This window comes from Clostridium sp. CM041, from assembly GCF_055081035.1.
Window position 1 is genome coordinate 1 of sequence record NZ_CM143648.1, and the last position, 57,671, is coordinate 57,671.

52 protein-coding genes, 1 other RNA gene and 1 riboswitch (1 of these 54 running past the window's edge) are annotated in these 57,671 nt (G+C 31.8%); of the genes, 50 read left to right on the forward strand and 3 right to left on the reverse strand.

Features of this window, described 5'->3' with window-relative positions:
- Positions 1-23: 23 nt before the first annotated feature.
- From ACWJJT_RS00005 to holA, 11 genes are all read left to right on the forward strand, one after another.
- Positions 24-332 (forward strand): V-type ATP synthase subunit F, encoded by a 309-nt coding sequence (locus ACWJJT_RS00005; protein WP_462955552.1) that lies wholly within the window; start codon positions 24-26, stop codon positions 330-332.
- A gap of 49 nt (positions 333-381) precedes the next feature.
- Positions 382-993 (forward strand): V-type ATP synthase subunit E, encoded by a 612-nt coding sequence (locus ACWJJT_RS00010; protein ID WP_462955553.1) that lies wholly within the window; start codon positions 382-384, stop codon positions 991-993.
- A gap of 16 nt (positions 994-1,009) precedes the next feature.
- Positions 1,010-2,767 carry a V-type ATP synthase subunit A gene (locus tag ACWJJT_RS00015; protein ID WP_462955554.1) on the forward strand — a complete coding sequence of 586 codons (1,758 nt, stop codon included), beginning with the start codon at positions 1,010-1,012 and terminating at the stop codon, positions 2,765-2,767.
- 42 nt (positions 2,768-2,809) lie between these two features.
- On the forward strand, positions 2,810-4,192 hold the full coding sequence (locus tag ACWJJT_RS00020; protein ID WP_462955555.1) for a V-type ATP synthase subunit B: 1,383 nt from the start codon (positions 2,810-2,812) through the stop codon (positions 4,190-4,192).
- Between the two features lies 1 nt (position 4,193).
- Positions 4,194-4,814, forward strand: coding sequence for a V-type ATP synthase subunit D (locus tag ACWJJT_RS00025; protein ID WP_462955556.1), 621 nt, complete (start codon positions 4,194-4,196; stop codon positions 4,812-4,814).
- A gap of 254 nt (positions 4,815-5,068) precedes the next feature.
- A complete protein-coding gene (locus ACWJJT_RS00030; RefSeq protein ID WP_165413720.1) occupies positions 5,069-5,251 on the forward strand; it encodes a hypothetical protein in 183 nt (60 codons plus the stop codon).
- 189 nt (positions 5,252-5,440) lie between these two features.
- Entirely contained in the window at positions 5,441-5,605 is a 165-nt protein-coding gene (locus tag ACWJJT_RS00035; RefSeq protein ID WP_165413721.1) for a zinc-ribbon domain-containing protein, read from the forward strand.
- 153 nt (positions 5,606-5,758) lie between these two features.
- Complete coding sequence (locus tag ACWJJT_RS00040; protein ID WP_462955557.1) at positions 5,759-6,304, forward strand: MORN repeat-containing protein; 546 nt, start codon at positions 5,759-5,761, stop codon at positions 6,302-6,304.
- Between the two features lie 198 nt (positions 6,305-6,502).
- Positions 6,503-6,649, forward strand: a complete 147-nt coding sequence (locus ACWJJT_RS00045) for a hypothetical protein (protein WP_462955558.1) — start codon at positions 6,503-6,505, stop codon at positions 6,647-6,649.
- Positions 6,650-6,965: 316 nt separating this feature from the next.
- The gene (locus ACWJJT_RS00050) at positions 6,966-8,753 is read left to right on the forward strand and encodes a ComEC/Rec2 family competence protein (RefSeq protein WP_462955559.1); all 1,788 of its coding nucleotides are present in this window, start codon (positions 6,966-6,968) and stop codon (positions 8,751-8,753) included.
- A complete protein-coding gene (gene holA / locus ACWJJT_RS00055; protein ID WP_462955560.1) occupies positions 8,750-9,784 on the forward strand; it encodes a DNA polymerase III subunit delta in 1,035 nt (344 codons plus the stop codon). Before ACWJJT_RS00050 ends, holA begins: the two co-directional genes overlap by 4 nt.
- A gap of 123 nt (positions 9,785-9,907) precedes the next feature.
- On the opposite strand, the gene rpsT is transcribed toward holA, so the two are convergent.
- Complete coding sequence (gene rpsT / locus ACWJJT_RS00060; RefSeq protein ID WP_462955561.1) at positions 9,908-10,180, reverse strand: 30S ribosomal protein S20; 273 nt, start codon at positions 10,178-10,180, stop codon at positions 9,908-9,910.
- 249 nt (positions 10,181-10,429) lie between these two features.
- On the opposite strand from rpsT, the gene gpr reads away from it, so the two are divergent.
- From gpr to ppdK, 23 genes are all read left to right on the forward strand, one after another.
- Complete coding sequence (gpr, locus tag ACWJJT_RS00065) at positions 10,430-11,404, forward strand: GPR endopeptidase (RefSeq protein WP_462955562.1); 975 nt, start codon at positions 10,430-10,432, stop codon at positions 11,402-11,404.
- A 52-nt stretch (positions 11,405-11,456) separates the two neighbouring features.
- Positions 11,457-12,605, forward strand: coding sequence for a stage II sporulation protein P (locus tag ACWJJT_RS00070; RefSeq protein WP_462955563.1), 1,149 nt, complete (start codon positions 11,457-11,459; stop codon positions 12,603-12,605).
- Positions 12,606-12,697: 92 nt separating this feature from the next.
- Complete coding sequence (locus ACWJJT_RS00075) at positions 12,698-12,955, forward strand: hypothetical protein (protein WP_462955564.1); 258 nt, start codon at positions 12,698-12,700, stop codon at positions 12,953-12,955.
- A 180-nt stretch (positions 12,956-13,135) separates the two neighbouring features.
- Positions 13,136-14,941, forward strand: a complete 1,806-nt coding sequence (lepA, locus tag ACWJJT_RS00080; RefSeq protein WP_462955565.1) for a translation elongation factor 4 — start codon at positions 13,136-13,138, stop codon at positions 14,939-14,941.
- Positions 14,942-14,962: 21 nt separating this feature from the next.
- The gene (hemW, locus tag ACWJJT_RS00085; protein ID WP_462955566.1) at positions 14,963-16,084 is read left to right on the forward strand and encodes a radical SAM family heme chaperone HemW; all 1,122 of its coding nucleotides are present in this window, start codon (positions 14,963-14,965) and stop codon (positions 16,082-16,084) included.
- 215 nt (positions 16,085-16,299) lie between these two features.
- Positions 16,300-17,346 (forward strand): heat-inducible transcriptional repressor HrcA, encoded by a 1,047-nt coding sequence (gene hrcA, locus ACWJJT_RS00090; protein ID WP_216301796.1) that lies wholly within the window; start codon positions 16,300-16,302, stop codon positions 17,344-17,346.
- A 50-nt stretch (positions 17,347-17,396) separates the two neighbouring features.
- Positions 17,397-18,062, forward strand: a complete 666-nt coding sequence (grpE, locus tag ACWJJT_RS00095; RefSeq protein ID WP_268064116.1) for a nucleotide exchange factor GrpE — start codon at positions 17,397-17,399, stop codon at positions 18,060-18,062.
- Between the two features lie 94 nt (positions 18,063-18,156).
- A complete protein-coding gene (gene dnaK, locus ACWJJT_RS00100) occupies positions 18,157-20,013 on the forward strand; it encodes a molecular chaperone DnaK (protein ID WP_462955567.1) in 1,857 nt (618 codons plus the stop codon).
- Positions 20,014-20,224: 211 nt separating this feature from the next.
- Positions 20,225-21,349: a molecular chaperone DnaJ gene (dnaJ, locus tag ACWJJT_RS00105; RefSeq protein WP_216301798.1), complete on the forward strand. Its 1,125-nt coding sequence runs from the start codon at positions 20,225-20,227 to the stop codon at positions 21,347-21,349.
- Between the two features lie 58 nt (positions 21,350-21,407).
- Positions 21,408-22,343, forward strand: coding sequence for a 50S ribosomal protein L11 methyltransferase (gene prmA, locus ACWJJT_RS00110; protein ID WP_462955568.1), 936 nt, complete (start codon positions 21,408-21,410; stop codon positions 22,341-22,343).
- A 69-nt stretch (positions 22,344-22,412) separates the two neighbouring features.
- Positions 22,413-23,165 (forward strand): 16S rRNA (uracil(1498)-N(3))-methyltransferase, encoded by a 753-nt coding sequence (locus ACWJJT_RS00115; protein ID WP_462955569.1) that lies wholly within the window; start codon positions 22,413-22,415, stop codon positions 23,163-23,165.
- A 171-nt stretch (positions 23,166-23,336) separates the two neighbouring features.
- The gene (locus ACWJJT_RS00120; RefSeq protein ID WP_462955570.1) at positions 23,337-23,687 is read left to right on the forward strand and encodes a histidine triad nucleotide-binding protein; all 351 of its coding nucleotides are present in this window, start codon (positions 23,337-23,339) and stop codon (positions 23,685-23,687) included.
- Positions 23,688-23,894: 207 nt separating this feature from the next.
- On the forward strand, positions 23,895-24,071 hold the full coding sequence (rpsU, locus tag ACWJJT_RS00125; protein WP_165413737.1) for a 30S ribosomal protein S21: 177 nt from the start codon (positions 23,895-23,897) through the stop codon (positions 24,069-24,071).
- Positions 24,072-24,405: 334 nt separating this feature from the next.
- Entirely contained in the window at positions 24,406-24,690 is a 285-nt protein-coding gene (gene yqfC, locus ACWJJT_RS00130; RefSeq protein WP_165414659.1) for a sporulation protein YqfC, read from the forward strand.
- Positions 24,683-25,840, forward strand: coding sequence for a sporulation protein YqfD (gene yqfD, locus ACWJJT_RS00135; protein ID WP_462955571.1), 1,158 nt, complete (start codon positions 24,683-24,685; stop codon positions 25,838-25,840). Before yqfC ends, yqfD begins: the two co-directional genes overlap by 8 nt.
- A gap of 80 nt (positions 25,841-25,920) precedes the next feature.
- Positions 25,921-28,050: an HD family phosphohydrolase gene (locus ACWJJT_RS00140; RefSeq protein ID WP_462955572.1), complete on the forward strand. Its 2,130-nt coding sequence runs from the start codon at positions 25,921-25,923 to the stop codon at positions 28,048-28,050.
- Between the two features lie 16 nt (positions 28,051-28,066).
- Positions 28,067-28,567, forward strand: a complete 501-nt coding sequence (ybeY, locus tag ACWJJT_RS00145) for an rRNA maturation RNase YbeY (RefSeq protein WP_462955573.1) — start codon at positions 28,067-28,069, stop codon at positions 28,565-28,567.
- Positions 28,568-28,630: 63 nt separating this feature from the next.
- The gene (locus ACWJJT_RS00150; protein WP_165414663.1) at positions 28,631-29,329 is read left to right on the forward strand and encodes a diacylglycerol kinase; all 699 of its coding nucleotides are present in this window, start codon (positions 28,631-28,633) and stop codon (positions 29,327-29,329) included.
- A 146-nt stretch (positions 29,330-29,475) separates the two neighbouring features.
- A complete protein-coding gene (locus ACWJJT_RS00155; RefSeq protein ID WP_462955574.1) occupies positions 29,476-29,874 on the forward strand; it encodes a cytidine deaminase in 399 nt (132 codons plus the stop codon).
- Positions 29,875-29,928: 54 nt separating this feature from the next.
- Positions 29,929-30,810, forward strand: coding sequence for a GTPase Era (gene era, locus ACWJJT_RS00160; protein ID WP_462955575.1), 882 nt, complete (start codon positions 29,929-29,931; stop codon positions 30,808-30,810).
- A complete protein-coding gene (gene recO, locus ACWJJT_RS00165; protein ID WP_462956809.1) occupies positions 30,807-31,589 on the forward strand; it encodes a DNA repair protein RecO in 783 nt (260 codons plus the stop codon). Before era ends, recO begins: the two co-directional genes overlap by 4 nt.
- 64 nt (positions 31,590-31,653) lie before the next feature.
- Positions 31,654-32,253, forward strand: a complete 600-nt coding sequence (locus ACWJJT_RS00170; protein ID WP_462955576.1) for a DUF4342 domain-containing protein — start codon at positions 31,654-31,656, stop codon at positions 32,251-32,253.
- A 403-nt stretch (positions 32,254-32,656) separates the two neighbouring features.
- On the forward strand, positions 32,657-35,293 hold the full coding sequence (gene ppdK, locus ACWJJT_RS00175; protein ID WP_462955577.1) for a pyruvate, phosphate dikinase: 2,637 nt from the start codon (positions 32,657-32,659) through the stop codon (positions 35,291-35,293).
- Positions 35,294-35,381: 88 nt separating this feature from the next.
- Here ppdK and ACWJJT_RS00180 read toward each other — a convergent pair whose 3' ends face one another.
- Positions 35,382-36,446: a CotS family spore coat protein gene (locus ACWJJT_RS00180; RefSeq protein ID WP_462955578.1), complete on the reverse strand. Its 1,065-nt coding sequence runs from the start codon at positions 36,444-36,446 to the stop codon at positions 35,382-35,384.
- A 181-nt stretch (positions 36,447-36,627) separates the two neighbouring features.
- Here ACWJJT_RS00180 and ACWJJT_RS00185 point away from each other — a divergent pair, with 181 nt between their 5' ends.
- The 16 genes from ACWJJT_RS00185 (at position 36,628) to purD (ending at position 56,959) form a co-directional block, all read left to right on the forward strand.
- Positions 36,628-37,656, forward strand: coding sequence for a deoxyguanosinetriphosphate triphosphohydrolase (locus ACWJJT_RS00185; protein ID WP_462955579.1), 1,029 nt, complete (start codon positions 36,628-36,630; stop codon positions 37,654-37,656).
- 222 nt (positions 37,657-37,878) lie between these two features.
- The gene (dnaG, locus tag ACWJJT_RS00190; protein ID WP_462955580.1) at positions 37,879-39,648 is read left to right on the forward strand and encodes a DNA primase; all 1,770 of its coding nucleotides are present in this window, start codon (positions 37,879-37,881) and stop codon (positions 39,646-39,648) included.
- 22 nt (positions 39,649-39,670) lie between these two features.
- On the forward strand, positions 39,671-40,774 hold the full coding sequence (rpoD, locus tag ACWJJT_RS00195; protein WP_462956810.1) for an RNA polymerase sigma factor RpoD: 1,104 nt from the start codon (positions 39,671-39,673) through the stop codon (positions 40,772-40,774).
- Positions 40,775-40,893: 119 nt separating this feature from the next.
- On the forward strand, positions 40,894-41,775 hold the full coding sequence (locus ACWJJT_RS00200) for a PH domain-containing protein (protein WP_462955581.1): 882 nt from the start codon (positions 40,894-40,896) through the stop codon (positions 41,773-41,775).
- A gap of 11 nt (positions 41,776-41,786) precedes the next feature.
- Entirely contained in the window at positions 41,787-42,476 is a 690-nt protein-coding gene (locus ACWJJT_RS00205; protein WP_462955582.1) for a tRNA (adenine(22)-N(1))-methyltransferase, read from the forward strand.
- Positions 42,467-43,282, forward strand: a complete 816-nt coding sequence (locus ACWJJT_RS00210; protein WP_462955583.1) for a Nif3-like dinuclear metal center hexameric protein — start codon at positions 42,467-42,469, stop codon at positions 43,280-43,282. Before ACWJJT_RS00205 ends, ACWJJT_RS00210 begins: the two co-directional genes overlap by 10 nt.
- A gap of 51 nt (positions 43,283-43,333) precedes the next feature.
- An RNA gene (gene rnpB, locus ACWJJT_RS00215) (RNase P RNA component class A) lies at positions 43,334-43,719 on the forward strand.
- Between the two features lie 176 nt (positions 43,720-43,895).
- A riboswitch (glycine riboswitch) is annotated at positions 43,896-44,025 on the forward strand.
- Positions 44,026-44,169: 144 nt separating this feature from the next.
- The gene (locus ACWJJT_RS00220) at positions 44,170-45,513 is read left to right on the forward strand and encodes an alanine/glycine:cation symporter family protein (protein WP_462955584.1); all 1,344 of its coding nucleotides are present in this window, start codon (positions 44,170-44,172) and stop codon (positions 45,511-45,513) included.
- A 289-nt stretch (positions 45,514-45,802) separates the two neighbouring features.
- Positions 45,803-49,597: a phosphoribosylformylglycinamidine synthase gene (locus ACWJJT_RS00225; protein WP_462955585.1), complete on the forward strand. Its 3,795-nt coding sequence runs from the start codon at positions 45,803-45,805 to the stop codon at positions 49,595-49,597.
- Positions 49,598-49,851: 254 nt separating this feature from the next.
- Positions 49,852-50,331, forward strand: coding sequence for a 5-(carboxyamino)imidazole ribonucleotide mutase (purE, locus tag ACWJJT_RS00230; protein WP_462955586.1), 480 nt, complete (start codon positions 49,852-49,854; stop codon positions 50,329-50,331).
- 53 nt (positions 50,332-50,384) lie between these two features.
- Positions 50,385-51,092, forward strand: coding sequence for a phosphoribosylaminoimidazolesuccinocarboxamide synthase (gene purC, locus ACWJJT_RS00235; RefSeq protein ID WP_462955587.1), 708 nt, complete (start codon positions 50,385-50,387; stop codon positions 51,090-51,092).
- A 59-nt stretch (positions 51,093-51,151) separates the two neighbouring features.
- Positions 51,152-52,576: an amidophosphoribosyltransferase gene (gene purF, locus ACWJJT_RS00240; protein ID WP_462956711.1), complete on the forward strand. Its 1,425-nt coding sequence runs from the start codon at positions 51,152-51,154 to the stop codon at positions 52,574-52,576.
- 9 nt (positions 52,577-52,585) lie between these two features.
- On the forward strand, positions 52,586-53,584 hold the full coding sequence (purM, locus tag ACWJJT_RS00245; RefSeq protein WP_462955588.1) for a phosphoribosylformylglycinamidine cyclo-ligase: 999 nt from the start codon (positions 52,586-52,588) through the stop codon (positions 53,582-53,584).
- Positions 53,572-54,192: a phosphoribosylglycinamide formyltransferase gene (gene purN, locus ACWJJT_RS00250; RefSeq protein ID WP_462955589.1), complete on the forward strand. Its 621-nt coding sequence runs from the start codon at positions 53,572-53,574 to the stop codon at positions 54,190-54,192. Before purM ends, purN begins: the two co-directional genes overlap by 13 nt.
- A 2-nt stretch (positions 54,193-54,194) precedes the next feature.
- A complete protein-coding gene (gene purH / locus ACWJJT_RS00255) occupies positions 54,195-55,697 on the forward strand; it encodes a bifunctional phosphoribosylaminoimidazolecarboxamide formyltransferase/IMP cyclohydrolase (RefSeq protein WP_462955590.1) in 1,503 nt (500 codons plus the stop codon).
- Positions 55,698-55,708: 11 nt separating this feature from the next.
- Positions 55,709-56,959, forward strand: coding sequence for a phosphoribosylamine--glycine ligase (purD, locus tag ACWJJT_RS00260; RefSeq protein ID WP_462955591.1), 1,251 nt, complete (start codon positions 55,709-55,711; stop codon positions 56,957-56,959).
- Positions 56,960-57,011: 52 nt separating this feature from the next.
- On the opposite strand, the gene ACWJJT_RS00265 is transcribed toward purD, so the two are convergent.
- On the reverse strand, positions 57,012-57,671 hold the 3' portion of the coding sequence (locus tag ACWJJT_RS00265; RefSeq protein ID WP_216303986.1) for a TSUP family transporter. Its footprint extends 93 nt past the window's final position; 660 of the gene's 753 nt are visible here — the last part of the coding sequence; the start codon falls outside the window, past its right edge; it ends in the stop codon at positions 57,012-57,014.

The window sequence follows — 57,671 nt, forward strand, 5'->3', positions numbered from 1 at the left end:
ATAATTTTTAGGGAGAGAGGATTATGACAAGTTATTTAATAAGTGATAATGTGGATACTTTTGTAGGGATGAAAATGGCAGGAATAGAAGGCATTGTTCTTCATGAAAAAGAAAAAATATTAGAAAAAATAAAAGAATTAAAAAAAAATGAGGGAATAGGAATAATAATAATAACAGAGAAAATTGCTCTTTTAATACCAGACGAGGTAAGCGTCATAAAATTGTCAAGAAAAAGACCCCTTTTAGTGGAAATCCCAGATAGGCACGGCTGGAACCGTGATAGTGACACTATATTAAGATACGTTAAAGAGGCTATAGGGATTAAAATATGATAATTATACAAGTATAATAGGAGCGTAAGAATTCGCAGGAGGGTTAGTTATGACCACAATTGAAGATAAGATAAATTTATTTTCCAAGATAATATATGACAAGGTAAATAAAGAAAAAGAAGAAAAATTAGAAACATTCAGTTTCGAGGCTGAAAAAAAAATCAATATAGAAAAAGAAAAGATTGAAGAGCTTAGACGGAACATACAAAGGGAAGTTACAAAAAAAACTAATATTAAAGCAAATGGAATAGTAGCAAAAGAAAGGCTTAATAAGCAAAGAGAAGTGTTGTTTCTTAAGGATAATTTGATTATTGATGCTCTAGAAAATGTTCAGGTAAAGCTTGTACAATTTGTTAGTTGTGAGGAATATAAACCGTATTTCATAAGTAACCTTAAAAAGACTTTAAATGCGATGGATAAAGGAAACTACTATATTATAGTACTAAAAAGGGATTACGAAAAATTCAAAAGTGAAATTGGACTTATACTAAAGGAGTACAGTGATGATAATTTTGAAGTAAAAATTTCAGAAGAAGACTTTATAGGCGGACATATACTAAAAGATTTTGAAGGAACATTTATTATAAATAATAGTATATATGCTGCATTACAAGATAGTAAAGAAAGAATTGGTGTTAGGGTTATGGAAATGCTGGCCTAAAAAGGGGAGGAATAACATGGAAGGAAACATAATCGGAGTAAATGGTCCAGTTATAAAAGCTGAACACATGAAGGGTTTCAAAATGAGAGAAATGGTTATGGTAGGAGCAAGGAAGCTCATAGGTGAAATAATAATAATAGAAGAAGACTTTGCAACTATTCAGGTTTATGAAGAAACTAGCGGGATTAAGATAGGTGAACCTGTAATTTCTACTGGGAGTCCTCTTTCTCTTAAATTAGGGCCAGGAATACTCGGAAATATATTTGATGGAATTGAGAGGCCACTAGAAAAGATAAATGAAATGTCTTATGGATTTTTACCAGAGGGTATAGGGCTCATTTCTCTTGATGAAGAAAAACTTTGGGATGTAGACATTATCGTAAAGCCTTACGATGAATTAAAAGAAGGACAAATATACGCAAACGTTCAAGAAACTGCTTCTATTATGCATAAGATAATGGTTCCGCCAGGGGTTTTTGGAACTGTAACCTGGGCATGCGAAAATGGAAAATACAATATAGAAACCACAGTAGTTAAATTAAAGCAAGGCGAAAAAGATTATGAACTTAAACTTTATCAATATTGGCCTTGCAGAACGCCAAGACCGGTAAAAGATAAAAAAACTATTTTTAAACCACTTATCACGGGCCAAAGAATAATAGATATATTCTTCCCTTTGGCTAAAGGAGGAACTTGCGCTATCCCTGGGGGGTTCGGTACTGGAAAGACTATAACCCAACATCAGCTTGCAAAGTGGTCTGATGCAGATATTATAGTGTACATTGGTTGCGGAGAAAGAGGAAATGAAATGACAGAAGTTCTAGAAGAGTTCCCGAAACTTATAGATCCTAGAACGGATTTACCGCTTATGAATAGGACTGTGCTTATAGCTAATACATCAAACATGCCCGTAGCTGCAAGAGAAGCAAGTATTTATACAGGAATAACTATAGCGGAATATTTTAGGGATATGGGATATCACGTTGCTATAATGGCAGATTCTACTTCGAGATGGGCAGAAGCCTTACGTGAAATCTCTGGAAGACTTGAAGAGATGCCTGCTGAGGAAGGTTATCCAGCCTATCTCCCATCAAGAATTGCAGAGTTTTATGAAAGAGCGGGTTATGTAGAAAACTTAAATAATACAGAGGGTTCTGTTACTGTAATTGGGGCAGTGTCGCCTGCGGGAGGAGACTTCTCAGAGCCTGTTACTCAAAATACTAAAAGATTTGTTTCTGTTTTTTTAGGACTTGATAAAAAATTAGCTTATGCAAGGCACTATCCAGCAATAAACTGGTTAGCAAGTTATAGTGGCTATTTATCACTTTTAAAGGAATGGTATGAGGAAAACGTGGCGGGAGACGTAATGGACTTAAGAGCAAAGATGCTTAAGCTTTTATATGAAGAAAATAAGCTTTTGGAGATAGTTAAATTGGTAGGTGAAGATGTGCTGCCGGACGCGCAAAGGTTGATTATAGAGGTTTCCAAATGCCTTAAAATCGCGTTTTTGCAACAAAATGCATATAATGCTGTAGATACTTATGCACCTTTAAACAAACAATATAAAATGCTTAAAGTTATAGAATCATTTTATGATAATGCAAGCAGAGCTGTGAAATTTGGAATACCAATTTCTGTTATAATAAACAAAGAATTAACGGAAAAGCTTTATAAAATGAAATACAATGTACCCAATGATGAACTTTCGATAATAGATGATTTAGAAAGTGAATTAGTGAATTATTTTGATGGAATTATAGAAAAATATAGATAATGATTATTATCTACATTATAGAGACTAGCAGGGAGGTCCAATATGAAAAAAGAATATTTAATGTTAAATAAAATTCAAGGGCCTTTAATTATACTTTCCAGTGTTGAAGATGTAGCATATGATGAAATCGTTGATATAGTAGTGGATGGAAAGTATAACAAAAAAGGAAAGGTTGTTCAAATTTATAAAGACAAGGCTATAATACAAGTTTTTGAAACAACAACTGGTATGTCTGTCAACAATACATCAGTTCATTTTAGAGGGGAATCTTTTAAAATAGCCCTTACAAAGGATATATTGGGAAGAGAATTTAACGGGATAGGCGATCCAAGAGATAATGGTGGCGAAGTTTATTCTTCAAAAAAATACGATATAAATGGAAGGCCCATGAATCCTGTAGCTAGAAAATACCCTAGAAACTATATACAAACAGGAATATCATCTATAGACTGTCTTGCTACATTAATAAGAGGGCAAAAGCTTCCTATATTTTCTGGAAATGGTATGGCGCATAATGAACTGGCAGCACAAATTGTAAGGCAAGCAAAAATCTCTGATGAGGCTTATGAAAAATTTTGTATAGTATTTGGAGCTATGGGCATAAAGTATGATGATTCTAACTTCTTTAAGAAGAGTTTTGAAGAAGCGGGAGTGCTTGAAAAGGTGGTTATGTTTACAAATCTAGCAGACGATCCTATTGTAGAGAGAATAATAACTCCAAGATGTGCATTGACTGCTGCAGAATACTTAGCATTTGAAGAGGACATGCATGTACTTGTAATACTTACAGATATGACTAATTATTGTGAAGCATTAAGAGAACTTTCTTCCTTAAAAGAAGAAGTTCCAAGTAGAAAAGGTTATCCAGGATATTTATATTCGGATCTAGCGTCACTGTATGAGAGGGCTGGAATGATGAAGGGGAGAAAGGGTAGTATAACACAAATACCAATACTCACTATGCCTAATGACGACATAACTCATCCGGTACCAGATCTTACAGGGTTCATAACCGAAGGGCAAATTGTTTTAAGTCGCGGAATAGAGCAAAGAGGCTATTATCCGCCAGTAAACATCCTTCCTTCCCTGTCGAGACTTATGAAAGATGGCATTGGCGAAGGCTTTACAAGGGAAGATCATGGAGATGTATCAAATCAAATATTTGCAGCCTACTCTAGGGTGCAGGATGTAATAGCACTAGCTCAAGTTATAGGAGAAGATGAGCTTTCGGAAATAGATAAGATATATATGGATTTTGGTAGGGCATTTGAAGAAAAGTTTTTAAAACAGGAATATGATGAAAATAGAGATATGACAGAAACTTTAGATTTAGCTTGGGAAGTTCTTAGCATATTGCCGAGTAATGAGTTGGATAGGGTTTCACCTAAGATTTTAGAAAAATATTATAAAATAGTGGTGGAGTAATATGGAAACATTTGCACCAACTAAATCTACATTAATGGCTGCTAAAAACTCCTTGGATTTTTCTGAAAAAGGCTTTGAACTATTAGATAAAAAGAGAAATGTACTTATAAGAGAAATGATGTCTTATGTATCTAAGGCGCGCGAACTTCAAGATGAGGTAAATATAACTTTTTCAAAGGCATATAAAGCGCTAGAATCTGCAAATATAAATTCAGGAATAATAGAAATAGAAGATGTAGCTATGACCATAGGTGAAGCTAAAGACTATAAAATTTTATTTAAAAGTGTTATGGGTGTAGAAGTTCCTAAAATTCTTTTTGAAAGAAAAGAAATAGAGCCTAAGTATGGGTTTTATAGAAGTAGTGCGGCTATTGATGAGTCTATGAAACAGTTTAACAATGTGAAATATTTAACCTATGAGCTGGCAGAAGTAGAAAATGCTGTCTACAGATTAGCCATGGAAATAAAAAAAACTCAAAAGAGAGCAAATGCACTTCAAAATATACAAATCCCTAAATTTGAGGAAATGGTCAAATTTGTTACAGAAGTTTTAGAAGAAAAAGAAAGAGAAGACTTTTTTAGACTTAAAGTAGTAAAAAAGAAACATAGAAAGGAGGATTAGATAATCTTCTGCGAAGGTGAATGTCGTTAGAAGTTGAATAATAATATTAATAAAAGAATATTCAAATTATTCAAAATGTGTTATAATGACATTAGAATAGGAGGATAAAAAAGAAAAATTATAGCTAGATTTAAATTTTACGAAGAAATGTTAATGTTAAGGAAGTTTTAAAAAAATTACTGTTTAGTTTCAAATAATATATGTCAAATATATAATTATGAACAAAATTTTAAATAAATAATAAGAGGTGGAGTATGGAAGAATATAGGGGTTACGTAATAGAAGTTGTAGAAAACAATGAGAAAGAATATCCATATAAAGCAATAGCAATAAAAGAAGAACAGGAAATAAAACATAAGGGGCATAGTAAACTGCAAGCCATCGATTTTGTTAAGGGAACAATTAATTTAACAATAGCCCGAAATGCTAGTCAATAAATATACAGTATTTTAAAAAGTATTAAAAAAAACATTGCATATTAACAAAATATATGTTATTCTTAACGAGTTGGGATTGCAAAATCAACAACAACAAGATATTTGATATGATTAAAACATTACCTTTTTAGGCATATAAAGTAAATCAGATCTTAAATCTTAATATAATTAAAAAGGAGAAATGTTTAAATGGCTGATAAGACTATAGTATGTAAAGATTGTTCACAAGAATTCGTATTCACTGAGGGTGAACAGGAATTTTATAAAGAAAAAGGATTCGAAAATGAACCACAAAGATGTCCTGATTGTAGAAGAGCTAAAAAACAACAAAACAATAGAGGATTTCAAAGATAGTATTATCTAAGAAAAATTACCTATAGGAATTAATTCCTATAGGTTTTGTTTTGTAGAAAATTATTGCATAATTTTAAAAAGAATATGGTATAGTATATAGAAGATAATGCATATGCCTTATTATAAGTACCTAGGTAAAGGAGCGATTTGAATATGAAAAACATAAAATTAAGTAAAGCTAATTTAAATAAAATTAGAATAAATAATGTTATAATTGCCAAAACACAACATATTCATGGGGGAACCTATGAAGGAGGAAGAGTTGATGGTAAGAAACATGGCGAGGGCACTTTTAGTTATAGCGATGGAAGTAAATATGTAGGCCTTTGGAAAAATGATCAAATGCATGGCCAAGGTACACTGGCTTTTTCAGGTGGAGAAAAATATATAGGAGAGTGGAGTAATGATGAGAAGCATGGATATGGAATATATACATGGCCTGATGGTGAAAAATACATAGGATTTTGGGAAAATGGTGAAAAATGTGGTCAAGGCATTTGTACATGGCCAGATGGAGACACATATATAGGTGACTTAAAGAATGGACTTAGGCATGGAGAAGGAATTCATACTTGGGCCCAGGGAGAAAAATATATAGGGCAGTGGCAAAATGATGAAAGAGAAGGGCAAGGAATGTATATTTATTCAGATGGAGAAATTGAAATTGGAGAGTCTAAAAATAACAAATTAATAAGGTAAAGTGATTGTAAAATAACAGATAAAAAATTCTGTTATTTTTTTATCGTTAATGACATTTCGGCTTGGAAGATGATTTAAGTGGAACCTTTTTGGAATAAGCATAATATTATATAGCAACAAAAGAAGCATTAATGGTAGAAACTTAGGAAAAATGATTTTAAACAAAAATATTTGCCTTCGGAGAGGGGGGGAATATATATGTGTTGTTGGTGGATAATATTATTATTACTAGCTGATGATTGTGGCAGGAATGATTGTGACAGAGATGATTGTTGTTGCAATACTGTTATTATAAATTGCAATAAGAGACATCATAGAAGAAACCGTAATAGATGTGATTTCTAAAATTGTTATAAGGGTTTTGAATGTTAGTATATAAAAAAACTAAATTAAGAATTTGAAATTACGAAGACTTTAGATATTTATTCTAAGGTCTTCTATTTTATTATTAAAAAGTATATTTATACTATACTAATCTATTCAAATAAATAAGAACAAGCTGATTAATATGAATATTTATTGGATAAAATAAAGGGTATGGAGGTGTGAAAATGCTTGAAAGTATATTTTTAGTAATGCTTAAATTATAAGGAAACAAAAAAATATGGAACAAATTTATATGTTCTTTTAATAGATAAATTTTCAAGTAGAATAGTTTATTATGGTTAGACCTTTAGTGTATTATGCAATAACAATATTGATGGGATGCCTTACTTGTTTGATTTTAATAAATAATCCTATTTTAGGTGCAGTTATAGCAGCATCCTTTTTAGCTATAATGTTTTTTACTATAGATAAAAAATTTTTTTATATAGTAGTTTGCTTTTTTATTGTAGGAAGTATAAATTATTATTCTTATTTTAATACTAATCTACCAAGTAAACAAAAGTTAAAAGTGAGGATTTCAGAAAAAAGTACATATTATTGCACTGCGAAATATGATAATAAGAAAATTGTTTTGGAAGGAGATATCTTTGAATTAACGCAGGGAAGAAGTGTTTGGATAAATGGTAATTTTAGGAAAGTAGCGGTGTATGAAAGAGGCATCGTTGGAACATATACAGTTAAAAATTATAAAATTTGTAATGAAGATTTAATATCGAAAATTGAAAGTTTTAGAAGAGGCTTATATGAAAAGTTTTCAGAAGTATTAGGAAAAGAAAAATCTGCTTTAGTTATGGCAGTATGTTTTGGAGACAGTGGGTACATAGAAAAAACGCAAAAAGAAGATTTTAAAAAATTAGGTATCAGTCATGTTATAAGTGTATCAGGACTACATATGTCAATAGTATATAAATCTTTAGAAATTATTATGGGTTATAAAATAGCTTTATTATTTTCTTTTGGATATATGATATTTACGGGAGGTCAAGCCTCTACAATAAGAGCATTTATAATGATTTTTATATTGAAAATATCAAGTATGGTTTATAAAAAATATGATAGCTTATCTTCTCTTAGCCTAGCGGCAATTATACTATTAATAATTAGACCTTTTTATATTCTTGATATAGGATTTATGCTCTCATTTCTTTGTGTTCTAGGAATTATAGTATATAATAAGAAAATGAAAAAGGTGCTATACAAATTACCATCTACTTTAAACGAATCTTTTAGTTTAAGTCTAAGTTCCCAAATATTTTCTATGCCCTATGCAATTGGAGCCCTTAAAACTTTTAGTTTAGGATTTCTTTTTAGTAACTTATTGTTATTGCCATTCTATACGATAGTTGTGGTGCTGGGGAATATGGGTTTAGTACTAAGCCCAATTTATCAATTGTTCAATTTAGTAAACTACGGACTATATACTGTTTTAATGATTATAGAATTTATTCAAAAAATATTAAGTATATTATTACCAGAAATAATTTACTTCTCTTATATAGAGAGTTTAGTTGTATTTGGACTATATCTGTGCTATGTTGGAATTAAAAAAGGATATGGGCAATTTAAGTATGTTCCAATCTGCATTGTTTTTATTTTTGCTTTTCAAAATTATAAGGTTTTTCCTGAGATTAGCTATATAAATATAAATAAGAATGATATAGTTTTAATACAATATAAAAAAACTACAATTGCGGTGACCACAGGCAATATTAATGTGAAGGAGTTAAAAGTGCCTGTGAAGGTAGATAAAGTTTTTAAGGGTTACACGGGAGAGTCAACTATCAGACTTTCACAGAGATATGAAGTTAGGCTAATTGGTAACGGTAATAAATTAGATGTACAAGTGTGTTTTGTGAAAAACACAAATATAAAACCCGATAGGGAGGTATTTAATGATAGTGCATCATCTAATAATATCGGTGAAGAAATTATACCGTTTAAATATATTGTAAAGCTAAAAAAGGACGAAACATATACATTGCCAGGTACAATAATAAATAAATATGTAATTATAGGAAATAAAACATTAAAATTTTCACAGGGGTTGGAGGAAATATTTTGATTAACTTTACAGAGCTTGAGAAAAAAATCAAGAAACATGAACTAGATAATTGTTATATATTTTGTGGATCGGATGAAAAACTAATAAAAAATCATGTTGAATTTATAACCGATAATGTATTAAGTAAGGATTTCATGGATTTAAATTATTCGAAATTTGATGGTAGCAAAATTGATTTTGAGACAATTGTTGACGCTTGTGAAACCATGCCATTTATGAGTGATAAAAAGGTTGTGGTTGTATACAGGGCTTCATTTTTAGATGATAGTGGTGGAAGTAAAAATTCGGGAGATATAAAAAGTAAAAATTTCGCTATACTAAGCGAATATTTGAAAAACCCTTCACCACATTGCATTTTAGTCATATATTATGTGTTTTCAAGTGACAGAGAAAAACCAAGCAATAAAATAAAAAAACTAGATAAAAAATCATGTGTCATAAAAGTTGATAAATTAAGGGGGGAATCGCTTCAAAAAAAGTGCAAGAATTTATTTGAAAATGCTGGAACGAAAATTGGGAGATCAGAACTTACTTTATTCTGTGGCCAGGTAGACAATAATATGGATATAATATTAAATGAAATAGAGAAATTAGTTTCATTTACGCAGGGAAGAGAAATTACTAAAGAAGATATTTTGGAGATGATGCCTCAAAAGAGTGAAAATGATATTTTTAATTTAGTTGATTATTTGTCTCAGAAAAATATTAAGAAAGCTCTAGACGTTTTAAATGAACTTATATACAAAGGAGAGAAGATACCACTTATCTTATTTATGCTAGGACGACAATTCAATCTTTTATTTAATCTTAAATTAGGCATTGATAGCGGGAAAACAAAAGAAATATTGGCGAGTGAATTAAAGCTTCATCCGTATATTTGTGAAAAAATGATCTCGCAGAGTATGAAGTTTACAATAAAGGCACTAAAGAGAAATATTGAACTATGTGTCGATACAGAAAAAATCTTAAAAAGTGCGTCTACTGATGATAAGCTTAATATTGAAGTTTTTATGATAAAAACTGTTATGTAACATTATAGCTTCGTAGATAACGATTTATTATCATTTCTAAGACTGTCTACTTTTGAATTGTTACTCCTTTAAATATCTTTTACAAAAAAAACAAAAAACCGGTGTAAATCACCGGTTTTTTTATTATGCAGTTAAACTTAAAGCGTTTAATTTAGCTGCTAGTCTAGATTTTCTTCTTGCTGCCTTGTTTATGTGAAGTATTCCTTTTGTTACAGCCATATCTAAAGCTTTAACCACGCTTGCATATGTAACTTTAGCTTCTTCAACATTGCCAGTAACGACAGCTGTCTCAAATTTCTTTACCTTAGTTTTTAAAGCAGATTTAATCATTGTGTTTCTTTGTGTTTTAACTTCAGTAACTCTAATTCTTTTTTTTGCTGATTGAATATTTGCCATTTATTTTCACCACCCTCGTATTTAATAACATGTCAACAGTCTTGGGTAAAACTGCATACGAATCTTTTTAATTATTCAACTGATATTATAGCATTAAAATTTAATCACTTCAAGTGTAATTTAATCTATATATATAATTTTTAATATAAGGCACATTTTAAATAAATGAAAAGCTTAAAAAAAAATTTGAAGGGATAGGAAAGGGCTATTAGGAAAAGCTAATATTAAAAATATAGTTGAGGTGAAATTATGATAAGTGTAAGAACAGATTTAGCGGTTGAAGCTAAAGAAATATACAAAGCAGAAAACAATGGTGAGATGCCAGGTGTTGATGTAGAAGAGTATAACGAGGGCGATATTAAAATTACTAATGTAAAAATAGTAAGTGATATTGGCGAAGAAATGATGGGAAAACCAAAAGGTACATATATAACTATTGATATTCCGGAATTTGTTCACTATGATGGTGATGCAATGGACAGAGTAAGCATTGTAATGGGAGAGGTGCTCGCTCCGCTTATAAAATTAGAGGATAGCATGACAGCGCTCGTGGTTGGACTCGGTAATTGGAATGTTACTCCTGACGCTGTAGGACCAAAAGTTATTTCAAAAATAATGGTGACTAGGCATTTAAAACAATTAGTGCCCGACTCTATAGATGAAGGTATAAGGCCAGTATGTGCCATATCCCCTGGAGTACTAGGAATAACCGGTATGGAAACTGGTGAAATAATCCGGGGCATAGTGGAGAAAATCAAACCTAATTTAGTTATTTGCATTGATGCATTGGCTTCTAGAAAAATGGATAGGGTAAACAGAACTATACAAATAGGGACTACTGGGATTTCTCCAGGAGCTGGAATTGGGAATCGGAGGATGGAAATAAGTGAAAAAATCTTAGGAGTGCCAGTTATTGCTATTGGGATTCCAACAGTAGTTGATGCGGCAACACTAGCGAATGATACCATTGATTTAGTACTTGATGAAATGATTAAATCCGCAAATGAAGGCAAAGAATTTTATAATATGCTTAAGTCAATTGATAAGGTAGAAAAGCAAAAGATGATTGCTGAAATATTAAATCCATATGTTGGTAACCTTGTAGTTACACCAAAAGAAATTGATATGGTTATAAATTCAGTTTCTAAAATTATTGCAAATGGTATTAATATAGCCTTGCAACCAGCATTAGACTTAGAGGACATAAATAAGTATTTGAACTAGTAATAACTTGATATATTCCCTCATATATATTGTATAAGCGGGGGGGATAAAGATGAGTTACAAAGGTATAGAAATTAAAGGTAAATATAAGAATATGATAAGTGAAAAAATGAATTTTTCAAAATATGCTATTAAAAAAAATAGTAATGTGAGAATATTTTTGTGTGCTTTCATATTACTCATTATTTTTTTATTAAGCCTGATTTTACCTAAAAGTGCTAAGGCGGACAATGAAGGAAAATATAGAAATTACTTTTATGTTAATGTTATTAATAATTCATTAGCAGTAATTAAGTCCTCAAACACAGAGCAGCAGTATACTAACAGTGAAAATAGCATGAAACTTTCAGCATTATCATTTTTAGGAGTAGATATTTTAAACCCTATATCTATAATAGTGAAAGAAGTTGCATTTTTGGATAATAATGACGCTAGTGCTGATGTAAGTAATTCAAAATTTAGTCCTGATCCCTTTAAATTAGAAGATAAACAGGTAAGTAAGTCGGAAGCGGAAGCTAAAGATTCTAATCTGGTAGCGCCCCTTGATAATCCTGATTTGAAAAAAGCTTTAAATAATGCAAAGCCTAGAGTGCTTATATACCATTCTCATACCTGTGAAGCTTATCGCACATCAGATAATGATAGATCTAAAATTGATTGTAGTTTAGATCAAACAAGAAATGTTTGCACTGTAGGAGATGTAATAAAAGATGAACTAGAAAAAAAATATGGAATTGCAGTTATACATGATAAAACTGTGCATGATAAAGGAGATTATAATAGTTCATACAAAAAATCTGGAGTTACATTAGACAGGTATTTAAAGGAATATAAAAAATTCGATTTAATTATAGATTTACATAGAGATAGTGTACCCAATAAGAATGCAGTAACTACTAAAATAAATGGGCAAAATGTAGCTAGATATATGTTTGTAGTGACAGATGGAAACCCTAGATATTCAAAACAGAAGAAATTAATAAATTCCATGATAGGAATATCAAATAAATTATACCCAAATCTTATAAGAGGCAATGAAATCCATGTTTATCATCGTGGAATTAGGTTTTATAATCAAGATAGAAGTGATAATGCTATGCTAATTGAAGTAGGCGCAGAGAGTAATACTGTCCAGGAGGTAAAAAATACTGGTAAGTATCTATCAAGAATAATGGCAGAACAATTAAATAGAAAAAAATGAATAATTTATTTTAAAAAGTGCATCCTTACTAAAGAGAAGATAATAATTAATAATTATATTCTCTTTAAGGCAATTGTAAGGAGGCACTTTTTATGCTTAAAAAGGGTAGAATTAAATATTTTCTTGTGATTTTTATTTCTTTTTCTATCTTAATTTATGGATTCGTCAAAGTTAATATTAACAAGACAGAACTTGTGAGAAATAAGTCGAAATTTACAATGGACTTAAAATTAAAACCTGTCGATTTTAGAATAGAGACTAAGGACTATGGTTTTTATGTGAATAATAAAATATTTGATAACATGAAAAAAAAATGCATTAGTACATACAATGGTATTTTTTCAAAATAATATAAAAATACATATATTAAGCGGAGTAAAGTATAATGTAGAATCATAATACGCTTACAAAACTAGAGATATTTATGATATAATTTAATTTATAAAACTAATATGCTTTAGGATAAAGTATGTTTATGTTAAACTAAAGCAAATGATTTGATTCATATAGAATAACGGGGGTACAAATTAATGCCGAGTAATAGACAAAAATACATAAGAAACTTTTCGATAGTTGCACATATTGATCACGGCAAGTCTACTCTTGCAGATAGATTATTAGAAAAGACAGGCACTTTAACTAAAAGGGAAATGGAAGAACAAGTACTTGATAATATGGACCTCGAAAGAGAAAGAGGTATTACTATTAAATCTCAACCAGCAAGGCTTGTTTACAAAAGGGAGAATGGAGAAGAATACATATTCAATCTTATAGATACTCCGGGACATGTAGATTTTAACTATGAGGTTTCAAGGAGCTTAGCTGCTTGTGAAGGTGCTGTGCTTGTAGTAGATGCATCGCAAGGGATTCAAGCTCAGACTTTAGCAAATTGCTACCTTGCTCTGGACAACGACCTAGATATTGCACCAGTTATTAACAAAATAGATCTTCCTAGTGCAAGGCCAAGCGAGATAATTCAGGAAATTGAGGACGTAATAGGTATTGAAGCACTTGATGCTCCTCTAATCTCTGCGAAAACCGGGCTTAATGTAGAAGATGTTCTAGAAGCTGTAGTAAAAAAGATTTCACCTCCTAGTGGAGATGAAGAAGCACCACTTAAAGCTTTAATTTTTGATTCATCATATGATAGTTACAAAGGTGTTGTATGTTATGTAAGAATTAAAGATGGAATTGTTAAAGCAGGAACAAAGATTAAACTAATGAATACTAATAAAATATACGATGTAGTAGAAGTTGGAGTTTTTGTTCCAAATTATCTGCCCGTACCGCAGTTAAGTGCCGGGGATGTTGGATATATAACAGCATCTATAAAAAATGTTAGGGATGCACGAGTTGGGGATACAATAACAGAAGCGTCTAGACCAGCGTCTAAGCCACTTAAGGGATATAAACCAGCAGTGCCTATGGTGTTTAGTGGTATTTACCCGGTAGATGGTGCTAGATATGGAGAATTAAAAGAGGCACTAGAAAGACTTCAGTTAAATGATGCAGCGCTAGGATTTGAACCAGAGACATCTATTGCTTTAGGATTCGGATTTAGATGTGGATTCTTAGGCCTTCTTCATATGGAGATAATACAAGAAAGAATAGAAAGAGAATTTAATATAGAAATCATCACGACAGCTCCATCAGTTATATATAAAGTAATGAAAACTAGTGGAGAATTAATAGAAATAACAAATCCTACAAATCTTCCAGAACCAACGGAAATTAGTTATATGGAAGAGCCAGTAGTTAAAGCGTCTATAATAACACCATCAGAATATTTAGGATCAGTTATGGAGTTGTGCCAAGAAAAAAGAGGCGTATATATTGATATGAAATATATAGAAACCACTAGAGTAGTGCTCAATTATGACATGCCTCTTAATGAAATAGTATACGACTTTTTCGATGCCTTAAAATCAAGAACAAAAGGATATGCATCTTTTGATTATGAATTTAAGGATTATACCACGACTCAGCTCGTAAAACTAGATATTTTACTTAAAGGAGATAAAGTAGATGCTCTGTCTATGATTGTTCCGGAGGAAAGAGCTTATCATAGAGGAAGAATTATGGCTGAAAAACTAAAAGAGCTTATACCAAGACAAATGTTTGAAATACCAATACAAGCATCTATAAACTCAAAGGTAATAGCAAGAGAAACTGTAAAGGCACTTAGAAAAGATGTTTTAGCTAAATGTTACGGTGGAGATATTTCAAGAAAGAAGAAATTATTATCGAAACAAAAAGAAGGTAAAAAGAGAATGAGACAAGTGGGAAGTGTAGAAGTTCCACAAGAAGCATTTATGGCTATACTTAAAGTAGATTAGGAATAAAGTGAGGCTTAAACTATGAAGAATGTTGCGTTGTATATACATATCCCTTTTTGCAAGCAGAAGTGTTTATATTGTGATTTTCCGTCATTTGCAGGTAAAGAGGAGTGTATGCTTGATTATGCCGCAGCTCTAGCAAAAGAAATAAATAGTATAAGAGATAAAAAAATAAAAACTATATTTATAGGTGGGGGAACTCCCACCTATTTATCTTTAGCGGGCTGGGAAATGATTGGGAAAAGTATTGATAGATTGGATATGTGTGACGATTTAGAGTTTACGGTGGAAGGAAACCCCGGAACATTTACAGGGGAAATATTAAACTTTTTAAAAAAAATAGGAGTAAATAGGATCAGCATTGGACTTCAAGCCTTTCAAGATTCTTTGCTTAAAAAGCTGGGTAGAATCCATACTATTGAAGATTTTAAACAAAGCTTTCAAATGGCTAGAAATCTAGGTTTTGATAATATCAATGTAGATTTAATGTTTGGACTTCCGTCTCAAACGATTAAGCAGTGGATGGAGACTTTAGAGAATGTAACTAACCTTAATCCAGAACACTTATCTTGCTATAGTCTAATAGTGGAAGAGGGAACGGCTTTTTATAAAGGGCTTGAAGAAGGCACATTAAAGCTTCCGGATGAGGAAATAGAACGAACTATGTACGCACAGACAATAGAATATTTAAGAGAAAAAGGGTATATACAATATGAAATTTCAAATTTTGCAAAAATCAATAAGTCATGTAGACACAATTTAGTATATTGGGAAATGGGCGAATATATAGGATGCGGCGCTTCCTCTCATTCATATAGGGATGGGTTTAGGTATAAAAATGAAGAAAATATAGAAAAATATATTAAGAAAATAAATGTTGATTGTTGTGCAATAGTAGAAAAAATAAAGAATTCATTTAAAGATGATATGGAAGAGTTTATGTTTATGGGTCTTAGAAAGAATGTAGGCATAAGCAAAAGTGAATTTAGGAAAAGATTTGACAAAGATATAGATAGTGTTTATAGGGAAGTAATAAATAAATATGTAAGTAATGGATTCATGGAAGAAAATGATAACAATATTTTTTTAACTTATGAAGGTATTGAAATATCGAATGTGATTATGGCAGAATTTCTTCTATAAATACATTGCCATAAATTTCTGTCTAAATATATTAATATTATATCACCACGAAAATCAAAGGAAAGCGTAGTATGCTTAATTTAAACCGATATAACCAACATATAGTGGCTGAATTAAAAAATTAAGGTTATTGACAAATACATTAGCAAATGATATTTTTAATACATACTCGTTAGCACTCAACTGTAGTGAGTGCTAATAAAAGAGGTGATATTATGGAAATGGATGAAAGAAAAATTAAAATACTTCAGGCTATAATTACAGATTATATAAATAATGGTGAGCCTGTTGGATCCAGAACCATAGCTAAAAAGTACGATTTAGGTATTAGTCCAGCTACTATAAGAAATGAAATGTCAGACCTCGAAGAGCTGGGATATATAGAACAGTTGCATACATCATCTGGTAGAAAACCATCAGATAAGGGTTATAGATTATATGTTGATAGACTTATGGAACTTACGAAATTATCCAATGAGGAAGAATATATGATCAAAAATCACCTTATTAATGCTGCTTTATATGAGGTTGATAAAATTGTTAAGCAAGCAACACAAATGCTTTCTCTTCTTACAAATCTTACATCTATAGTTAAGGCACCATCTGTTCAAAAGAGCTGTATAAAATATATTCAGCTAATGAATCTAGATGCTGAGAGTATTTTGTTTGTAATTATTACAGACAGTGGTATCATCAAAAATAATGTTATTAAGATTAGAAAACCTATTGGTAGTGATAGCATTGCAAAACTTAACAATATGCTTAATTTTAGATTGAGAAAGCTTACAATTGAGCAAATAAATTTAGAAGTTATTAATAATTTAAAAAGAGATTTAGCATTTTATCAAGAAATTTTTGATGGAATTATTCCAGCTCTATATGATAGTTTGTCTGGTGTTGAGACTTCAGAAGTATATATTCAGGGTGCTGCAAATATATTTAACTACCCAGAATATAACAATATTACTAAAGCTCGTGAGTTCTTAGTTTTAGTAGACAATAAAGAGAGTATAAATAGTTTACTAGGAGTAGGGGACATTACAGGTAATATTACAATTAAAATTGGTGAAGAAAATTTTGTTGAATGTGCTCGCGAATGCAGCATTATAACAGCTGTTTATAGCGCGTCCGGAATACCGCTCGGATCTATTGGAGTTATAGGACCAACAAGAATACCTTATGGAAAAGTTATATCTGTACTAACTGGGATAGTTAAAGAATTAAATGATAATATAGCTCAAATTTATGATGACCATAGATAAATTTTAAAATTAAAAGATTTACTTTGAGCCAGAAATGGAGGGATGATTTAGTGAATACAAATAATCAGGAAATTTTAAAAGAAGATTTAAAAGAAGAAAACACATCAATACCTAATAATGGGGCTTCAAGCTCAGTTGATGAAGCTGGCGAAAGTCAAAGCACTATGGAAGAGACAGAGGGTTCTATAGAGGAAACTGCAGAAGAAGCTGAAATAGTAGAAGAAGTTGAAGAACTTTTAGAAAGTGAAAAAGATATGAAAAAAAATAAGAAAAAATTAGAAGAAGAAAACATTAAATTACAGAGTGAGCTAGATGATTTTAAAGATAAATATTTAAGGACATCTGCTGAATATGAGAACTTTAGAAAAAGAACAGTAAAAGAGAAACATGGTATATACACAGATGCTTGCGCCGATGTTTTAAAAGAGGTTTTGCCAGTACTTGATAACTTAGAAAGAGCACTTTCTGTTGAAGGAACTGGGGAAGATCTAAGAGTCGGTGTGGATATGACAGTAAGACAATTTAATGATGCCTTTACTAAATTAGGGGTAGAAGAATTAGTCTCAGAAGGTGAATTTGACCCAAATCTTCATAATGCAGTAATGCATGTTGAAGATGAACAATATGGAACTAATGAAATAGTAGAAGTATTCCAAAAAGGTTATAAAAAAGATAACAAGGTATTAAGGCATAGTATGGTTAAAGTTGCAAATTAAAGATTTGTATTATAAAAAAATATTATAATAAAATATAAGAATTATAACAATTATAATTGTTATGGTCTAAAAGGAATATGAGGAGGAAATAATAATGGGAAAAATTATAGGAATAGATTTAGGTACAACAAACTCATGTGTAGCAGTTATGGAGGGTGGAGAACCCGTAGTAATTTCTAATTCAGAGGGTGCAAGAACTACACCATCTGTAGTTTCATTCCAAGCTAATGGAGAAAGATTAGTAGGTCAAGTAGCAAAGAGGCAAGCAATTACAAACCCAGACAAAACAATAATGTCAATTAAAAGAGAAATGGGTTCCAATCATAAAGTAGATATTGATGGAAAATCACATACACCACAAGAAATTTCGGCGTATATTTTACAAAAAATAAAAGCTGATGCTGAGGCTTATTTAGGAGAAACAGTTACAGAAGCTGTAATAACTGTACCTGCTTATTTCAATGATAGCCAAAGACAAGCAACAAAAGACGCAGGAAAAATAGCTGGACTTGAAGTTAAAAGAATAATAAATGAGCCAACAGCGGCAGCTCTAGCTTATGGTTTAGATAAAATGGATGTTAACCAAAAAATATTAGTATATGATTTAGGTGGCGGTACATTTGATGTATCTATATTAGAACTTGGTGATGGTTTATTTGAAGTAAAATCAACTAATGGTAACACTAAACTTGGTGGAGATGACTTTGACGAAAAGGTTATGAATCACATAGCCGACACTTTTAAAGCTGATAATGGAATAGATTTAAGAAATGATAAAATGGCACTTCAAAGATTAAAAGAAGCTGCTGAAAAAGCTAAAATTGAATTATCATCATCAATGCAAACAAATGTTAATCTACCATTTATTACTGCAGATGCAACAGGTCCAAAGCATATAGATATAAATTTAACAAGAGCTAAGTTTAATGAGTTAACTCACGATTTAGTAAATGCTACAATAGAACCAATGAAAAAAGCACTTGCAGATGCAGGGTTATCACTTAATGAAATAGATAAAATCGTACTTGTAGGTGGTTCAACAAGAACACCAGCAGTTCAAGAAGCGGTTAAAAACTTTACTGGAAAAGATCCTTCAAAGGGAGTAAACCCAGATGAATGTGTAGCACTCGGTGCAGCAGTTCAAGCGGGAGTATTAAGTGGGGAAGTTAAAGATGTTTTACTTCTTGACGTAACTCCATTAACACTAGGAATTGAAACTCTAGGTGGAATAGCTACTCCTTTAATTGAAAGAAATACTACAATCCCAGCTAAAAAGAGTCAAGTATTCTCAACAGCTGCAGATGGTCAAACATCAGTTGAAATTAATATTGTTCAAGGTGAGAGACAAATGGCTGCAGGTAACAAGACTTTAGGAAGAGTTACTCTTTCAGGAATTGCTGCAGCACCAAGAGGAATTCCACAAATAGAGGTTACTTTTGATATAGATGCTAACGGTATAGTTAATGTATCAGCTAAAGATAAAGGAACAGGAAAAGAAGCTAAGATAACAATTACAGCATCAACTAATTTAAGTGATGATGAAATTGATAAAGCAGTAAAAGAAGCAGAAAAATTTGCAGAAGAAGACAAAACTAGAAAAGAAGAAATTGAAGTTAAGAACAATGCAGAACAGTTAGTATACCAAACTGAAAAAAGCTTAACTGAGCTTGGAGATAAAGTAACAGAAGATGATAAAAAAGATATTGATGCTAAATTAGAAGCTCTTAAAAAAGTTAAAGACGGAGAAGATATAGAAGCTATTAAGAAATCTACTGAAGAATTAACTGAGGCTTTCTATGCAGTAACTACAAAAATATATCAAGCAGAAGCTGAAAAAGAGCAAGGAGCAAACCCAGGCGAAACTAACGCAGATGGAAATGCTCATCAAGATGACAATGTAGTGGATGCTGACTTTAAAGTAGAAGAAGATGAAAAAAAAGAAGATAAATAATTAGTAAAATCAATTAAAGAAAGGGATGGGTAACTACCCTTCCCTTTCTTTAATGTACCAGATCCGCAGGAGATGGGTATGTAAAGAAATATTAGCAATATGCATAGAAAAACTATATAATAGTGATGGTTAAATTATTTTAAGGATTACTTTATATTAGAGATTAGTTTATAATATAGAAGTATATATATTTTAGGTGGTGAAAAGCTAGATGTCAAAAAAAGATTATTATGAAACTCTTGGCATAGAAAGAGGTGCCAGTGAGGAAGAAGTTAAGAAAGCTTTTAAAAAAGGTGCATTAAAGTATCATCCAGATAGAAATCCAGATAATAAAGCGGCGGAAGACAAATTCAAAGAAATGAATGAAGCATACCAAGTTTTATCTGATTCAGAGAAAAGATCAAGATATGATCAATATGGTACAGCTGATGCAAATGGAGCAGGCTTTGAGGGTAGCTCTGATTTTTCAGGATTTGGTGGTTTTGGAGATATATTTGGCGACATATTTGGAGGTGGAGGATTCTCTTCAAGAAATCAGAATGGACCTAAAAAAGGTGCAGATTTAGAATATAATCTAAACCTGCATTTTGAAGAGGCTGTTTTTGGGGTAGAAAAAGAGATATCCATTACAAGAAATGAAAAATGTGGCGATTGCAGTGGTAGTGGTGCTAAAGCCGGTACTTCGCCTAAAACATGTGATAAATGTGGGGGAGCTGGGCAGATAAAAGTACAGAGAAACACTGCCTTTGGAAGTTTTGCTAGCATGAGCACTTGTGATAAGTGTGGTGGCAAGGGTCAAATGATCTCTGAACCATGTAAAACTTGTCATGGTTCTGGGAAACAGAGAAAAAATAAAAAAATTAAAATTGATGTTCCGGGTGGAGTTGATACTGGAAATGTTATGCCTCTAAGAGGTCAAGGGGAACAGGGTGAAAAGGGCGGCCCATCAGGAGATTTATATATAAATATTAGAGTAGCTCCTCATAAAAGTTTTAAGAGGAATGGAACTGATATTCATATAGAATCTCATATAAGCTTTGGGTATGCAGCTATGGGAACTGAAATTAAAGTGCCAACCGTTGATGGAGACGTTAAATACAAAGTACCAGGAGGAACACAATCTGGGACTGTATTTAGACTTAAGGGTAAGGGAATACCTAGAGTAAACGGACATGGAAGAGGCGATCAATACGTAAAGGTTATTGTTGATATTCCAAAAGCTATAAATGATAAGCAAAAGGAAGCTTTAAAATTGTTTATGGAAGCTAGTGGCGAGAATGTAGATTTTTTTGAAGAAAATAAAAAGTCTATTGTAGATAAAATATTTGGCAAATAATAATAAAAAACTCCGTTTTGTAAAACGGAGTTTTTTATTATAAATAAGGAGATTAATAATGAATAAAGATTGGATTGAAGTAACTATAATAACAAGTAGTGAGGCTGTTGAAGCTGTATCTGCAATGCTATACAATACGGGAGTCGAAGGGGTCTCTATTTTAGATCCTTTAGATTTGATTTTTAGACGGGATCATACTACAGATTGGGACTATTTTGATGAAACTATTATAGATACAAAGAGTGGTGTTGTAATTAAGGGATACTATAAAAAGGATGAAAAATTCCAAAAGCACTTAGAAGATATTAAAGCAGGGGTAAATAATTTGCCAAAGTGTGGATTAGACAAAGGTGTTGGATCTGTAACGGCAGAAAAAGTAAATGAAGAAGACTGGGAAAATAACTGGAAAAAGTATTATAAGCCAATAAAGGTAGGGGAAAAGATAGTTATAAAGCCTATATGGGAAGAATACAATAAAAATACTGATGAAATAATTGTGGAACTAGATCCAGGTATGGCTTTTGGAACTGGATCTCATGAGACTACTAGAATGTGTATAAAGGCACTTGAGAGGCACGTGGACGCTAACTCAACAGTTTTTGATATAGGAACAGGTTCTGGAATATTAGCTATTGCTGCGGCTAAGCTTGGGGCTAAGAAAGTCATAGGAGTTGATTTAGATCCAGTAGCAGTAGACTCTGCAAAACAAAATGTTAGCTACAATGATATAGGTAATATTGAAATATTATACGGAGACTTAATGGAAGTTGTTAAAGGAAAAGCGAATATAGTTATAGCTAATATAATGGCTGATATAATTATATTTTTGACGCAGCAAGTTAAGGCGTTTATTGTAGAAGGTGGATATTTTATATCTTCAGGGATAATTTTAAGTAAAAAAGATGATGTAATAAATAAGTTAACTGAGTGTGGCTTTAAAATTGAAGAAATAAATATAGAGGGTGAATGGGTTTGCATAGTTGCAAAGTTATAGCAAAATAAGGTGCATGAAAATAGAACAGTGTATTTATTTGAATGTACCAAGGCTTAAGGAGAATAAATAATGCATAAATTTTTTGTATCAAAAAATAGTATAGATGGAAACAATGCTGTTATTGATGGTGAGGATGTAAAACATATATATAAGGTATTAAGGCTTCAAATCGGGGATAAGGTAAGTGTTAATAACTGTGAAGGTAAAGAATATGTAGGTGAAATAACCTTAATAGATAAAAAAGCAGTAAATATAAATTTATTAGAAGAAAATTCTATAAATAATGAAAGTCCTATTGAAGTATACTTATTTCAAGGTATGCCTAAATCAACAAAAATGGATTTAATAGTTCAAAAAAATACGGAACTTGGGGTTAAAGCAATAACACCTATAATTACAGAGAGAGTAGTAGTTAAAACTGATCTTAAGGAGTTTAAAAAGGTGGATAGATGGAATAGGATAGCACTTGAAGCCTGCAAGCAGTGCAAGAGAAGTCTGGTGCCTCAAATTAATGTTCCTATAGAGTTTGACAACTTATTACAAGAACTAAAGTACATGGATTTAGTAGTGGTTCCCTATGAAAATGAAGAAGGTTATGGTATAAAAAAATTAGTAGAAAATATAGAGAAGATACATATTAATAAAGTTGCTATTGTAATAGGGCCAGAGGGTGGATTTGAAGAAAGTGAAATATTAAAACTTAAAGAAATAGGAGCAAGGATCGTTACTTTGGGACCGAGAATACTTAGAACTGAGACTGCAGGATTTACATGTTTAAGCCTTATAATGTATGAACTGGGAGACTTGGGAGGGAAGGTGTAATGAAAGTTAAATTGCTGCCTTAGGATGTACGGTAAATTAGTATGAATCAGAAACAATGATAGGAAGTGCAAGAATTATAAAATTTTTCAAGCAATAAATATATGTAGCAGGAGAAAAAAAAATTATGTTGAATACTATAATATAACTAAGGTTATGCAAGGAGGTGATTATGTGGAAGAGGAAGATTGTATTTTTTGTAAAATAGTAAAAAAGCAAATCCCTTGTGAAATGGTTTATGAAGATGAAAAAGTTATAGGATTCAAGGACATAAGCCCTGAGGCACCAGTACATGTTATAATTATTCCAAAGCAGCATATTGCTGACTTAAATTGCTTAAAACAAGAGGAATCAGAAATAATAGGTCATATATTTATTGTGGCAAAGAAAATTGTAAAAATTCTAGGAATTGCTGATAGTGGATATAGAATTGTAACAAATTGTGGAGAACAAGGGGGTCAAACCGTTCAACATATACATTTTCATTTGTTGGGTGGAAGGATGCTTAAGTGGCCACCTGGTTAGCATATAAGGTTTATTCAAACAAATAATGAGGTGTATTCTATTTTAATTTACAAAATGTTGAATTTTTAAAAATATTTTATATATAACAAAACAGCAATGAAAATGTTGACATAATGTAAAAGTGTGTTGTATAATAAAAAATGTGCTATTTAGGCCCCGCATTAGCTGCTTTTAAATTGAATTGAGCTAGCGGAGGGAGGGATAATGATGTCAGAAATTAAGGTTGGAGCAGACGAGACAATTGAGAATGCTTTAAGAAGGTTTAAGAAGAAGTGCGCAAGAAGTGGAGTGCTCGGAGAAGTAAGAAAAAGAGAACACTATGAAAAACCAAGCGTTAAGAAAAAGTTGAAATCAGAAGCTGCAAGAAAGAGAAAATTTAAATAGAATTTTTAAAATGGAAATAGGCAATGTTAGAGTGCCTTCCTCAGCAGTTAACTAGATTAGAAATTATAGAGCTATTCAAAAAGGCAGTTGTGTAATTGGTGGATAATGGCATGAAATACATTGAAAAAATTATGTTTGCCTCATTGCTTAAAGTTATAAGCAATGCAGATGGTGAACTTATTAGTGAAATAGCAAAATAGTATTTGAATAAATGAAAGACTCAGCGGTTGCTGAGTCTTTTTTTTTATTGGAAAAAATTATAAAATTTAAAAACTGTAATTTGTTAGACTTTTTTTTCATAAATTTAATATGAAGTATTTTATGAGGTGAGTGTATGGATAATAAATTTTATAAAACGAAAGAAATTATAGCAAGTAAGTTAGAATTGCCAAGAGATATCCTGTTAGATTTACCAAAAATAACTATTTTAGCTAACAGTGAAATAAATATAGAAAACCATAAGGGTGTAGTAATCTTTGAAGAAGAAGAAATAAAAATAAATTCCAATGTGGGTCCGATTTCGATATACGGTAAAAATTTTAAAATACTATTTATAGGGGGAAACACAATAACTTTGAGTGGCAACTTTAAGTCAGTTGTGTATGAAAGTCATGAATAATTTTAAAAAATATAAAAAAGGTAATATCACAATGGAAATACAATCATTAATGCCAGAAAAATTTATAAATTTACTATGGAAAAATGGTATTCCAGTTAAGAACATAAAAAAAATAAATATAACAACTGTAGTTTTAGAAGTGAGATTAAGCGACTATGGAGAGATTAGTAAAGTGGCAAAACGAACAGACACTAGAGTTAAAATTATAGTAAGGAGCGGAGTATCATTTTTTTTAATAAAATTAAGAAGTCGATCTGCACTTCTACTCGGGGTAATCTTGTTTGGGAGCGTAATATATTATTTATCTACATTTGTATGGAATATAGAAATCAATACGGAAAATTATATAAGCCCATATGAATTGCGTCAACAAATTAAGGGTTTTGGGATAAGACCAGGACTTAAAAAGAAAAATATAGATGTTTATGATATTGAAAATAAAATCACAAGAAGTAATGATGAAATAATGTGGGTAAAGGCAAGGATTGACGGTGTTAAGTTAAAAGTTGATGTAATAGAAAGACAATCACCGCCTATTATAATTAGTAACCAAACACCTTGTAATTTAATAGCAAGCAAACATGGTATGGTAGTTAGAGTATACACTACAGAAGGTACAGCCGTTGTAGAAGCCGGGAAAATGATACAAAAGGGGGAGCTGTTAGTTAAAGGAGAACAGGGCAAGGAGGAGAGTGTTTATCCTGTACATGCGAAGGGGGAAGTTATAGCAAAAACTTTTTACGAGGAGATTAAAGAAGTCCCATTAAACAATATATCAAAGGTTAAAACAGGAAACAGTATAAGCAATTTATATATAAAATTTGCAAATAAAAAAATTTATCTAAAAAATAACATAATTCCATATAGTAATTATGATAAAATAGAAAATAACAGTAAGTTTATAAAAAAAGAAATCTACTATGAAATTGAAGAAAAAAATATACCTGCGGATGAGGGTAAGGTAGTAGAGGGGATGTATTCTAATATTTTAAAAAATTTAGACAAAAGTGTAAAAATAATAGATAAAATTAAAGATGTAAAAAAGGAGAAAGATAAGTATCTAATAAGAGTGGTGGTAGTTGCTGAAGAAAATATTGCTTCAGAAGGAGAAATAACACCCGAAAAAGTGAGTATACCCGAAAAAAAATAGTGCATCTCAAAAAACATTAAACATTAAGAAAGAAAATATGTTTTTATAGTTTACTCGAGAAGAAAAGGTGGGGATGGGATATGAAAAATATAAGGGAACTTATGAAGCTTAATAAAGCAAAATCATATTTGATTTTTATAGTTACGGCGATTATAATGTATTCAATTTTAGTAACAGCTTTAGTTCCAAAAAAGTATACAATAAATGTGGGAAGTATTGCAAAAGTAGATATAAAAGCTCCTAGGGAAGTTGAAAATGAAGGAGCCACAGAAATCAATAGAACAAAAGCTGTAGAGAGCGTAGGAAAAAAAACAATTAAAGTTTCAGTAAATGACAAGGCTATAGAAAATATCGGTAAATTATTTTCAGCAGTGACCCAGTTAAACACTAGTAAATCATCCACAAGTAATAGCGTAGACGCATCTAAAAAAACATTATCGGAAGAGGAAAAAATAGATTCACTCAAAAAGAGCAACCCAATTCCTAATTTTACCGATGAAAATTATCAGACTTTAGTAAATTTAGAAATTAAAAAAGCCAAGGAATTAGAAATATTTCTTAAAGATACGATAACAACCCTTTATGATATAACCACAATAAATGAAAATAAACCTGAAGAAATTATATTGGCAAAGGGGATTATTGCTACACTTATTAATAACTCAAATTTTCCTAAGGAAATAAGAACGATAGGGATGTCCATCGCAAATGTAGAAGTTCGTCCTAATTCAATCTATGATAAAAAAAGTACAGATGTGTTAATAGAAGAAGCAAGGAAAAGTGTTAAACCTGTTATGATTAAGAAGGATCAGATCATTGTAAAAGAGGGGGAGCCAATAACCTCTGAGCAAAAGGCACTTTTAGAATCCTTAGGGCTACTAGATAATACTAGTAATTTTGAATGGTCATTATATACAAGTGTAGCAGCGCTTGTATGTCTAGTAATATTACTTCAATGGTTTTATTTATATAAGTATCATACGGCGATTTTTAATGATACAAAAAAATTAGTTATGATTAATCTTCTTAGCATAATAGCTATACTACTGGCTAGAACATTAGGCATAATTTCTTTGTTTGTAATTCCATTAGCTTGCGTGCCAATGCTTATGACCATTTTAATTGATGATGAAGTATCAATAGCTCTAAATATTCTTAATTGCATTCTAATTAGTGTTGCAGTTAATTTTAATTTTGAAATAACAATATTAGCTGTGCTAAATTCTATTGTCGGGGTTATGATATTAAAGAAAATGCAACAAAGAAACGATATATTATATTCAGCTATATATATTGCAATAATAAACCTTATGGTGTATCTATCTATGGGGTTTTTGCTAAGCAATAGTATAATTGATGTTTTAAAAAAGGCAGGACTAGTGTATCTCGCAAGTCTTATATCTGGAGTACTTACTATAGGATTTTTGCCGTTTTTTGAAAGCTTTTTTGATATAGTGACTACAGTGAAACTTTTGGAACTATCAAACCCTAATCACCCACTACTAAAGCGGCTACTTTTGGAGGCTCCAGGAAGTTATCATCATTCTGTGCTTGTAGCTAACTTGTCAGAGGTTGCAGCAGAAGCTGTTGGAGCGAATCCTGTTCTTGCAAGGGCTGCTGCATATTATCATGATATTGGGAAGATAAAGAGACCATATTTTTTCAAAGAAAATCAATTAGGAAATGATAATCCACATGAGAGAATAACTGCAAATTTAAGTACACTTATAATTATTTCTCATGTAAAGGATGGGTTAGAGCTTGCAAAAGAATTTAAAATACCTAAAGTAATTCAAGATATCATTAGGCAGCATCATGGGACGACTTTAGTTAATTATTTTTATATAACTATGAAAAATTCTAGTGACAATCCAGATGAAGTTAAAGAAGAAGATTTTAGATACCAGGGACCGAGTCCTGAAAGCAAGGAAGCGGCAATTATAATGTTGTCTGATATAGTGGAAGCAGCTGTAAGATCAATTCCAAATCCTACGAAAGGTAAAGTTGAGGAAATGGTTAATAAGCTAATAAAAAGCAGACTTAATGATGGACAACTAAATAATTGCGATTTAACTTTAAAAGATTTAGAAAAGATAAGAAAGGCATTTTTAAAAGCGCTTTCTGGAATATACCATGAGAGAATAGAGTATCCAATGGACAAATGGCAAAAAGATAAGGAACATGAAGATAAAAAAATGAGGCTAGAATAAAGGAGTAAAAATAAGTATGATTTTTATTGATAATAGGCAAAATAAGATTGAAGTTTCGAGTGAACTTGAAACTGTTATAAAAAATGTCATTGAGTATACGCTTAAAGAAGAAAAACTTTTTATAGATAATGAGGTAAGTGTTATCTTTATTGACAACGAAGAAATCAGAAAAATAAACCTAGAGCATAGGGGGATAGATAAAATTACAGATGTGCTATCTTTCCCTATGTTACATTATCCAGAAAATAAGGTGTTTAAAGATGTGTATGTAAATTATGAATTTGACCAAAGTGATTTATATGATGAAAGGCTAGTAATTGGGGATGTTGCATTATCCCTGGAAAAAGCGAAACAGCAAAGTGAAGAATTCAGTCATTCATTTACTCGCGAATGTGCGTATCTTACAGTACATTCAATTTTACATCTGTTAGGTTATGACCACATGGAGGAAGAGCCAAAAGATATTATGAGAAAAAGAGAAGAAGAAATATTGAACAATTTTAAAATATCTAGGTAGGATACACTTATGGTTAGTTTCATGTGTCTTACTGCATTAGAATATTTTTAAAGGTGGTTAAGTATGAAGGTTAAGAAATTAGTTGATAGTTTTAATTATGCTATTGAAGGAATCATATATTCCATTCGCACGCAAAGAAATATGAAGATACATATGTTAACTACAATAGTAGTGCTTACTGCCACTTTTTTCTATGATTTGTCAAAGATAGAACTTTTAATTATTACCATGACTATAACAATGGTCATAGTGGCTGAAATGATAAATACGGCAGTAGAATGTGCCATAGATGCTACAACAAATTTTTATCATCCACTAGCCAAAATTGCTAAAAATGTCGCTGCTGGCGCAGTACTAGTAACCGCTATAAATTCAGTCTTAGTTGGTTATGTGATATTTTGGGATAGAATAACTCCTTTTAATATGACAGTTATGTTAAAACTTAAAAAATCTGACCCTGACATGATTTTTTTTATGCTGGTTATAATTTGCATTGCTACAGTAATAGTTAAGGCGATTTATGGCGAAGGAACACCACTCAGAGGAGGAATGCCCAGCGGACACAGTACCATAGCTTTTTCAGTAGCTACAGCCATAACATTATTAACGAATGAACCTTTAATTATGGTGTTATCATACTTGCTAGCTGTAATTGTTGCACAAAGTAGGGTTGATTCAGAAATTCATTCTATATTAGAAGTGGTTTTTGGTGGTGTTTTTGGGACTTTATTAACATTGCTACTATTTAAAATTTTAGGATAATTAATTTTTTTATGTCTAATGACTAATATCCGAAATATAATTATAATATTATTGAAATACTAATATTTAATGATATAATTGGTATACGTGATTTTTCGTGTATATGTGAAGAATAGCTGTCAAATTATTTGAATAGGAGTGTGCTAATGGATTATAAAAAGTTAGCTAGAATCGCAATAGATGCTAGAGTAAATGCATATGTGCCATATTCGAAATTTAAGGTAGGCGCAGCAGTTGTTACTGAAGATGGGTCAATATATACTGGATGCAATATTGAGAATGCTTCCTATGGAGCTACTAATTGTGCCGAAAGAACAGCAATTTTCAAAGCTGTATCTGAGGGGCATAAAAAAATCAAGGCTATTGCTATAGTTGGAGATATGTCAACTAAGACCTATCCATGTGGTATTTGCAGACAAGTTATAGTAGAATTTGCCACAAAAGATATTGATATTATATTAGTGAAAAATGAAGAAAATTATATAATTAAGACTATGGATGAAATATTACCAGGTGCTTTTACTAAAGAAGATTTATTAAAGTAAGATAACAAATAATTAATAAATACTATTTACTAAAGATAATCAAAAGGAGGATATATGTTTAAATCAGGATACGTAACTATTATAGGACGCCCTAATGTAGGGAAATCTACATTAATAAATTATATTATGGGGGAGAAATTATCAATTGTGTCTAATAGACCCCAAACTACAAGAAATAACATACAAACAATTTTAACTACTAAAGAATCTCAAATAATATTTGTAGATACTCCAGGAATGCATAAACCCAGACATAAACTAGGAGAGTATATGGTTAAAGTAGCAAAGCAATCTGCCAGTGAAGTAGATGTTATATTATTTATAACTACGCCAGGAGATGAAATTGATAAAGGTGATATGCATATTCTTGAACAATTTAAAGATACTAAGGTACCCGTATTTTTATTAGTTAATAAGATTGATGAGAATACTCAAGAGAGGGTAGCTAAAACTATTCAAGGTTATTCTGAGTATTTTAATTTTAAGGAAATAATACCAATTGCAGCTTTAAAAGGTAAAAATATTGATATAGTTACTAAACTTGTAGAAGAGCACATTCCAGAGGGGCCTTTATATTACCCAGAAGATATGATTACAGATCAGCAAGAAAGATTCATTATTACTGAAATTATAAGAGAGAAAGCTTTGAAATTATTATCGCAAGAAGTGCCTCATGGAATAGCAGTAGAGATTATTACTATGAAAAGAGATAAAAAAGAGATCTACAATATTGAAGTTAACTTGCTTTGCGAAAAAGATTCTCATAAGGGAATAATAATTGGAAAAGGTGGAAAAACCCTAAAACAAATTTCTACTTATGCAAGACAAGATATAATGAAATTATTAGGAGAAAACATACATCTGAGATTATGGGTAAAGGTAAAGAAAGAATGGAGAGATACTTCAAGTATTTTGAAAGAGTTAGGGTATAAATAGGGGATGATTTTCTGTCGATTTTAAAAACTAGGGCCATTGTTATAAAGACACAAGAGTTTAAAGAGACTGACAAGTTAGTTTGGCTTTTTACTGAAGAATTTGGAAAAATAACAGCCATAGCAAAGGGAGCCAGAAAAAATAAAAGCAGATATATATCAGCGACCTTACCTTGCTGCTATGGTGAATTTGTGCTTTTTAAAGGGAAAAATTTATATACAATAAATGAAATTACAATAATAGATTCTTTTCAACAATTATTAAGGGACCTAGATACAATTACTTATGCCTCGTATTTTAATGAATTAATTGATATAACAATGGAGAATGAAGAGGTTAATAAAGAGCTTTTTATTAATTTAGTTACTGCCTTTTATTTCATGAAAAATGACGTTATGGATATAGAAGTCCTAGCCAGAACTTTTGAAATAAGAATTCTAAAGGCAACAGGTTATGCATTAAATTTTAACTACTGCGTTAAATGTAGAAAAAAAATAACCATGTCTAATAACATTGATTTGATATCTTATGGCCCAATTTGTAAAGAGTGTGAAAAATTAAATAGTATATATATTTCAAATCCTACATATAATACATTAAAATTCTTAAACAATTTTGGTATGGATAAAATTAATAGAATTATTGTTTCAAAAACATCCAAGCTCGAGTTGTATAAAATTTTATCTTTTATTATTTCTCAAAATTATACACGTAAGCCGAAGAGCTTAGAAATGTTTAATTACTTAATGACATTTCAAAAGGAAAGTCGCCCACTTCTATAAGTGGGTGAATAACAATGAATAATTGTTATTTACAACTGGACAAATTATAAGGAGGAATATTTCAATGGCAGAAATTACACTAGAGAAGATTGATATTGTTAAAGAACGAACAGGAGTTACGTACACTGATGCTAAAGAAGCATTAGAAGAATGCGATGGTGATGTAGTTAATGCTTTGATTTATATCGAAGCAAAACAAAAAAAAACTGAAAAATTTAATATGAAAGAAATGTACACGACTAAGGATGAGTTTGTAACCTGGATAAAGAATACAGCACGAAAAGGAAATGTAACAAGAATAAAAATAAAAAAAGATGAAACTGTGATTATAGATATACCTGTTAATGCTGGTATTGCAGCAGGTCTCGTTGGATTATATATGCCCTCTTTAATTGGCATAGGATTATTAACAGCAGTAATCACAAAGGTTAATATTGAGATAACTAAAGAGGACGGTTCTGTGGAGTTTATTAATACTATTATAAAAAATAAAGTTGAAGATGTAAAAGGCAAAATGAGTGATATAAGTGAAGATGTAAAAGAAAAATTTAATGATACAAAAGACAGTCTTAACAAAGGTAGTAAAGATAGCAATAATGAAAATGTATATCAATATACTGTAAAATTTGATGAGCAGAACAAAGAAGAAGGAAAAAAAGAGTAACTGATATATTCTTTTTTCTCTATTTTAAAACTTTGATCAATGCTATTTTCACTTATATAAAGCCAGCAACTAATAAGTTGCTGGCTTTATATAAGTGAAAATCTAACTATATCTTAAACAAAAGTGATTAAATCATGATGCATTTGAGTGTGAAAACGTGGTATAATGTTAGGAAAGGTATGTAAAAATTTAGTATAATATCATTTTGTGGAAACGTTTTATTTCAAATATATACCGTTTTAAAAAACCTGAGTAAGGTTAAATAATCTTCTGCGAAGCTGTAACATTAACGAATTCATAAGGAAACTTTCCTTCTGAAATCTCGTTAATATGGTGTTGATTGTAGTTAATGGTATATTTATATACTAATTATCATATATAATTTAGAAGGAGTTGGGTTAAAATGAAAAACAAAAAATATGTATACTTATTTAGCGAAGGTAATATGTCAATGAAAAATCTTTTAGGTGGAAAAGGTGCAAACCTTGCAGATATGACAAGCCTTGGAATTCCAGTTCCACAGGGATTCACAGTAACTACAGAAGCTTGTAATAAATACTATGAAGATGGCCAATTGATCGCATCAGATATTACTCATGAAATTCATGCTAAAATGGCTGAACTTGAAAACATTACAGGAAAGAAGTTTGGAAGTTTAGAAAATCCATTACTTGTATCAGTTAGATCTGGAGCAAGAGCATCGATGCCTGGTATGATGGATACAATCTTAAATCTTGGATTAAATGATGATACAGTAGAAGTTATGGCAAAATTAACGAATAATCCAAGATTTGCTTATGACTCTTACAGAAGGTTTATCCAAATGTTTGCTGATGTTGTTATGAATATTGAAAAAAGAAACTTTGAAAACATGATGGATAAAATGAAAGAAGAAAAAGGCGTAAAATTTGATACAGAATTAGATGCGAGTGACCTAAAAGAATTAGTTAAACAATTTAAAGAATTCTACAAAGAATATAAACGTGAAGAATTTCCAAGTGATCCTAAAAGTCAGTTAATAGAGGCTGTTTCGGCAGTATTTAGATCATGGGATAATCCTCGTGCAAATGTATATAGAAGATTAAATGATATTCCAGGAAATTGGGGAACTGCGGTAAGCGTTCAAGAAATGGTATTTGGTAACAAAGGAGAAACATCAGGAACGGGTGTTGCTTTCTCAAGAAATCCATCTACAGGAGAAAAAAGAATATATGCTGAGTACTTAATGAATGCACAAGGGGAAGACGTTGTTGCAGGGATAAGAACACCACAAGATATATCACAACTTGAAAAAGATATGCCAAAAGTATATGAAGAATTCATGGGAATTGTTAAGACCCTCGAAACTCACCACAAAGATATGCAAGATATGGAGTTTACAATCGAAGATGGAAAATTATACTTTTTACAAACAAGAAACGGTAAGAGAACGGTGCAAGCCGCATTAAAAATTGCGGTAGAACTCGTTGAAGAAGGAATGTTATCAAAGAAAGAAGCTATAATGAAGGTTGAGCCAAAACAACTAGATACATTACTCCACCCTAACTTTGATGCAAAAGAATTAAAGAAAGCTATAGTAATAGCTAAAGGCTTACCAGCATCTCCTGGAGCTGCCTGTGGAAAAGTTTACTTTACGGCTGAAGATGCAAAAATTAAACATGAAGCTGGAAATAAAGTTATCCTTGTAAGGCTTGAGACCTCACCAGAAGACATCGAAGGTATGGTTGCTGCAGAAGGTATCTTAACAGTGAGAGGTGGAATGACATCACACGCTGCGGTTGTTGCAAGAGGAATGGGGACTTGTTGTGTTGCTGGATGCTCAGACTTAAAAGTTAATGAACAAGCTAAGAGTTTCCAAATTGGACAAACGATATATAATGAAGGCGACTTTATTTCAATGGATGGAAGTACAGGAAATGTATACGCTGGAACAATTAAAACGGTAGAGCCTGAAATAAATGGTTATTTTGAAATATTTATGGGCTGGGCTGATGAAATAAGAAGATTAAAGGTTAGAACTAATGCCGACACTCCAAGGGATGCTGCTCAAGCAGTTAAGTATGGAGCTGAAGGTATAGGACTATGTAGAACAGAGCATATGTTCTTTGATGCCGATAGAATAATGGTTATAAGAGAAATGATTGTTGCTAAGGATGAAGATTCAAGAAGATTAGCATTACAAAAATTATTACCAATGCAAAGAGAGGACTTTATAGGAATCTATGAAGAAGTTGAAGAAAGGCCAACTACAATCAGATTTTTAGATCCACCGCTACATGAATTTTTACCGCATGCTGATGAAGATATAAAAGAATTAGCAAGAGATATGGGAATAACTTTTGCAGAGTTAAAAGCTACTGTTGAATCATTGCATGAAGTTAACCCAATGATGGGACATAGAGGATGCAGACTTGCAGTATCATATCCTGAGATAGCTGAGATGCAAACTAGATCGGTTATTGAAGCAGCTATAGATGTTAAAACTAGAAAAGGATACAATATTGTTCCAGAAATCATGATTCCTTTAGTTGGGGAAGTTAAAGAATTAAAATATGTTAAAGAGGTAGTAGTAAGGGTAGCTGATCAAATCATAGCTGAGTCAGGCATTGATTTAAAATACATGGTTGGTACAATGATTGAAATACCAAGAGCCGCACTTACAGCTGATTTAATAGCAAAAGAAGCAGATTTCTTCTCATTTGGAACAAATGACTTAACACAAATGACTTTTGGATTTTCAAGAGATGATGCTGGAAACTTCTTAAAACATTACTATGAAAAGAAAGTTTATGAATTTGATCCATTCCAAAAATTAGATCAAACAGGAGTAGGCAAACTCGTCAAAATGGCAGCTGATCTTGGACGAGAGGCTAATCCGGGTATAAAACTTGGGATATGTGGAGAACATGGTGGAGATCCATCTTCTGTTGAATTCTGTCATAATGTAGGACTTGATTATGTATCATGTTCACCATTTAGAGTTCCGGTTGCAAGACTTGCAGCGGCTCAAGCTGAAATAAACAATCCAAGAAAAAAATAATATTTAAATGTAATTAATCAATTAAAAGTAAAAAGCCACTGCAAAGCAGCGGCTTTTTACTTTTAACAGAATTTAAATATCAGATTTATTATGTTATTTTAAATTTATTTTTAAGATACGTTTTAAACTTTTGAACAAAATCTAATTGATATTCATTATTGTTAGTTGCGTTATCTAGCAGGCGGTAAAAGGCTTTTTTATTACATTTGTTAATATTACCATAATAATCTCTTGATATTTTCCAATATCTTTGGGGGAAAGCCAAATAAACAAAAATATATTTGTAATCATCTAAGGTTAAAGGTAGGATTTTATCATATAATTCTAAAAAATGTATTGCTAGATCTAAATCCCATTTTGTACTATCTCTTTTTAGTAAGCGCCTTAAACAGTAGGAAATATCATGGGCGCAAAAGTCATTTCTACATTTATCAAAATCAATTACCCATATTTCATTATTAGTATCAAATATAATATTTTTATTAACATAGTCAAGGTGGCATAATGATTTTGTAAGATTATTGAGGTTGATATCATAAGCAATGTTTGCAGAATATTTAGCTAGCTTACTACTTGTTTTAAAATGATTAAGGTATAGATTTGAAAAGGCATCATTATATTTATAAGCCAAATTAGAGGAATTAAGAAGGCCTTCATAGTGTTTATATATGGAAGGGCCCAAAGGGCTAAAGTCCTCTTTTATGGAACTTCCATATATAGGCATAAAGTTAATGCTGACTTTATGCATATTTGCAAGATTGGTACTACATAATAGAATATGATTAATATTATCATAATCACATTTTATACCATTAATCCAGGGGGTGAGTATAAATAACATATTATTATAGTTTACAAATCTGTTATTTGTGTTTGTAGGAAGTATGCGAGGTACATGGATATTATTTCTGTATAACCATTCTATAGCTGAGTATACAAATAATAAATCGTTTATAGAATAATAAACTTTTTTTAAACAATAGCATTTACCAAAGTCTTGCACTTTATATACAGCCCTTTGTTTATCTGTATCTTTAAATTTGATTTGCGTGATATCAGCATTAGTTAAGTTATATTGAGGCAGAATGTGTCTTTTTACATTTTCGGCAGACAATAAATTTATGTTATTAAAGTTTTTAGCCGTAGATGGCATCTTAACACTCCTAAAAAATTATTACATTATTAGGATATTAATAAAACTTTAATATTATACATTTAACATTAAAAAAGGGAAATTAATTTGATTCGTAGAATACTAACTAAAGCGTCTTTAAAAAATAATATGCATACTTATCAACCGTTTTTAGAAGATGCCTAAATTTAGGAGGAAAACCATGGATATTCGCAAAAAAATAGAAAATAATGAAGGTAATAGCATTATACGATATGGGGCGTTATCTCTAAACTCAAAAGGAAGGAAAGTATTAGAGGATAAGGATGAGGTAAGAACCTGTTATATGGTGGATAGAGATAGGATAATACATAGTAAATCATTTAGAAGATTGAAGCATAAAACTCAAGTATACATAAAGACTAGTAGTGATCACTATAGAACAAGATTAACACATACCTTAGAAGTTGCACAGATAGCTAAAACTATAGGGAGAGGCATAGGCTTAAATGAAGATTTAATAGAAGCTATAGCAATGGGTCACGATATAGGGCACGTACCTTTTGCTCATAATGGTGAAGAGGTGCTTAATGATATTTTGCCACAAGGATTTAGGCACAATGAAAATAGTATTAGAGTTTTAACAAAAATTGAAAAATTAGGTGCTGGTCTTAATTTGAGCGCGGAAGTGCTAGATGGAATTCTCAATCATAGTGGGTTTTCTTCTAAAATTGGAAAGGCTTCAACACTTGAAGGTCAGGTTGTTAGGTATAGTGACAAGATTGCATACGTAAATCATGATATAGACGATTCTATAAGAGCTGGATTGTTAACTGAAGCAATGCTACCTCCAGGTGCTATTGAAGTATTAGGGGCAAATCATGGCAAGCGAATAGATACTTTAGTTAAAGACTGTATTTATAACACCATAAATAACTTAGATATAGGGGATATAGGTGTATCACTTAGTGAAGGTGTTGGAAGTGCATTGGGTGAATTAAGAAATTTTATGTTTGAAAATATATACAAAGGTGAAATCTTAAAGGCAGAAAGACAAAAATCACAATTTGTGGTAACGCATGTATTTAAATATTACTATAATAATCCACTGGCTATGCCGGACTTTTATAAAAGCATAGTTAAGTATGAAGGTCTACATATAGGAGTAGCAGATTATATTTCTGGTATGAGTGATGACTATTGTTTAATGCTTTTTAATGATTTATATGTGCCTAGGGTTGTTATTTATTAAAATATGATAGAAACAAATATTGGGTTTGGAAAACATATTAATATAAAATTTATAAATAAAAAATAAAAAATACAAATATTGAAGGAAATTTGTGTTTTATAAAGAATATAGTATAAGCAAACATAATTTTTTTAAAAAAAATGATTTTAAAGAAGGATAATACACTTTTTTGTCGAATAAAATTATATTGTGAACTTATATAAGTAAGGTGGTAATAATCTATTGATTGCTGAAGATGTTATCCGAAAAATTAAGGAACAAAATGATATTGTGGATGTAATATCTGAAAGAGTTAAACTTAAGAAAGCGGGGCGAAATTATATTGGTCTTTGTCCTTTTCATAATGAGAAGAGTCCTTCTTTCACAGTGTCTGAGGAAAAGCAAATTTATAAATGCTTTGGATGTGGTGAAGCTGGGAATGTAATCAGTTATATTATGAAGGATAGGAATGTAAATTTTCCTGAAGCAGCAAGGGTACTCGCTGAGAGAGCTAACATTAGTATAGAAATGGACAATGAGGAAAATAATGTTCAAAAAGACATTTATAAAAAAATGTACAATATTAATGTAGCAGCGGCTAGGTATTTTTATGACAATTTAAGAAAGGACAAGAAGGCTGAAACATATTTCTTAAACCGAGGCATTACGGAAGTTACTATGAAAAAATTTGGGTTAGGTTTTTCGTTTGATAAATGGGATGGATTGTTATTATACCTGAAAAGGAAAGGCTACTCCGAATTAGATTTACTTAGTATAGGATTAATTATTAAAAGTCCTAAAAATTCCTATTACGATAGGTTTAGAAATAGAATAATGTTTCCTGTGTTTGATTATAAAGGCAGCGTCATCGGATTTGGAGGAAGGGTTTTAGATGATTCAAAACCTAAATATTTAAATTCACCTGAGACACCATTATTTCATAAGGGGCTACACCTCTATGGATTGAATTTTGTAATAAAAAATAATAGATCTCGAACAATAATAATTGTAGAGGGATATATGGATTGTATTTCACTTCATCAATATGGGTTTTCAAATGCCGTTGCGTCCCTTGGGACGGCACTTACTATTAATCAAGCAAAATTATTGAAAAAACATGTAGACAAAGTTATTATTTCATATGATGCTGATGTAGCAGGCCAAGCAGCAACATTAAGGGGCCTTGAGATATTAAGGACTGAAGGTTTTGATTTAAGGGTGCTGATAGTTCCAAAGGATAAAGATCCTGATGAATATATAAAAAACAACGGAAAGCAGGCTTTTCAAAAATTAGTGGATGATGCTCTCCCCTTAATATATTATAGGATTAAAAGAGCAGGTGACGGAATAAATTTTTCGAATAGTGAAATGATAATACAATATGTGAAAAAGGTTACTGAAATTATTGCAGATTTAGATCCTGTCGAAAAAGATGTTTATATAAAAAAGGTTTCTGAGGAAACAGGCATCAAAGAACAGGCAATATATGACCTACTAAGTGACGAAATCAACAAAAATGCAAAAAAAACCAAAAAAATGAATATGCAACAAGATTTTGGACAAAAATTATACTTAGAGCCAGCTTATATTAAGGCTGAAAGAAATTTGTTGAAATTTATGTTTATAAATGAAGAAAATTGTAATTATATCACAGAAAACTTGGACCTAGAACAATTGGTACTTCAAAGTCATAAAAGTATATATACATTAATTGTTAAATATAAAAACTTAACAAAAGATGAAAAAACTAAAAAAATTGAATTTATATGTAATGATATAGAATGTACAAAAGAGTGGATAAATACTATGGAAATTGAATTTTCTGGAGATGAAGAGGATCATAAAAAACTTATAAATGACTGCATTAAAGAACTTAAAAAATTCAAGTTAGAGGAGTCGAAAAAAGAGATTATGAATAAAATCAAACAATATGAATCAAAAGGTTTGCTAGAAGAATCTATACAATTAGCTCAAAAACTTATAGAAATGCAAAAAGATCTAAAACAATTATAGTAATTTGAAAGGAGGTAATATGATGAAGGATAAAAGTTCGAAAATGACTATAGTCAAAAAACTTATGGAAAAAGGGAAGAAAAAAGGATCTTTAACTTATAAAGAAATAATGGAAGAACTTTATGAGATAGATTTAAGTCCAGAACAAATAGAAAAGGTTTATGAAGTTTTAGAGTCAATGGAGATAGAGGTTATTGGGGATATGCATCAAGCTGCTGCACCTGAGACTGGAGCTCAAGCTGAAACAGAAACTGAACCAGAAACTGAAGAATTGGATGTTAGCATACCGGAAGGTGTATCTATAGATGACCCTGTTAGGATGTATTTAAAAGAAATTGGAAAAGTTGCTTTATTATCATCAAGCGAGGAAATTGATCTTGCTAAAAGAAACGAAGAAGGAGATCTAGCTGCTAAGAAAAAACTAGCAGAGGCTAATTTAAGACTCGTGGTAAGTATAGCTAAAAGATATGTTGGTCGCGGAATGCTATTTTTAGATCTTATTCAAGAAGGTAATTTAGGACTAATAAAAGCCGTAGAAAAATATGATTATAGAAAAGGCTTTAAATTTAGTACTTATGCTACATGGTGGATTAGACAGGCAATAACTAGAGCAATAGCTGACCAAGCAAGAACTATAAGGATACCTGTACATATGGTTGAAACTATAAATAAGCTTATTAGAGTTTCAAGGCAATTGCTACAAGAACTCGGACGTGAACCTCAACCAGATGAAGTTGCTGAAAAAATGGAAATGCCTGTAGCAAAAGTTAGAGAAATTATGAAAATTGCACAAGAGCCAGTATCGCTAGAGACTCCTATAGGTGAAGAAGAAGATAGTCATTTGGGCGATTTTATTCCTGATGATGATGCTCTTGCACCAGCAGAAGCTGCTGCATTTACAATGTTAAAAGAGCAATTAATCAACGTTTTAGATACTTTGACTCCTAGAGAAGAAAAGGTTTTAAGATTAAGATTTGGACTAGATGATGGAAGGGCAAGGACCCTCGAGGAAGTTGGAAAAGAGTTTAATGTAACTCGTGAAAGAATTAGACAAATTGAAGCAAAGGCTTTACGTAAGTTAAGGCACCCAAGTAGAAGTAAGAAACTAAAAGATTACTTAGATTAGAACAGTATACTTAAGAAAACACCTTATTTAAGGTGTTTTTTCTACTCCATGTAGAATCATGTATGAATATTTACAAGGTCGGTTTAAATATGCTATAATATGCTTTAGAAGGTGATTAAATGGGAAAGTACATATCAAAGAGGGGACGCGGTTTAGGGTTTATTTTGCTCACGACTGCATTATATAATATATTAATATTAATAGTGCTCAGGTTTACTAATTCATACATTGTAGTTAGTTTATTAAAGGTCTTATTAGTGTCTTGTAATATATATCAAGTATATTACATCTTGCTTTATGCATCACTTAAATGTACTATTGATGACGAAAATCTTAAAATTTATGCAGTTATAAAAAAAATAATTATACCATTAAATGAAATTGGAGGATACACTATCTCAACTGGTACAATTGAGGGGGTTAAGCTTAATGGTATAGCTACGAATAATTTTGCAATGGGTAGATTTGTAATTGATAAAATAGGAATGTGTAGAATGTTTGTTACAAATAATAAAAATGTTTTTTACATAAAAACTAAAAACATGAATTATGCAGTTTCGCCTCTAGATTATAAAAAATTTGAGGAAACTTTAATACATCATGATATACATGTGGTAGAGTGGAAATATAAAGTAAATAATAGCTATAATCTTCATAAAGACAAGCACTTCATTTTACCTTTAATGGGTGTAAGTATAATAGTAATAATATTAACCTTAAATCCACTTATATTATATTTGAAACGTAATATACCTAATATTATGCCCTTAAACTTTGATGCGAATTTTAATCCAATACAAATGGGAACAGGCAAACAATTTGCATTTACTCAGATGATTTACGGGGTATTAAATATGGCGTTGCTTTTTTGTATGTATTATGCAAGTTATTTTTGCGCAAAACATGATAGAAAATCAGCATATAAATATATTTATATGGCACTAATTGTGGCAATGATATTTTTAATATTGCAGTTTAAAATATTAATAAATTTTAGATAAGGATGAGAGATATGGAGCTTAGTATAAGATTAAAATGGATTGCAAGTATGATAGAAGAATGTGATAGTGTTATCGACGTAGGCACGGATCATGGGTATGTTCCTATTAATTTAGTGAAAAATGGTGTAATAAAAAAAGCTATTGCCTCTGATATAAATAAAGGGCCTGTTGAGAAGGCCAAAAATAATATTATTCATAATAATATGCGTGGTCAAATTACTTGTAGACTGGGAAGTGGACTATCTACAGTTGAAAAGGGAGAAGTCCAGGTAGCTATTATTGCAGGAATGGGTGGTAATTTAATAAGAGACATTTTAGAAGCTGACTTAGATGTTGTTAAACAATTTAATTATATGATACTTCAGCCAGTTCAAAATGCTGAGGTTTTGAGAGAATATTTATATGTTGCTGGATATGATATCCTTGATGAAGAAATTTGCAATGATGATGGTAGATTTTATGAAATTATAAAGGCGAGATATAATACTAAACCAGTAGAAGTAGACAGTATATATTACGAGATAAGTAAAATATTATTAGATAAAAAACAATTAGTAATGCGAAAATTTATAGAATATAAGTTGCAAAAATATTCCAAAATATATGATGCTTTAAATGAAGATACAATTTTATCTGAAAATAGGAAAAAGCAACTTTATCTTGTTATAATGCGACTTAAGGAGTTTTTGAAATGCTTTTAAAAGTAAGTGCTATTGAGCATATTATGCAGCAGGTTGCCCCACATATACTAAAAGAGGATTATGATAATGTAGGATTAATGGTTGGGGACAAAGATGTGCAGGTTACAAAAATTTTAATTGCATTAGATTGCACAATGGACGTGATTCGCGAGGCAAAGAATAAGGGGTGCAATTTTATATTGACTCATCATCCTCTCCTTTTTGTTAAACCCAAAACTATTACCACAGACACTTTAGTAGGGAAAAAAATTATTGAGCTAATTGTGAATGGTATAAATGTATATGCTAGTCATACAAATTTAGATTCAGTTAAAGGTGGACTTAATGATATTGTCACAGAAATTTTAGGGTTTACTAATTATAAGGTAATTGAGAATTCAACAATTAAAGGGTATAATAATGGTGATAATGGTATTGGAAGGCTAGTGATTCTGGATACCCCAATTTTATTAATGTCCTTATGTGAAAAGGTTAAAAAACTTTTAAATACTGAGTATATTAGGTATGCAGGTGACCATAATAAAGTAATTAAAACCATTGCAATTATAAATGGCAGTGGAGAAGACTTTTTTGAGGAGAGCATAAAATTGGGTGCGGATTGCATTATTACAGGAGATACTAAATACCATCATGTTAGTGATTTATTAGAAGAAAACATAGCGCTGATTGATGCTGGGCATTTTGCAACGGAGTGGACACCACTAATAATATTTGCAGAAAAGTTCAAAAATCAATTGATAGAAAATGGATATGACAATGAGGTTATAATTTCTAAGAATACACATGATCCATATAAGGTTAAGTAATAATAAAATACTATTTGCTTTTATTTTAATAGTATGATATCATTGGTTTTACGAGTAAGCCAGACAATCGCTGCTAATTATTGCGTGCAATAATTAGGAGAGGAAAGTCCGAGCTCCATAGGGCAGGGTGCTGGATAACACCCAGTGAAGGTGACTTTAAGGAAAGTGCAACAGAGATATACCGCTAAAGGCATTCAAAAGTTTAGTTTTTCTGAATTTTTAAATGTACTAGCAAGGATGGAAAGGCGAGGTAAGAGCTCACCAGCGCAATGGCGACTTTGCGGCTATGTAAACCCCACCTGGAGCAAGATCGAATAGGAGAACATTATGAGGCTGCCCGTCTCGTTCTCGGGTGTATCGCTTGAGCCTATTGGTAACAATGGGCCTAGATAGATGATTGTCTAATACAGGACTCGGCTTATAGGCTTAGTCGTACCAAAAAAACTCACTTTACAGTGAGTTTTTTTTATTGACTAAAAATTCAAAATATGTTATAGTCATGCGAAGTATTACAAATTAATAATTTCGGATGAAGATATTTGGAGAGAGATGTATAACATCCACCGAAGAAGTTAAACTTTCAGGTATCCATTTTTGGAGAAGTACTGATATCGGACGAACCTCTGGAGAGACTTATATAAGCACCGAAGGAGCAAGCTAAACATTATTAAATTACATATTATTTGTATGAAATTTAATAGTGAATTAGTGAAACTCTCAGGTAAAAGGACAGGGTTATTTTCAAGAGGTCATTTTATTTTGATCTCTATTTTTTGTGTGCTTTAAAAAATAATGGTCTCACAGAGTATTAATTGGTATAAATATATTCTATACACAAGAAATTTTTTTATCTGAAAAAATTTTATAACTAGAAGGAGCGTGTGTTTATGGACTTTTTATCAATTATTAAAGGTGTTAACGGTGTTTTGTGGGGGTATGTACTAATATTTTTGTTATGTGGTACTGGAATTTATTTTACAATAACGTTAAAATTTGTTCAAGTAAGAAAATTTAAGGATGCATTCAAAAAGACTTTTGGAGGAGCTAAATTCGGCAATAAAGCAGGAAAAGATGGAATGTCATCCTTTCAAGCCATGACAACCTCAATAGCGGCTCAAGTAGGAACAGGAAATTTAGCAGGAGCCGCAACTGCTATAGCATCAGGAGGACCGGGTGCTATATTCTGGATGTGGCTAAGTGCTTTCTTTGGCATGGCAACTATTTTTGCGGAAGCAGTGCTTGGTCAAAAGTATAAACAGACAGTTGACGGTGAGGTGACGGGAGGACCTGCTTACTATATTAGTAAAGGACTTGGGAGTAAAAAGTTGGCAGCATTTTTCTCAGTAACTATAATAATTGCATTAGGATTTATAGGGAATATGGTACAATCTAACTCAATAAGTGCAGCAATAAGCCCAAATACCAATATTCGTATAATCATTGGTGTGATAGTTGCAGCATTAGCGGGTATGATTTTTATTGGAGGAGTAGGCCGAATTGCAGCCTTTACTGAAAAAGTAGTTCCGTTTATGGCTATATTTTATATTTTGGGTAGTTTAGGAATCATTATAGTGAATTTTGCTAATTTAGGACCAGCATTTAAAATGATATTTGTAGGAGCTTTTAACCCTAAAGCGGCTACTGGCGGTTTAATAGGAGTTGGCGTAAAAGAAGCTATGAGATACGGCATTGCAAGAGGTTTATTTTCTAATGAAGCTGGAATGGGGTCAACACCACATGCACACGCAGTTGCAAAAGTTAATCATCCAACTGAGCAGGGACTCGTTGCAATAGTATGTGTATTTATTGATACCTTTATAATTTTAACATTAACTGCACTTGTTATATTAACTACAGGAGCATTAGATGGAAAAACTACTGGTATAGCGTTAACTCAAAAAGCTTTTTCGAATGGTATGGGAAGTCTTGGAGGTCCCTTTGTAGCTATAGCGTTATTTTTCTTTGCTTTTTCTACCATAGTAGCTTGGTATTTTTTTGGAGAGGCAAATGTTAAATACTTATTTGGAAAAAAAGCGTTAACGACATATAGAGGATTGGTTCTTGTATTTATAGTATTAGGAGCAGCTCTAAAGGTTGATCTAGTTTGGGAACTCGCTGATACTTTTAATGGATTAATGGTTATACCGAATTTAATTGCATTATTAGGTCTTGGAGCTTTAGTTAAAAAGACTTTGAAAAATTACGAAAATGATTTTGAAAAGAAAAACTAAATTTTATAATTTACTTTTAGAAAAAAACAGGATGGCAGATTTATGCCATCCTGTTTTTTGTTAGTATTAAAATAATAAAAGTATGGACTACATTAAGATAACAAATTTCATAATTACTATACGTGTTAAATTTCGTAATTTAATAATATTATAGAAAAATTAAAAACCACTTTATTCTAAAATATGCTTTTATAATTAGAAGAAGTATATTATAATGTGATTATAACGAATTATAAAAGAAAATCATTGTTTAATATTCGTATAAATATAAATTTTGGAGGTATTAATCATGAAAGATAAGATATATAGGTTATATGTAGAGAAAAAAGCGAACTATAATGTTGAAGGTGAAAAAAAATTAAGAGATATAAAAATAAATTTAGGTATATCGAATTTGGATGGGCTTAGACTAGTTAATAGATATGATGTTATGGGAATAACCAAGGAGCAGTACCTAATGTCAAGGAATACAATATTTTCAGAACCTACAGTAGATCAGGTTTATGATGAAGAGTTAGATATTCAAAAGTACGATACTGTATTTGCTATTGAATTTTTGCCTGGACAATATGACCAGAGGGCAGATTCGGCTGCTCAATGTATACAAATTTTAACTCAAGAGGATAAACATATAGTTAAAAGTGCAAGAGTTATAGTGTTAAAGGGAAATATTACTAATGACGAACTAAATAAAATTAAAGAGTATTGCATAAATGCTGTAGACTCAAGAGAAGCAGAGTTGGGAAAACAGAATGATTTACAGCAAAGGTTTAATGAGCCAGAACAAGTAAAAACAGTAGAATCTTTTATTGAGATGAATGATACGGATTTAAAAGAGTTCTTAAAAAGTAATGGACTTGCTATGAGCTTTGAGGATTTGAGATATTGTAGAGATTATTTTAAAGAAACTGAAAAGAGAGACCCATCTATAACGGAGATAAAAGTTATAGATACGTATTGGTCAGATCACTGTAGGCACACAACTTTTAATACTGTAATTGATGATGTTTACATAGAAGATGGTAAATATTCTAAACCAATTAAGATGGCTTACGCGGAATATTTAAATACTAGAGAGTTTGTTTATGATAAATCAAATAGGGACGTAACACTTATGGATATGGCTGTTATTTCCATGAAAGATTTAAGGAAACAAGGGAAATTAAAGGACCTTGATGTTTCAGACGAAATAAACGCCTGCAGTATAATTGTGGAAGCAGACATTGAAGGAGAGAAGGAAAAGTGGCTAGTAATGTTTAAAAATGAAACCCACAACCACCCTACTGAGATAGAACCTTTTGGTGGTGCAGCTACTTGTCTTGGTGGATCAATAAGAGACCCATTATCAGGTAGAAGTTACGTGTATCAGGCAATGCGTGTTACTGGCTGCGGTGATCCAAGGGCGAAAATTTCAGATACAATAAAAGGCAAACTTCCTCAAAGAAAAATAACACTTGAAGCTGCTCATGGATTTAGTTCTTATGGAAATCAGATAGGACTTGCTACAGGACTCGTTTCTGAAGTTTATGATGAAGACTTTGTGGCTAAAAGAATGGAAGTAGGGGCAGTTATTGGAGCTGCACCTTATAAGAATGTAGTTCGGGAAAAACCAATGGCATCTGATGTTGTTATACTTCTTGGTGGCAAAACAGGACGTGATGGATGCGGAGGAGCTACGGGGTCATCTAAGCAGCATAGCGAGAGCTCAATACTAACTTCAGGATCAGAAGTTCAAAAGGGTAATGCGCCTACAGAAAGAAAGATTCAAAGATTATTTAGAAATCCAAAGGTTACGACGCTTATAAAAAGATGTAATGATTTTGGTGCAGGCGGAGTATCCGTAGCTATAGGGGAACTCGCAGATTCACTTATAATAAATTTAGACAAAGTCACTAAAAAATACGAGGGCTTAGATGGTACGGAGCTTGCTATATCAGAATCCCAAGAACGTATGGCTGTTGTTGTTAGGCGCGAAGATGCTGTCGTATTTATAAAGCTAGCAGAAGAAGAAAATTTAGAGGCTGTAGTGGTGGCGAAAATAACTGATGATAATAGGCTTAAAATGGTATGGAAGGGAAAAACTATTGTTGATGTGAGTAGAAGTTTCTTAGACACAAATGGAGTTAATCAGCGTATTAATGTAAAAGTAGCAGCACCTAAAGAGAATCAATACTACTTTTCAAAAGATTCAAAATTGAGTGAAGGTAATTTAAAATCAATAAAAGATTTATGGAATTCTAATCTATCAGACTTAAATGTTTGTAGTCAAAAAGGATTAGCTGGGAGGTTTGATAGCACAATAGGAGCAGGAACGGTGTTAATGCCTTTTGGTGGAAAATTTCAGAAAACACCAATTCAGTCCATGGTAGCAAAATTACCTGTACTTCGCGGAGATACAACCACTGGTACAATAATGTCCTATGGGTACAATCCTAAATTATCAAAATGGAGTCCATTCCATGGAGCTGCTTATGCAGTAATAGATTCTGTAGCAAAGGTAGTGGCTAGTGGTGCTAATTATGAAAATATTAAACTAACATTTCAAGAGTATTTTGAAAAATTATCAAAAGAACCGTATAAGTGGGGTAAACCATTTTCATCACTTTTAGGGGCATTACATGTACAAAAACAATTCAGCATAGCGGCTATTGGTGGAAAAGATAGTATGTCAGGTACATTTAATGATATGAATGTACCACCAACGCTTATATCCTTTGCTGTCGATGTTATAAATACAGATAAGGTTATATCTCCAGAGTTTAAAAATGGAGATAGTCAGGTTGTTTTAGTTTACGCAAATACTTGTGAAGATGGATTACCTGATTTTGGAAAGCTTCGTCATAACTATAAATTGGTAAAGAAGTTAATAGATAGTGGCAAGGTGTTATCAACCTATGCAGTAGGGATGGGAGGTCTGTCAGAAGCTATATCAAAAATGTGTTTTGGTAATAAGATAGGATTTGAATTTAAAGAAGATATTCAGGTGGAAAGCATATTTAAAGAGGATTATGGCAGCATTGTAATGGAAATAGATAAATGCACGCTTTCAGAGCTAATTAAAGAGAATTTAAATATTAAGATACTTGGACAGACTCAGGTAGAACCATTTATCAAAGTCTTAGGGGAAACTATTAGTCTAGAAGAAGCGTTAAGTAAGTGGGAAGGACCTTTAGAAAGTGTATTTAGTACGAAAGTAAATACTAGTAAACTAAATATCAGAAATGATAAAATTTATGCAAGCGTTGAAAATCCAAAATTGAAATCGGCTCCTGCAATTAAAATAGCAAAGCCTAGAGTTATAATTCCTGTGTTTCCGGGTACTAATTGTGAATATGATTCTATGAGAGCCTTTGAAAGGGCTGGAGCTGAAGTGGAAATTATGGTAATAAAGAATCTATCATCAAGGCATATTGAAGAATCTATAAAAGCTATAGCAGAAAAAATAAAAAGTTCTCAAATTGTTATGATTCCAGGTGGATTCAGTGCTGGTGATGAACCAGATGGGTCGGGTAAGTTTATTGCTACATTCTTTAGAAATCCTATAATACGCGAAAGCATACATCAGTTATTAAAAAATAGAGATGGGTTAATGCTCGGAATATGCAATGGCTTTCAAGCCTTAATAAAACTTGGGTTACTTCCCTTTGGTGAGATAACGGATATAACACAAAACAGCCCAACCTTAACGTATAATGAAATTGGTAGACATGTATCTTGCACAGTGCAAACTAAAGTGGTTTCAACCCTGTCTCCTTGGCTTAGTAATTTAAAAGTTGGAGATGTGCATTCCATTCCAGTATCACATGGAGAAGGTAGGTTTGTAGCAAATGAAGAAGTAATTAAAAAATTATTCGCAAGTGGTCAAGTAGCCACTCAATATGTAGACTTTGACGGAATGCCAAGTTATGATATAAACTTTAATCCTAATGGTTCAATGCATGCTATTGAAGGAATCACTAGTTTGGATGGAAGGGTTTTCGGTAAAATGGGTCACTCTGAAAGAGTAGGCGTTAACACTTTAAAAAATATTATTGGTGAGAAGGATCAAAAGATATTTGAGGCAGGAGTAAATTATTTTAAATAAAAGATAAGAAGCAGTAAGGGTACAAATTGTGCCCTTGCTACTTCTTTTTTATTTTTTTTGAATACGGATATAAAAAGCTGGTTGAACTTAAAAATGCGAACAATTTATCGGTAATAGTAATTAAACGCACATAAATATAGAAGAAACACGAACAATAATAATAAAAATAGCACTAATGCATTGACTTAACGAAAAAGAACTGTTAAGATGAAATTATAAAAGTTGTTATTTAATTACATTGGGGAGGTAATAAAATGAAGGTAGGAATTATTTTTGGAAGTAAATCAGATAAGGATATAATGAAAAATGCAGCGATAGCACTTAAGGAATTTGATGTAGATTACGAAGTACATATTCTCTCGGCTCACAGAGTACCAGAAAAATTAAAAGAAGTAATAAATGAAATGGAATATAATGGGGTAGAATGTATCATAGCAGGGGCAGGACTTGCAGCGCATCTTCCAGGTGTAATTGCATCACATACATTAATGCCGGTGATTGGAGTGCCCATTAAAGCGGCTCTTGGTGGTATAGACTCACTACTTTCAATTGTTCAAATGCCAAAAGCAATTCCGGTTGCTACTGTGGGCATCAATAACAGTTATAATGCTGGAATGCTTGCAGTTCAAATTTTATCCCTTAAGTATATTGAACTTAAAAATAAATTAATTAAATATAGAGAAGAAATGAAAGAAAAATTTATAGCAGAGAATGAAGAAGATATAGAATTTTAAAATGAAAGTTAAGGAATGCGGTTTATAAATTAAAATTTGAGGAGTGATTGTTAGTGGAAAATTCAGTATTGTTATATGAAGGAAAAGCAAAAAAAATGTTTAGCACAGATAATAAGGATGAGGTCAGAGTATATTATAAAGATGATGCAACAGCATTTAATGGAATTAAAAAAGCTCAAATTGAGAAAAAGGGAATTTTAAATAATAGCATAACTACTATGTTATTTGAGTTATTAGAGAAAAAAGGTATAAAAACTCACCTTATTAAAAAAATAAGCGATAGAGAACAACTTTGTAAAAAGGTTGAAATAGTGCCTCTAGAAGTAATCGTAAGAAATGTGGCCGCTGGTAGCATGGCAAAACGATATGGAATAGAGGAAGGAACTAAGCTAAAAACAACAGTCCTCGAGTTAAGTTATAAAAATGATGAATTAGGTGATCCACTTATAAATGATTATCATGCAGTAGCAATGGGGCTTTCGACTTTTGAGGAATTATTAGAAATATATAAAATGGCTTCAAAAATAAATGATATTCTAAAGGAAATTTTCTTTAAAAAAGATATTAATTTAATAGATTTCAAATTAGAGTTTGGGAGATTTAATGGAGAAATAATTTTGGCAGATGAGATATCACCAGATACTTGTAGATTTTGGGATGTTAAAACTGGAGAGAAATTGGATAAAGATAGATTTAGAAGAGATTTGGGTAATGTTACAGAAGCTTACGAGGAAATATTAAGTAGAATAAATAATAAATAAGATAATACAAGAAATAGTGGGGAGGGATTTCTTTGAATAAAGTTGTAGAATTAAACCAAATATCCATTAATGATGAAAATAAGCTAAAAGATGAAGATAAGTTTAAAGAGGAATGTGGTGTTTTTGGGGTTTTTTCACCGGATAAAGACTTAGATGTTGCATCTTTAACTTATTATGGACTTTATGCTTTGCAGCATAGGGGAGAAGAAAGTGCTGGGATAGTATATTCGAATGGAACTACCCTCACTTGTGAAAAGGCTATGGGCCTTGTGTGTGATGTTTTTAATGATGAAAAGATTAAACTAATGAAGGGTCATGCTGCCATAGGGCATGTAAGGTATTCAACAACAGGAGGCAGTGAAGTAAAAAATGCACAGCCACTTTTAAGTAAATTTAGTCTTGGGGACATAGCTATAGCGCATAATGGTAATTTAGTAAATGAAGATGTCATAAGAGAATTACTAGAGGATTGTGGATATATGTTTCAAACATCCATAGATTCAGAAGTTATATTAAATCTAATTGCTAGAGGCGCAAAAAAAGGAATTGAAAAGGCTGTAGTGGATGCAATACAGGCTATTAAAGGGTCTTATGCAATAGTAATGCTTACAAAGGAAAAGTTAATAGGAGTTAGAGATCAAAATGGCATTAGGCCTCTTTGCATCGGGACAATAGGTAATAATTATATTCTTGCATCGGAAAGTTGTGCACTTGATGCAGTAGGTGCAGACTTTTTAAGAGATGTAAAGCCTGGTGAGATAGTAATAATAGATAAAAATGGACTTACATCAATTAATTTTGCGGAAAAAATTAAAAATGCAACTTGTTCATTTGAATATATATATTTTGCAAGACCAGACAGTACTATTGATGGGATTAATGTGTACACTTCAAGAGTGGCAGCTGGACAGCAGCTATTTAAAGAATCACCAGTCGATGCCGATATGGTTATAGGGGTTCCAGATTCAGGTATGGCCGCAGCAATAGGATATTCTAAAATATCTGGAATACCTTTTGGAATGGGTCTTATAAAAAACAGATATGTAGGTAGAACCTTTATAAGTCCCACTCAAGAAATTCGGGAAAGGGCAGTGTCTGTAAAACTAAACGCATTAAAAATAAATGTAGAAGGTAAAAGAGTTATTCTAATAGATGATTCAATAGTTCGCGGAACCACAAGTAAAAGATTAGTTGAAATATTAAAAAAAGCTGGAGCGAAAGAAGTTCATTTTAGGGTTTGCTCACCAGTAGTGAAATATCCATGTTATTTTGGAATAGATACACCTTATAGAAAAGATTTAATTGGGGCGAACACTTCCGTAGAGGAAATTAGACAAGAAATAGGTGCAGATAGTTTAGGATATCTAAGCATAGAGGGGTTATTAAAATCATTAGGTCATACTGAATATTGCTTAGGGTGCTTTAATGGTACATATCCAGTATCAGCTCCATATGAAAATGACAAAGCAAGATTAGAAAGGTAGGCGATATTCATGATAACTTATAAAGATGCAGGTGTTAATATCGAAGAGGGATACAAATCAGTAAAGCTTATAAAAGAATATGCGGCAGCCACATTTACAAAAGGTGTTTTAAATCATTTAGGGAGTTTTGCTGGTATGTTTGAAATAGGCGAGGGTTATAAAAATCCTATTTTAGTTTCAGGCACTGATGGAGTAGGTACAAAACTTGATATTGCATTTAGAATGAATAAATATGACACTGTAGGAATTGATTGTGTTGCTATGTGTGTAAATGATGTCCTTTGCCATGGTGCAAAACCACTTTTCTTTTTAGACTATATAGCTTGTGGTAAATTAGATTCTAAAGTATCATCACAACTGGTAAAAGGTGTATCTGATGGATGTATTCAATCAGGATGTGCACTTATAGGTGGTGAAACTGCGGAAATGCCAGGGTTCTATAGAGATGGGGAATATGATATGGCGGGATTTACTGTTGGCATAGTGGATAAACACAAAATTATTGACGGCTCTGCAATCAAAGATGGGTATTCACTTATAGGTATTGAGTCAACAGGTCTTCATAGCAATGGGTATTCATTAGTTAGAAAATTAATACCAGATTTAGATATTGATTTTAAGGGGGAAAAGATTGGAAAGACACTTTTGACTCCAACAAAAATTTATGTGAAAACTATATTAAGTCTTTTAGAAAAATTTGATATAAAGGGAATGGCACATATAACAGGTGGTGGTTTTTATGAAAACATACCTAGAATGTTTAGTGAAAAATTCACAGCAGTGGTAGATAAAAATAGTTTTAATACTCCAGATATTTTTAGGCATCTTATGTCTCTCGGGGTAACGCAGGAACATATGTTTAATACATATAATATGGGAATAGGATATGTATTATGTGTTGAAGATAAGGATACTTTAAAGATTATAAAGACAATTAATGATTTAGGGGATAGAGCATATAAAATTGGGCACGTTGAAGCTGGGGGTGCAGGAGTTTGCTTAAAATAGCTGTACTGATATCAGGGAGCGGAAGCAATCTTCAAGCAATAATAGATAATATAGAAAGTGGATACTTAAACTGCTCTATAGAAGCAGTAATTAGTGATAAAAAAGATGCATATGGCATAGAAAGATCAAAATCTAAAAATATAAAGACATATATATTAGATAGAAAACAGTTAGGTACTGGGGTTTCAGATGAAATATTAAGAATTGTCGACGGAAAAGTAGATCTAATAGTGCTCGCTGGGTTTTTATCTATACTTCAAGGGGAACTTCTTTGCGTATTTAAAAATAAAATTATTAATATTCACCCAGCGCTCATTCCATCTTTTTGTGGGGAGGGAATGTACGGTATGAAAGTTCATGAAAAAGCTATAGAATACGGTGTTAAAGTTTCAGGATGTACAGTCCACTTTGTAGATGCTGGTACAGACTCAGGTCCAATTATAATTCAAAAAGTTGTAGAGGTTTACAGCGGCGACACGGCAAATGATTTGAAGCTAAGGGTTCTAAATGAGGAACATAAAGCACTACCAGAAGCTATTAAATTAATAAGTGAGAAAGAAATAGAAATTAAAGGAAGAAAAGTATTAGCTATTGGAAAGGTGGAGTAATAATGATTAAAACAGCACTTATAAGTGTTTTTGATAAAGAGAATATTTTAGAACTTGCTACATCCCTTCAAAAAAATGGAGTAGAGATTATATCTACAGGTGGAACTTTTAAGTACTTAAAAGAAAATGGCATAAAAGTTTCGGAAATATCTGATGTTACAGGATTTGAAGAGATATTAGGTGGGAGAGTTAAAACATTACATCCAGTTATTCATAGTGGAATACTAGCAGTGAGAGATAATGAAGAACATATGGCAACTATAAAAGCTAAAGGAATAAAACCTATTGATATGGTAGTAGTTAATCTTTATCCTTTCTTTGATAAAGTATGCGAAGAGATAAATTTTCAAGAGAAAGTTGAATTTATTGATATCGGTGGACCAACTATGCTAAGGGCAGCTGCTAAAAACTTTAAGGATGTTATTGTACTAAGTGACACAACAGATTATCAAAATATTATAAAGAAAATGGATGCTAAAGAAGAAGTGGATTTCAAAACTAGAAAACATCTAGCGGGTAAAGTGTTCAATTTAATATCAGCTTACGATGCAGCAATAAGTAATTTCTTACTGGGTGAGGATTCATATCCAGATTATTTGGCGGTTTCTTATAAAAAGCAAATGGATTTAAGATATGGTGAAAATCCTCATCAAAGTGCAGCTTATTACGTTAGTACATCGGGAAATGGAGCAATGAAGGATTTTAAGCAATTAAATGGCAAGGAATTATCTTATAACAATATAAAGGACATGGATATTGCTTGGAAGGTAGTATGCGAATTTGATGAAATTGCTTGTTGCGCGTTAAAACACAATACCCCTTGCGGCGTAGCTACTGGTAGCAGCGTACTTGATACATATAAAAAGGCATATGAATGTGATCCAATGTCTATTTTTGGGGGCATTGTTGCTTTTAACAAAAAGATAGATAAAGAAACTGCAAAAGAACTTATAAAAATATTTTTAGAGGTTATTATTGCACCAGAGTTTGATGAGGAAGCATTACTAGTTTTAAAAGGTAAGAAAAATTTAAGAGTCATAAAATGTTTAAGTAAAGCAGTTGGCACAAAAAATATTGTTAACGTGGATGGTGGAATATTGGTACAAAGTTCAGATGATAAATTAATAGATGATATAAAAGTAGTTACAAAGAAGAGCCCAACAAATGATGAAATGAAAGATTTGATATTTGCCATGAAAGTAGTTAAGTATGTTAAATCAAATGCTATTGTAGTGGTTAAAGATGGGGTGACTAAGGGGATTGGTGCAGGTCAGGTAAATAGAATATGGGCAGCAGAGCAATCATTAGAAAGGGCAGTAGATGCTACAATAATGGCATCAGATGCATATTTCCCATTTGGAGATGTTGTGGAGCTAGCTGCAAAATACAGCATAAAAGCAATTATACAACCAGGTGGATCTATAAATGATCAAAAATCAATAGATGCATGTAATGAAAATGGAATTTCCATGGTGTTTACGGGCACTCGACATTTCAAACATTAGGAGGCTGATTTATGAAGGTATTAGTTATTGGTTCTGGAGGACGCGAGCATGCATTAGTATCAAAGGTTGCAGAGAACTCCATTGTCGAGAAGGTGTATTGTGCTCCTGGTAATGGTGGCACATGTAGAGAAAATAAGTGTGAGAACATTAATATTAGGCAAATAGATGAGCTTTTAGCATTCGCTATAAAAAATAAGATAGATATCACAATAGTTGGATCAGAGGAATGGCTTGTACAAGGTATAGTAGATAAGTTTAAACAAAAAGGACTTAAGATATTAGGACCTAGTGAAAAAGCGGCAAGGCTTGAAGGAAGTAAAGCTTATTCTAAAGAATTTATGAAAAAATATGGTATAAAAACAGCTGTATATGAAGTTTTTGAAAATGAGAATGAAGCTATAGGGTATTTGAAAAACTGTGAATATCCTATAGTAATTAAAGCAGATGGCCTGGCAGCAGGTAAAGGAGTTATTATATGTAATGACTTTACTGAGGCTGAGAAAAGCATAAATGATTTTATGGTGTTAGATATATTTAAAGGTAGCGGAAAGAAAATTATAATTGAAGAGTTTTTAGAAGGCGTAGAATCGTCGATACTCTCCATAACAGATGGAAAAGTTATAATTCCTTTTGTATCTTCAAAAGATCATAAACAAATATTTGACGATGATAATGGACCTAATACAGGAGGTATGGGAGCTATAGCACCAAATCCATATTGTAATAAAGAGGTATTAGATGAATTTTATGAAAATATATTAAAGCCTACTCTTAAAGGAATTCAAGAGGAAAAAATGGATTATACGGGCATAATATTTTTTGGTATAATGATAACAAAAAAGGGTGTATATTTGCTTGAATATAATGTAAGGTTTGGAGATCCTGAGACGCAAGCGGTCCTTCCGCTTATGAAAAGTGATTTTACAGAGCTTGTGATTAGTGCTATAGATGGTGAACTTAAAAACTTTAATTTAGAATGGAATGAAGGATATTCTTGCTGCCTAATTGCTGCATCAAAAGGTTACCCTGGTATTTATAATACAGGATTTGAAATAAGTGAGCGTAGTAAATTAGAAGGCAAGCTATTTCTAGCAGGTGCAACGCATGAAGATGGTATCATGAGGACAGCTGGTGGTAGGGTTTTGGGAATAACAGGTCTTGGTCAAACACTTAAAAAAGCAAGGGAAATAGCTTATGATGATATGAAGAAAATTCAGTTTGATGGAATGCACTATAGAATGGATATTGGGATATTAAAATAACAAAAAAGGTAGATGATTTATAAATCATCTACCTTTTCATTATGTAAGCCTATTAAAAAATGCTTATAAGCATTTTCACGGCAACAGCTAAAGACATGGTTACAAATATAGGTTTTATAAGTTTTGAACCCTTATTTAACGCAACGCTTGTACCCACTTTAGCCCCTAAAATCATAGATATTGCAACAGGTACTCCTATCATGTAATTTATTTTACCACTTATGGCAAACAAAATTAGGGCTGTAATATTGCTTATAAAGTTTAAAATGCGGGCATTAGCGGAAGATACTACAAAGTTAAACCCGAAGATACTTATAAATCCAAATACTAAAAAGGAACCAGTTCCAGGACCGAAAAAACCATCATAAAAACCTAGAGAGAGAGCAAGGATTATACCGTATATAACATTTTTTTTAGTAAGCCCTTGAAATTTATCTTCAAGTCCTAAAGATTTAGAAAAAAGAGTATAAATTCCGATAAATAAGATGAGAATTAATACCAATCCATTTAGAAATTTCTGGTCTATATTTAGTACTGTTCTAACACCTAACATTGCACCTATGAATGTAAAGGGAATAAGATATTTTAGAAGTTTAAAATCAGCCTTGCCTGATTTTATAAATCCGAGAGAACTAGTAAAAGAACCAGCAGTGGCACTGAATTTGTTAGTGCCAAGCACCATGTGAGGAGGCAGACCTGCAAGCATAAAGGC

Excerpts from the sequence above, each read along its gene's own strand:
- hrcA (WP_216301796.1), top strand. The coding sequence starts at position 16,300 with ATGGAAATGGATGAAAGAAAAATTAAAATACTTCAGGCTATAATTACA.
- ACWJJT_RS00045 (WP_462955558.1), top strand. The coding sequence starts at position 6,503 with ATGTGTTGTTGGTGGATAATATTATTATTACTAGCTGATGATTGTGGC.
- yqfD (WP_462955571.1), top strand. The coding sequence starts at position 24,683 with ATGAATAATTTTAAAAAATATAAAAAAGGTAATATCACAATGGAAATA.
- purM (WP_462955588.1), top strand. The coding sequence starts at position 52,586 with ATGATAACTTATAAAGATGCAGGTGTTAATATCGAAGAGGGATACAAA.
- ACWJJT_RS00150 (WP_165414663.1), top strand. The coding sequence starts at position 28,631 with ATGAAGGTTAAGAAATTAGTTGATAGTTTTAATTATGCTATTGAAGGA.
- purH (WP_462955590.1), top strand. The coding sequence starts at position 54,195 with ATGATTAAAACAGCACTTATAAGTGTTTTTGATAAAGAGAATATTTTA.
- rpsU (WP_165413737.1), top strand. The coding sequence starts at position 23,895 with ATGTCAGAAATTAAGGTTGGAGCAGACGAGACAATTGAGAATGCTTTA.
- ACWJJT_RS00220 (WP_462955584.1), top strand. The coding sequence starts at position 44,170 with ATGGACTTTTTATCAATTATTAAAGGTGTTAACGGTGTTTTGTGGGGG.
- ACWJJT_RS00005 (WP_462955552.1), top strand. The coding sequence starts at position 24 with ATGACAAGTTATTTAATAAGTGATAATGTGGATACTTTTGTAGGGATG.
- ACWJJT_RS00030 (WP_165413720.1), top strand. The coding sequence starts at position 5,069 with ATGGAAGAATATAGGGGTTACGTAATAGAAGTTGTAGAAAACAATGAG.
- ACWJJT_RS00225 (WP_462955585.1), top strand. The coding sequence starts at position 45,803 with ATGAAAGATAAGATATATAGGTTATATGTAGAGAAAAAAGCGAACTAT.
- hemW (WP_462955566.1), top strand. The coding sequence starts at position 14,963 with ATGAAGAATGTTGCGTTGTATATACATATCCCTTTTTGCAAGCAGAAG.
- ACWJJT_RS00015 (WP_462955554.1), top strand. The coding sequence starts at position 1,010 with ATGGAAGGAAACATAATCGGAGTAAATGGTCCAGTTATAAAAGCTGAA.
- ACWJJT_RS00205 (WP_462955582.1), top strand. The coding sequence starts at position 41,787 with ATGGAGCTTAGTATAAGATTAAAATGGATTGCAAGTATGATAGAAGAA.
- ACWJJT_RS00140 (WP_462955572.1), top strand. The coding sequence starts at position 25,921 with ATGAAAAATATAAGGGAACTTATGAAGCTTAATAAAGCAAAATCATAT.
- dnaK (WP_462955567.1), top strand. The coding sequence starts at position 18,157 with ATGGGAAAAATTATAGGAATAGATTTAGGTACAACAAACTCATGTGTA.
- ybeY (WP_462955573.1), top strand. The coding sequence starts at position 28,067 with ATGATTTTTATTGATAATAGGCAAAATAAGATTGAAGTTTCGAGTGAA.
- ACWJJT_RS00210 (WP_462955583.1), top strand. The coding sequence starts at position 42,467 with ATGCTTTTAAAAGTAAGTGCTATTGAGCATATTATGCAGCAGGTTGCC.
- ACWJJT_RS00170 (WP_462955576.1), top strand. The coding sequence starts at position 31,654 with ATGGCAGAAATTACACTAGAGAAGATTGATATTGTTAAAGAACGAACA.
- ACWJJT_RS00025 (WP_462955556.1), top strand. The coding sequence starts at position 4,194 with ATGGAAACATTTGCACCAACTAAATCTACATTAATGGCTGCTAAAAAC.
- ACWJJT_RS00040 (WP_462955557.1), top strand. The coding sequence starts at position 5,759 with ATGAAAAACATAAAATTAAGTAAAGCTAATTTAAATAAAATTAGAATA.
- rpsT (WP_462955561.1), bottom strand. The coding sequence starts at position 10,180 with ATGGCAAATATTCAATCAGCAAAAAAAAGAATTAGAGTTACTGAAGTT.
- purE (WP_462955586.1), top strand. The coding sequence starts at position 49,852 with ATGAAGGTAGGAATTATTTTTGGAAGTAAATCAGATAAGGATATAATG.
- ACWJJT_RS00050 (WP_462955559.1), top strand. The coding sequence starts at position 6,966 with ATGGTTAGACCTTTAGTGTATTATGCAATAACAATATTGATGGGATGC.
- ACWJJT_RS00180 (WP_462955578.1), bottom strand. The coding sequence starts at position 36,446 with ATGCCATCTACGGCTAAAAACTTTAATAACATAAATTTATTGTCTGCC.
- yqfC (WP_165414659.1), top strand. The coding sequence starts at position 24,406 with ATGGATAATAAATTTTATAAAACGAAAGAAATTATAGCAAGTAAGTTA.
- ACWJJT_RS00010 (WP_462955553.1), top strand. The coding sequence starts at position 382 with ATGACCACAATTGAAGATAAGATAAATTTATTTTCCAAGATAATATAT.
- era (WP_462955575.1), top strand. The coding sequence starts at position 29,929 with ATGTTTAAATCAGGATACGTAACTATTATAGGACGCCCTAATGTAGGG.
- ACWJJT_RS00075 (WP_462955564.1), top strand. The coding sequence starts at position 12,698 with ATGCTTAAAAAGGGTAGAATTAAATATTTTCTTGTGATTTTTATTTCT.
- lepA (WP_462955565.1), top strand. The coding sequence starts at position 13,136 with ATGCCGAGTAATAGACAAAAATACATAAGAAACTTTTCGATAGTTGCA.
- dnaJ (WP_216301798.1), top strand. The coding sequence starts at position 20,225 with ATGTCAAAAAAAGATTATTATGAAACTCTTGGCATAGAAAGAGGTGCC.
- ACWJJT_RS00200 (WP_462955581.1), top strand. The coding sequence starts at position 40,894 with ATGGGAAAGTACATATCAAAGAGGGGACGCGGTTTAGGGTTTATTTTG.
- ACWJJT_RS00020 (WP_462955555.1), top strand. The coding sequence starts at position 2,810 with ATGAAAAAAGAATATTTAATGTTAAATAAAATTCAAGGGCCTTTAATT.
- prmA (WP_462955568.1), top strand. The coding sequence starts at position 21,408 with ATGAATAAAGATTGGATTGAAGTAACTATAATAACAAGTAGTGAGGCT.
- ACWJJT_RS00115 (WP_462955569.1), top strand. The coding sequence starts at position 22,413 with ATGCATAAATTTTTTGTATCAAAAAATAGTATAGATGGAAACAATGCT.
- ACWJJT_RS00185 (WP_462955579.1), top strand. The coding sequence starts at position 36,628 with ATGGATATTCGCAAAAAAATAGAAAATAATGAAGGTAATAGCATTATA.
- purD (WP_462955591.1), top strand. The coding sequence starts at position 55,709 with ATGAAGGTATTAGTTATTGGTTCTGGAGGACGCGAGCATGCATTAGTA.
- ACWJJT_RS00155 (WP_462955574.1), top strand. The coding sequence starts at position 29,476 with ATGGATTATAAAAAGTTAGCTAGAATCGCAATAGATGCTAGAGTAAAT.
- ACWJJT_RS00070 (WP_462955563.1), top strand. The coding sequence starts at position 11,457 with ATGAGTTACAAAGGTATAGAAATTAAAGGTAAATATAAGAATATGATA.
- ppdK (WP_462955577.1), top strand. The coding sequence starts at position 32,657 with ATGAAAAACAAAAAATATGTATACTTATTTAGCGAAGGTAATATGTCA.
- gpr (WP_462955562.1), top strand. The coding sequence starts at position 10,430 with ATGATAAGTGTAAGAACAGATTTAGCGGTTGAAGCTAAAGAAATATAC.
- rpoD (WP_462956810.1), top strand. The coding sequence starts at position 39,671 with ATGAAGGATAAAAGTTCGAAAATGACTATAGTCAAAAAACTTATGGAA.
- ACWJJT_RS00035 (WP_165413721.1), top strand. The coding sequence starts at position 5,441 with ATGGCTGATAAGACTATAGTATGTAAAGATTGTTCACAAGAATTCGTA.